The organism is Paenibacillus sp. J2TS4 (assembly GCF_018403245.1).
In the GTDB taxonomy this organism is placed as follows: Bacteria; Bacillota; Bacilli; order Paenibacillales; family NBRC-103111; genus Paenibacillus_L.
Genome location: NZ_BOSH01000008.1, coordinates 173,015 through 230,685 on the forward strand (window position 1 = coordinate 173,015; position 57,671 = coordinate 230,685).

A 57,671-nucleotide genomic window follows, 5' to 3' on the forward strand; every position below is an offset into this window, starting at 1 on the left:
TTGTGCTTTCATTTGTTGGATCTTGGCAATCCAGGCTTCTGCTTTGGCCGGTACGGCTTTAGTGTTGACATAGCCCAGCACGTCCTTGACGTTGCCGACAATCGGAATATCCGTATGAACGTTCTTGCCGATCTCGGCGGGATCGACATCAATATGGACGATTTTGGCTTGAGGAGCAAAGCCGTCCAGCTTCATCGTTACCCGATCATCGAATCTGGCGCCGATAGCAATCAGCAAATCGCTCTCCTGAATCGCATGGTTGGCCGTATAGGTTCCATGCATCCCCGGCATTCCCATCCACAGCTCGTGACCGCTCGGGAAGCCTCCGAGACCGAGCAGCGTCGTAGTGATCGGTATCCTCGTCTTGTTAACGAACTCGATCAACTCAGCGGACGCGTCTGCATAGACGACTCCACCGCCAGCAAGAATAACTGGACGTTCAGCCTGCTCAATGGCCTTTAACATGGCGTCGGCCTGAGTCTTGTTCGGATCGGTCGTCGGGTTATAGCCACGAATCGTCACCGGATCCAGCTGCGGCTGGAACAGCGTCTTGTTAGCGGAGACGTCCTTCGGAATGTCGATTAGAACAGGCCCCTTGCGTCCGGTATTGGCAATATGGAACGCCTCGTGAATAATCCGGCCCAAATCTTCAACCTTGCGGACCAGGAAGCTGTGCTTCGTAATCGGCATCGTAATCCCGGTAATGTCCGCCTCTTGGAAAGCATCGGTTCCTATAAAGCTGGTCGCCACGTTGCCGGTAATCACGACCATCGGTACCGAGTCCATATAAGCTGTAGCGATTCCGGTAACCAAGTTAGTAGCTCCGGGTCCCGAAGTGGCGATACACACCCCCACCTTACCGGTAGAGCGCGCATACCCGTCTGCCGCATGAATCGCTCCTTGCTCATGCCGGGTCAGCAGATGATGGAAATCGGGATTGCCGTGCATAGCGTCATAAATAAACAGGACCGCCCCTCCCGGATAACCGAAAACACATTCAACCCCTTCCAGCAGCAAGCTGCGCAGCAAAATCTCGGAGCCGGAAATAACTTCAGGCTTAAGCAGCTTGCTTCTTAACTCTTCTTCTTTTAAAACTTTGGTTGGATTTTGAACACTCATCCATGAACCCTCCCTTCAATAATAAGTCCTGAGCGGCGATCTCCGTTACAGAACTAATCTAGCGTAAACGGCTGCCGCCGTCCTTTAACGGTGGATTTACGTTTCGCGGCGAATTATAAGCATGATTATAAGTGTAAGTCTTATAAAATCCTTATAATTTAAAAAAACCCCTTCTGTCCCATGTATGCCTATAGACATTAAACGGGACGAAAGAGGTTGATCTTCCGTGGTACCACCCTAATTTGTTATGCACTTCACAGTGCATCACCTTAACGGGTATCCTAACCGAACCTTGGGTTAGAATCCAACAGCACAGTAACGTGTGCCAATCCGATTTTCCCTAATAGGCGCATTCTTAACAAGGCTTTTCAGGAAAACAGCTCCGAGGTGAGCTCGTTAATAAGGGATTAAGGCCAAGGTTTCAGCATATCCTTCGCTCTCTGAACATAAGAGCCCCTATACTTCGTCCTCTTCATAGCTGATCCAAACATGTTCAACTGTAAAATCTAATTAAAGATTATTATATGCACTCCACGGACAATAGTCAATACTTTTTCGCTAAGTGCTTGATACGGCTTCCTATTAAGGCCGAGAATAGCTTTAGCTTATGCTCTCTTTACTATTTATAACCGCCGCCAGAGGTCGAATGCCCTGCCGGAAGGAGTGCAGACAAAAACCGGCCAAGGAAATCCTTAACCGGTTCTGAATTAGGCGTTGATTTTTTGCTTGGCTGCATTAGCCAGATCGGAGAATGCCTTGGCATCGGACACAGCCAGCTCCGCCAAAATTTTGCGGTTGACGTCTACACCCGCCAGCTTAAGTCCATGCATGAACTTGCTGTAGCTGAGGCCATTCATACGAGCGGCCGCGTTGATACGGGTCACCCACAGTCTGCGGAAATCGCGTTTTTTGTTGCGACGGTCGCGATAGGCGTACAGCAGGGATTTCATCACCTGCGCGTTAGCGGTTTTAAACAGTCTGTGCTTGGAACCGAAGTATCCTTTAGCCAGCTTCAAAATCTTTTTATGTCGACGACGGGTAACGAATCCGCCCTTAACTCTTGCCATAATGTTCTACCTCCTATAAGTTATCCGTTAGTTGCAATTATTTTACGTAAACAAGCAAATCCTTGATGCGTCTAACATCTCCTGCAGCCATTACGACCGACTTACGCAGATGGCGCTTGCGGGAAGGAGATTTGCTCTCCAGAATATGCCGCTTATAAGCACGGTTTCTTTTAATTTTTCCGGTTCCGGTTTTGGAAAAACGCTTTGCAGCGCCACGGTGAGTTTTCATTTTTGGCATGGAATGGTCCTCCTTGTGTCGATTTATTTCGGCGATAATATCATGATCATGCTGCGGCCTTCCAGCCTTGGCTTGCGCTCTACGCTGCAGAGGCTCTCAGCTTCTGCGGCCACGCGCTCCAATACCTTCTGCCCAATCTGCGCATGAGTGATCTCGCGCCCGCGGAAGCGGACAGAGCACTTTACTTTATCCCCGTCTTTCAGAAATTTCAATACATTGCGAAGCTTGGTTTGAAAATCATGTTCCTCAATGGAAGCACTGAATCGGACTTCCTTGATGTCGACCACCTTCTGGTTCTTGCGGGCTTCTTTCTCTTTCTTCTGCATTTCATAGCGGTATTTTCCGTAATCCATAATGCGGCATACCGGCGGCTTAGCAGTAGGAGCTACGCTGACAAGATCGAGATTCGCATCCGCGGCAATTTGGAGAGCTTCGCGGGTCGGCTTGATGCCTAATTGCTCCCCGTCGGCACCGATCAAACGGACTTCTCTTACACGAATCTCCTCATTGACTAAATGGTCTTTACTGATAGTGTTCCACCTCCGAAAATAATATGGCAAATAAAAAAATATAGCAGCGAGCACCCATAAAAGGGCAAAATAAAAAGATGCGGGCAAACAAATGCCCACATCTGCATTCACAGTCTAAGCGAATCTTTCGTTTTGACCGGTACCTGCCAACAACCGGTCGGCCAGGTGAGAAGCGGGCGCTTCTGCTTTGAATGTACACTCAGTACTGTAATACTATACCATTTGCATGGATAGTCTGTCAACTATCCCGCAGTCAAAACGAAATAGAATCCTTAGCCCGACTTTAGCTCGCTTGCTTGCCCTGCACGTCTTCCAACCGAATAACCCTGGTATGCTTTGTATGACTCCATGTTTTATTGTTTTGGGTGAAGAACGCATACAGGGTGACCGGCCACCAGGAAAGCAGGAATACCGGGAACGTAATTAAAGAACGATACGATTTCCACGATGCTTTCTCAATCAGCAGAGCGATAGGGAATTGCACTGCTCCCAATATCGTAATGGCCCCGAACAGTATCGGTGCAAAGAAGAAGACCGATGTAAAATGCGGCCCGCCCGGAATCGATAAATCAATCCAGAGCACGATCGTTAACAAGGAACCTACCAGCACATTATACACATTGAGCGCATAGATGGCGGTATCGATTTTAGCCCAGTTGGCTTCTTTCAAGCCTTGCCAAAATAACGGGAAGAAATATCGCCGCGCCACTTCAAAATGTCCCTGCATCCATCTCAGTCGCTGTCTCGCCGAAGCCTTGAAGGTCAGAGGCTTCTCATCGTAAACCTTCGCTTCGTAGTTGAAAGTCGGATTAATGCCGCGCTGCACGCATCGCATCGTGAATTCCAGGTCTTCCACCAGACTTGTGGCGCCCCAGCCCATTTCTTTAAGCAGATTGGACTCAAAACACATCCCCGTTCCACCAAGAAAATTGGCCAGGTTCAGATTTTGCCGCGGAAGCTGCCACAGACGGTTGCAGAACCAATAAGTGACGGCATATGCAGAGGTAATCCATGAATCGTGAGGGTTCTTCGTATCCAGATAACCTTGAATCACTCTGGCGCCGGAGCACAGATCATTATTCATGTGCAGCAAGAAATCCGGACTAACCAGATTATCCGCGTCGAACATCACGACTGCATCATAGGAGCGCGGATGCTTCCACAGCTTCTTAAGCATCCACTCGATGGCGTATCCTTTGCCGCGCAGGTTCGGATTGCGCCGTTCAAATGCATAAACCCCGTGTTGTTTAACAATATCCGCTGTCCGATCGGTACAGTTATCACAAATGACCATAATATCGTACAGCTCTTTAGGATAATTCAAGCTCTTCAAATTCTCAATCAGCGCCCCGACCACCTGCTCCTCATTGTGAGCAGCCACCAGAACCGCAAATGACTTTTGAGGCTCATATTGCTTTTTCTGCTTTCTTCGATACCAGCCAAAAAAAGCTAAAGACAGTTGGTAACCCCCGATTAACGCCAAGACAATCTGCATACCAAGAAATACATTGTCCAGCATTGTGGTAAATCCCCCTTTTGTTTTCCCATTTCTCTTTTTGTATTTTGGGAATCTGGTTTAACCTATAGCCGAATTTGATTTTCTCTCTTTAGTCTGTTGTGTCCAATTGGAATTATACTTCCAATGTACCGGCTGGAATTAATTTGTTAGTCTTTGACGGAGATTCGCCGCCAAAAGTTTCACTTCTCTCGAAAAGCTTTGCCCCTAAAAATTTTTTTTAATTTATTCTGTGAAAATGGAGATCTATTTATGTTCGACCGTCCAGAGAGTTTGTCAGCAGTCGGCTATAAGAATTTTAATATAAAACAATGGTCATTTTCAAACCAAGCCTTTTCAAGTCTGACCCACATACTTACGATACATAACTTTTACCATATCAGTCCTCCAATCTTTGGCTTCTCTGCATCACCCCTTTCAAAGATTTTTATCGTCATTAACCAGTATGTCCACTATTGCCTAAGTTTTTCAATAATCCATAATCCGCCCATTTGCGGAATAAGGGTTCTTAATCTTTTTGTTAACCCATTTAAACCTGTTTTGAATCAGCCGACCCCTGTTCCATTTTTTTATTCATACAATATCGGTTTAAAAGTAAAATAGCAAGCCATGTCAAAAGCCCCCAGACGGGGGCAGTCAAAAGGAATCGCTATACAATAATACAATGAATCCAAAGAACCATTAAAATGAATCTTACGACTCAAATATTATCCTTTCTTCTTATTTTTTTCTTAATTCTCCAAATTTTCGCTTTCCGAATCTCGTTCTAGATGCCCGGACTTTTTCGGTCTCCAAGCATCAATTGTCGAAATTGTATGCGCTTCAAACCCTACCTTCCTGTTTTAAACGAATTTCATGCGCCTCCAGTGATTGCTGACCAACAACTACTTCGCAACGATAAATGGGCATGCCTTGGGAGACAAATTTCAGCTCGTATTCGGTGGGCACCAGATCCTCCCTAAGTCCATCAGAGTGAAGATCCAGGCTGATCGCCCTCATTCTTAATTTCAGATCGGCAAAGGAATTGAGAGAAAATTCAAACAAGTTCCGGGAATCGGTTTTAAAATGAATCTCCCCCCGCGCATTTAACAATGACAAATATTTATTAACAAACCCGGGATGGGTGAGTCGTCGCCGCGCATGTTTGTTTTTGGGCCAAGGATCGCTAAAATTCAAATAAATCCTCTCCAGTTCTCCAGGAGCAAAAACGTCCTCAATCCCTTGTATGTTCATCAAGGCCAACGCTATATTATCCAGGCCTATACCATCCTCTTCCCGGCGGAATCGCACCTTGCCGCTTGCTTTTCTTAGCAGTTCATCATACATATCTATTCCGATATAATTAATATCCGGATGAAGAATACTTAATTCACTAATAAATTTTCCTTTTCCCATTCCCAATTCGACATGAATCGGATTGGAGTTGCCGAAATATTCCGACCATCTTCCCTTCCACAAGGAAGGCTGAAGAACAACCAGATCCTCTTGCTTCTCCAAACTTTCCCTAATCCCTTTTCTTCCTCTTAAACGCATCACGCGACCTCCACAACTTGTTTATCAAAAAACAGCATAGTTCATAAAAGCTAAAAAATCAAAAGAAAATGTTGCAAGGCATACAAAAAGAGCATCTGAGCCCGGTTCAACAAGGCATCAAGATCCTCTTTTCTGCAAATGCTATGAAGGATTGATAAAATCAGTTTCGTGAAAAGTATAATCAAGCTTTGGCTTCCTTGTTATAAAACCCTGCATACAAAAAAAATCAGACAGGCGGACCGCCAATCCTGGTTAGCATCCATTGCTCATATAATCGATCCCTCAGCTTTTGGCGGACGGTCGGCAGCAAATGCCGGTCTTGATGAAAACGGACCCCGCTTAACGCCATCGCTTCCTTGACGGTTAATTCGATGGTTATCGTTCGTTCTTGATCGGGAATCGTGACTTGTGCACTCATCGTCGCTCACCTCTGTTAATTAGTGGGGTGGTTAGTTTGTTCAACTTTGCGGTTCGGTGAAGCACGGTATCCAATTTGACCTGTTTCTTCTATTATAAATAATATAATGGATGGAAGCGTTTTTTTCAATCTATATAAGTGGTACTAAAGAAAGCGATCATTCCGTTCCGAAGGAAAGTGCCTCCGAAGCTTCAAACATCATACTCCTTCCCCAAAAAGTGAAGATGAGCTTCGAAGCAATTCCAGGTACTTTTCGGGGACCCCGATCCAACCCATCATTCCTTATTTTATTGGTTCGGCCTTCGGATAGTAGGAATACAAAGCCAAAACTCGCCCTGGAAGCATCTTTCTTTCTCCACTCCATGATCTATGATATCTTTAGTTCAATTTATATAGTCCTATTCCACTCCCCAAATTTATCCAAATTGGTAAAACAGACTCCTAATCTTACTTAAGAAAAGGAGTCTGTTTACTCGGGGGATATTATTTTTGTCGGTTGTCTTCCCGGTTTTCCTCCCGGTTTCTTCCGCCCAGACCGATCAAGCCCAACAAACCAAGCAAGCCAAGCCAGCCCCAATTCATGGTGTTATCCGCGCGTGTGGCCGCTCCAGTACGATAAGTGCTCATGTTATATGGCCCCGTACTATTGCCCCGGCCTGGAACCTGATTCGTGTAGGTGCTTCTTGTTGTGCCATTACCGTACATATCACCGCTCGTCCGATTCACTTCGGTCGTTCCTACATTAGCTCCGTTCAACCCGGACGGCGCTGGATGGGGAGGAACGTTTACTCCCGGAACATATTTGCCATAAGTCCCAGGATAATTCGCCTTACCGCTCATATCTTTAGCTCCGGTATACGTGCCGTTAGTATTCACTGTTGATGTGCCTGGAGCCGGGGCTCCCGTATCCGTAGTCCCCGCCGCACCGGCCACCGTTCCGAATGCCAGCGACAATAACAGGACAGCTATCCCTAAATGCTTTTTCACTAATAAAGTCCCCCTTCTTTATAATGATGATGATAAATGATGGCACGGTCTTATTGTCCTCCTGCCGATATCGTTCTATCCGGTGATTGTACTGGTAAAATTGACGTTTGAAGTCGTCTGAAGCTGCTAAATCTGTATCTGGGGTCTGTTATATGTGCAGTCGCATTTTTTTGGTTGATAAGCTACAATGAGAAAGGGAAATTCAACGTTTTTTTCAAACCGGATAAGGAGCTTACAGCTAATGAATTCAATGACTGCATCGCCCCTTGTATGGGGTGACAAACGATTTCATACATGGAATTACGAAATGAAGACCCAGTTTCATTCGAAGGTATTTAAAGTAATGCTTGATGCAGGCTTTACTTGTCCCAATCGGGATGGCCGGATTGCCATCGGCGGCTGTACCTTTTGCAGTAAACGGGGGTCGGGGGATTTCGCGGGGAATCGACGCGAGGATCTCGTCACTCAATTTAATACGATCCGAGATCGTCAGCATCTGAAGTGGCCGGAGGCCAAGTATATAGGGTACTTTCAGGCTTATACCAATACTTACGCTCCGGTCGACGTGCTTAGGGATTACTATGAGGTCATTCTGGAACAGCCGGGAGTGGTCGGATTATCCATCGCCACCCGCCCTGACTGCCTCCCCGACGATGTCGTCGATTACTTGGCGGAATTGAATGAGCGCACTTACCTATGGGTGGAATTAGGTTTGCAGACGGTGCACGAGGAAACCTCGGAGTTAATTAACCGGGCCCATGATACCCAGTGCTTCCTGGACGGCGTCGCCAAGCTGCGTAAGCACAATATTCGGACATGTGCACATATCATCTATGGGCTGCCGGGTGAAACCGAGTCCATGATGCTGGAGACCGGAAGACAGGTTGCCCGGATGAATGTGCAAGGCATCAAGATCCATCTCCTTCATTTAATGAAGAAAACACCGATGGTCAAGCAGTACGAAGCAGGTCTTCTCAAATTTTTGGAAAAAGACGAGTATGTCAAGCTGGTCGTCGACACGCTGGAAATTCTGCCTCCGGAAATGATTGTCCATCGCCTGACCGGCGACGCTCCCCGCGATTTACTGATCGGTCCGATGTGGAGCCTGAAGAAATGGGAAGTGTTAAATTTCATAGATGCCGAGCTGAAGGCCAGAAATACTTGGCAAGGGAAATTATGGACCGGCAATGGAACGGCTAACCATTAGGAGGACACTATGGGATTTATTTCTATCCTGAGCTACGCTCACCGGCTTGCGGCCGAGCAGCTTCAACCGGGAGATATCGCGGTGGACGCAACGGTCGGCAACGGCGTCGACACTTTATTTTTGGCGGAGCGGGTAGGACCATCAGGGCAAGTATATGGATTTGATATTCAGCCGCAGGCTCTTCGCAAAGCCGCGGAGAGGATGGACCGCCATATGGGCAGCCCGCACCCTGTTCAGTGGATCGAAGCCTCCCACGCGCTTATGAAGCAGTGCATTCCAACCGGATGCCACGGCAAGGTCGGGGCGATCATGTTCAACCTCGGGTACTTGCCCGGCTCCGATCATGCGACGATTACGGTCCCCGAATCGACGCTTCCGGCATTGGATGCTTCACTGGAGCTGCTTCGTCCCGGCGGCGTAATCACTATCGCCCTGTATACCGGCCATGCCGGAGGAGAGCAGGAAGCTGCGGAGGTCGAGCAATGGGCAGCTCAACTCCCGCAGCAAACCTGCCAGGTGCTCAAATATGAATTGATTAATCAACGTAATCATCCGCCCTATTTAATAGCCGTTGCCAAAAAATAAAAGCATACGCAATGCAATCCACATGTATGCTCCTAAAAAGAGGGGAGACTTAACATCCCCTCCGTTATTCTACATATTCATATCTTTATAACTATGAAAGCAGGGAACGCTATGAAACCTTATCCATTACAATTTGTGCCGGAAATGAAGGAAAGAGTCTGGGGCGGACGCTCCCTCGAGAAGTTCGGCTTGCCGGTCCAGGACGGCAGCATCGGGGAAGGATGGATGATCGCTGATCATCCGAACGGGACCACTAAAGTAGCCAATGGCGAGTTGGCGGGAATGGTGCTCGGTGAAATCCGCAGCCGCTTCGGGGAATCTATTCTCGGAACGAAAGGAGCCTCCTCCAAAAACGGCCGTTTTCCCCTGCTGCTCAAGCTTCTGGATTGCGAGGACGATCTATCCATTCAAGTGCATCCCGGAGACGATTATGAGCGGCTGCCTGCCGGAGAGCTGGGGAAGACAGAAATGTGGTACATTCTCGACGCAAAGCCAGGAGCCAAAATCATTTATGGGCTGAAGCCCGGGACCGATCGGGAGTCTCTGGCGGAAGCCATTCAACAAAACCGCATTCTCGACTGCTTGCAGGAGGTTCCCGTTACCGCAGGAGACTCCTTCTACATTCCGGCGGGAACGGTTCATGCCTTGGGGGCGGGCGTGTTGGTAGCCGAGGTGCAGCAAAATTCCGATACGGTATATCGGCTGTATGATTACGATCGTCCGGGGCTGGATGGGCAACCGCGGGAGCTGCATATCGAGGATTCGCTCAGTGTCATTACCTATCAGGGGGCCGGTGCCACCCGAATGACGACGGAAGTAACCGAAGCAAACCAATGGCTCACATTGGCCCACTCCCCTTACTTTATAGTGGAGAAGGGAATCACAGACGGGCCTTGGGAGCTGGAAACAACCGAAGAAACCTTCGTCATTCATGTCGTCTGTGACGGAAAGGGTGAAATCTGTTGGGAAGATGGCACTTTGCCGCTTCAAGCGGGCAGCTGCCTGCTAATTCCCGCCTCCCTCGGAAGCTATCAATTGAAAGGGAGTATGACCGTTCTGCGCAGCTATTTGCCCTAAAAGAAACCCACAAAGTGACGTATACCTTCGAAGCGTATTCCGTCCGCATCCTACAGGATCGGCATTTAGACCTTCTTCTAATCGCGGTCGATCTTCCTGACTTTGCTGCGATAGTGGTTTATACATTACTTTGCTGGGAGCTCCGGAGAACTTGTAACTCAACTTTTGCAGAGCGAAAATTAGTAGCGAATTAGCTTGAAACCTTGCAGTGACGGGGCATGAAGAGATCAGGCACCTTTTTCGCCTAGTTGTCATTTTCCGCCCAGGAGAAGGGAAGCCTCTAGGAGAGGTAGCGTCTAGGAGAAGGATAGCGTCTACGGTAAGGGATGTGTCTAGGAGAAGGGTTGCGTCTACGGTAAGGGTAGCATGCGTCTAACTGTATTTTATGTAGGTAAATTGAAGTAAATGGGCCAAATCGATTAGACTAGATGGAAAAACTACATTTAGAATGGCGGTTTTTTGCGGATATCCCTCTTTTCGCACAAAATAGATGGAGGTTTTCCATTTAGTCTTCGTTTTTAATCTCAACGGAGCAAACTAGCTGCATGAAATCCATCTAGGTCCCATTCTGTGCGAGTAGGCTGTTATCGTGATGGCACCAGCAGATTGTCCTATTTTTCGACCCATCTAGCCATCTTTGCTCAATTAGGTATCGCGAGGCGTTTAGTTGTCCTTTTTTGCACTTTAGCCATCTATGCTCCATTGGGCCACGGGGTGGTTAGTTGTCCTTTTTTGCGGCTCATCTAGCCATCTTTGCTCAGTTAAATACCGCGAGGCGTTTAGTTGTCCTATTTTGCAACTTTTTAGCCATTTATGTTCCGTTGGGCCGCGAGGGCGGGTTGACTGTTTGGCTATGTGATGAAGCCGGTATGACTCGATTGGTGTGGGGCTGTTTTACCTGCAGCAACGGCTCGAAGGGGCCAATAAAATCTTCATCGTCATTAAAGTACGAAAAAGATCAAATTTGATCCCGCATCGACTCCGGCAATGTACAGCTAAAATTGCCTAATTACATAAATCGCAGCTTTGAAGCTGTGTGACGATTTCAGGCTGCGAAAGTCGTTATAAAATTCCAATTTAAACAAGAAACCTCCGGGACCCGAAAAAGCTTGAGCTTCTCGGGTCCCGGAGATTTTTATTTTCCATTCCTTGCCGATCATAAAGGTTGTCTAACTTTGTTCAGTTGGGATAGGGTTGTCGTATAGTAAGCAGGTACTCCCGAAGCATCCGGAGGATAGTAGACTACAAGCAAGCTCGGCTCGGCTGCTTTCATTTCTCCCGTTTGCAAGAATAGATCTAAATTAAACGGCAGCACTTCGATAACGGCATGCTTATGCAGCTCCTTCTCACTGAGCCCGAGTGCGGCAAACTCCGCAGATATCAACTCGGGATGATCCGCCAAGCTCCGTAAATACTCGGTCTGCTCCGCTTTATCCAAGCTGAACGTCCACCATATTTTGCGCGGCTTATATTTATGATTCATAAAATAATCGAGCTTCATCAATCCTTCGACGACTCCCATGGAAGCCGTTCCCCGGCCAGTCAAAAACCCGTGAAGGCGGGTAAACAAATCCTCTAGCTGGTGACCGATTTTCTGCCAGCCTTGCTCTTCCCAATAATCCCCGAACTGCTGGAAGAAATCAAAGGCGGAAGGAAATTCCCGCTCAATCAAATAAAGAACGGTGCGGTCCAGGCGATGCGCGTTCCAATACTTTTCCAGCACATCCTCGACCCGTTTAATCCTTACAATATCGGAAAAAGGAAGAACGTTATTGCTGAGCATTTCGTAAGGAGCATGATCCATATATAAATATCCGTATTTATCAGCGTCGTTGCGCAATCCCGTCCCTCTTAACATCTTCAGAAAACCAAGCTGCAGCTCCTCTGGTCCGAGGGCAAACACATCATTAAACGTTTTGCGGAAGGAATGATAATCCTCCTCCGGAAGTCCGGCAATCAAATCGAGATGCTGATCGATTTTGCCGCTGTCCCGCACCATCGTAACCGTTCGAGTCAGCTTGGCGAAGTTCTGCCGCCGTTTGACCAGCTCGTTAGTCAGATCGTTAGTGGATTGGACTCCAATTTCAAAGCGAAAAATACCAGGAGGAGCATGCTCCGATAGAAACTCAAGCACCTCGGGACGCATAATATCCGCCGTAATTTCGAATTGGAATACGCATCCGCGATGATTCTTGATCAGAAAATCGAAAATTTCAAGAGCATACTCCCGCTTAATGTTAAACGTGCGGTCGACGAACTTGATCAGCTTCGCCCCGGAATCAATTAAGTAGAGTAAATCTTGCTTCGTTCGTTCCATATCAAAGTAGCGTACACCGACCTCGATGCTGGACAGACAGAACTGACAGCTGAAGGGGCAGCCCCGGCTCGTCTCGAAATAAACGACCCGATTCGCGAGACTCGGCACATCCTCCTCAAACCGGTGCGGAGACGGAATGTCGTCCAAATTTATCTTGGGCCTCCCCGGAGCCAGAATGATCTCATCCTTTTTGCGATAAGCAATGCCGTATACAAAATGGAATTTGCGATCCCCTTCGATCACCTGAAGCAAATGATGGAAGGTCTCTTCCCCTTCGCCCATGACGATAAAATCAACCTCGGGCAGCCGTTTCATCCAGTACTCGGTATCGTAGGAAACCTCGGGCCCTCCCAGGACGATGGTTATCTCCGGCATAATTTTTTTGATCATTTGGATGACCGTTATAGTCTCCTCAATGTTCCATATATAACAGGAAAACCCCAGAACATCCGGACGCTTCTGATAAAGATCCGAAACGATATTCATAACGGGATCTTTAATCGTATACTCCGCTATATCGACATCGAAATCTTTCTGACAGAAAGCTTTTAAATACCGGATAGCCAGCGAGGTATGGATATATTTCGCGTTAAGCGTTGCAATAAGCACTTTCATCATTAAGACCCTCTTCTATTGCATTCATTGTATTTAATCATAATCATCCATTTCTTGGCGTGCATCGTCAGATTCGAATCGATGCTTCTTTCCTATTCTACATGGAAACCTCCCGAATGACAAAAGGGAGATCGTTACGAGCGGAAATTAGCGAGGCCATGAAGCCAAAATGGGATGTCGTTTAAATACGATGGGATGCTGCCTGACGAGTGTTGTAGCAAAGACATGCAGGAGTGCATGTTATTATGGCAGGAATCGGTATATATCAAAGAAGACGTGCAATAGTGCATGTCAATTATAGTTAAACTCGAATATTCAACTTAAGCTGCCACAATTACCTGCATTTTTGCTTTAGATTAGCTCATCTCCCTAATTTTGGCCCAAAGACCTGTATTATTGCAGGCTCTTATCTCTTCTATTATATATAGCAGTACTTACAGCACCTCCGCACTGCTAATTCGCTGCCAACCTCCTTACCGGTCACCCTTTCAAAGCTCACCTAACGTATCATACCATATCAACCCTGCTTTCCTGTTCTCACAGAGAGCTCCCCGTTCATTCACCTGAAAGCATGGATGCATTCTAGTGAAGAGTCGGGTATATTAAAGAAATAATACAAGCTGTAAATTCCTAATTTGGAGTGATCTTATAGATGAATTCGCGTAACCAACCTTCACATCCGCACCCCCGCACCGCTAAAGCAGCCAGTCCCCATCGCCGTTCGGGAAAAAAACACGAGGCCGTCACCGGCAGCGCTGAATCCGTTCGCGTAGGCGATCCGATTGTCGTAACTGTCAAAAGACTCGGTATTAATGGCGAAGGCGTCGGCTACTATAAAAGAAAAGCTGTTTTCCTTCCAGGAGCCCTGCCCGAGGAGGTTGTTAAAGCTACGGTAACCCAAGTCGAGCCGACCTTCCTCACGGCTTCCGTCCGGCGAATAGAGAAGCGTTCCCCGTATCGCCAAAAACCGGATTGCCCCGTCTACGATCAATGCGGAGGCTGTCAGCTCCAGCATATTAGTTATGAGGGACAATTGAAGGCCAAGGAAGAGATCGTCAAAGAGGCATTTGCCCGATATTTAGGCGAGGAAGTAAACATCCGTCCCATTCATGGAATGGAACATCCGTGGAGCTACCGCAATAAGGCCCAGCTCCAGGTCGGCTACCAGGACGACCGTCTCCTCACCGGCCTCTATTCGGCGGGAAGCCGCCGGCTGGTCGATATTTCCGGCTGCCCGATTCAGCACCCGGAAATCAATCGGACGATCCAGGTCGTCCGCGGCCTATTGGAGGAGTTGAAGGTTCCCGCCTACAACGAGCGGACCGGCAAGGGAGTCCTCCGCACGATCGTGGCGAGAGTCGGCTTCGCGAGTGACGAGGTTCAACTGACCCTCGTCACGGGCAGCGACAAGCTGCCGCGGCAAAGCCAACTCGTCGAGGCGATTCGCCGGAAGCTGCCCAAGGTGATCAGCATCGCCCACAACGTGAATCCGGATCGGACCCCGCTCGTCTTCGGGGAGGTCACCCGAATTCTGTGGGGCCGGGAACGGATGGAGGAAGCGTTGGGCGATGTCCGCTTCTCGCTGTCTCCACGCGCGTTCTTCCAGCTGAATCCGGCGCAGACGATTCATCTGTATAATTACGTGCGCGAGGCGGCAGCGCTCACCGGCGAAGAGCTCGTCGTCGACGCGTACTGCGGCACCGGCACGATCGGCCTGTGGCTGGCGCCGTTCGCGCGCGAGGTGCGCGGCATCGAGGCCGTGCCGGAAGCCGTCGAGGACGCCCGGCGCAACGCGCGTCTGAGCGGCCTCGGTAATGCCAGCTTCTACGCGGGCCAGGCCGAGCGGCTGCTGCCGGAGTGGGTCCGGCACGGCATCCGGCCGGATGTCGTCGTCGTCGACCCGCCGCGCACCGGCTGCGACCGCAAGCTGCTGCAGGCGCTCGCCCAGGCGAAGCCGCGCCGGCTCGTGTACGTATCTTGCAATCCTTCGACCCTGGCGAAAGATTGCAAGATACTCACCGCCGCCGGCTTCCGCATCGAGTGGGCGCAGCCGGTGGACATGTTCCCGCAGACGGCGCATGTGGAGTGCTGTGTGTCGCTCATTAGGAAATAGCATATTTGAAGGGAGATACGAACATGACAAAGAGAAGTGAAATCAGCAATAGAATGGAGTTGTCGCCAGAACAACGTGAAGGACTGCTCAAAACATTGAAAGCTCGTTTTGAGAAAAACATGAACCGCCATAAAGGTCTTGAATGGGATAACGTACAAGCAAAGCTCGAAGCAAATACTGAAAAACTGTGGTCCCTCCATGAAATGGAAAGAACTGGCGGCGAGCCGGATGTTGTTGGTCATGACAATAAGACGGGCGAATACATTTTTTATGATTGTTCAGCGGAAAGTCCTAAAGGCCGCAGAAGTGTTTGTTACGACCGTGAGGCGCTGGAGTCAAGGAAAGAACATAAACCAGAAAATAATGCTATTGAAATGGCAACTGCCATGGGCATTGAGCTTTTAACGGAAGAACAATACCGGGAACTGCAGAAACTTGGTAATTTCGATATGAAAACATCGAGCTGGGTGATAACACCTGCCAGTATTAGAAAACTCGGCGGGGCCATCTTTTGTGATCGTCGCTATGACACGGTCTTTGTGTACCACAATGGAGCTGAATCCTATTATGCTGCAAGGGGGTTTCGCGGCTCACTAAGAGTCTAAATTTTGGTGAGGAGTCGGCGCTATAGGTCCCGGATGAAACAGGTCGCGGGAAGTATTGGGATAGTAGAAGGGTTCTATCGATGGATACAGGCTAAACAGATGTTGAAAACAGCGTTGATGGCGTCGACTATAGAAGAAAAAAGCTGCTGACATCATGTCTGCAGCTTTTAACTATGAACTATTATAGGTGACCACAATTTCGGAAGCTCTGACTAAATCCCAACTGTGCCGCCAGGATTAATGAACATCAAGCAGATTCTTCACCCGTTTGGCAATTTCACTTACGTTGAAGCCGTACTTTTCGATAATCGTGTCTCCCGGAGCGGAAGCGCCGAATCGGTCAATCGCGATAATATCGCCTTCATGGCCTACATATCGTTCCCAGCCGAGAGAGGAAGCCATCTCGATGGCAATCCGTTTAGTAACAGATGGGGGCAGGACGGAATCCTTATATTTCACGTTTTGCTTTTCGAAGCGATCCCAAGACGGCATGCTTATAACCGCTACATCGATTTGTTCTTCAGCCAGCGCTTCTTGAACTTGTACGGCAAGATGAACCTCGGAGCCGGTAGCCAGCAATAAAGCTTGCGGACGGTCCGATCTACTTTTGGAGATCACGTAAGCCCCTTTGGAAACCCCCTCATAGGCCAGCAGATGGGTATCTTTCATGGTAGGCAGATTTTGCCGGCTGAGCACCAGTGCAGTCGGGGTGCTTTTTGATTCTACGGCCAATCTCCAGGCCGCTTTCGTTTCATTGGCATCCGCCGGACGGATGACGGACAAATTAGGCATGGCTCTCAAGGAGGCCAACTGTTCAATGGGTTCATGGGTCGGCCCATCTTCCCCTACTGCAATACTATCGTGAGTAAAGACATAGGTGACCGGCAAGCCCATGAGGGCAGCCAAACGAATAGCCGGGCGCAAATAATCGGAAAACACAAAAAATGTGCCGGCGTAGGGTTTTAATCCGCCATGCAGAGCCAATCCATTGAGTATGGCCCCCATAGCAAACTCCCGGACCCCGAACCAAATATTTTTCCCATGGTAGGATTGCGGCAAGAACGGCTCTGTATTTTTTATCATCGTTTTGTTCGAGCTGGCAAGGTCGGCGGAACCTCCGATTACGCTTGGCATTTCTTTCGCCAGCACATTAATGATTTCTTCGGATACGGCCCGGCTTGCCGCAGAGCTTCCAAATGGATATTCAGGCAAGATTTCATTCCAGTTCAGAGTGAAATGATCTTCGATTGCCGCCTGCAGCTGCTTGGCCAGATCGGGATAAGCAAGGGCATACCGCTCCATCAGCTCCTGCCATGCTTTTTCTTGATGCATTCCTTTTTCAACCACTTCCGCATGGAAATGAGCATACACTTCCTCCGGAACATGGAACGGCGTTTCGTGGGTCCATTGCAATGCCTGTTTCGTCAATCTCGCTTCCTCGGTACCTAACGGCGAGCCGTGCGAGGCGGATTTACCGGCTTTGTTCGGTGAACCGTAACCGATGGTCGTCTTGATTTCAATGAGTGCGGGCTTGGTAAGATCAGCTTTGGCAAGCTCCAGAGCACGAGAAATTTGTTCTAAATCATTTCCATCCTCAACCTTGATATACTGCCAGCCCTGGGCTTCAAATCTTTGTTTTACATCTTCGGAAAACGACATATGCAGCTCGCCGTCCAATGAGATGTCATTGGAATCGTACAGCACGATTAATTTGCCCAATTTCAAATGTCCGGCAAGCGAAGCGGCTTCATAGGAGATGCCTTCCATTAAATCCCCATCGCCGCAAATGGTATACGTAAAGTGGTCAACCATGCGAAAATCAGGCTGATTGTATAAGGCGGCAAGATGCTGTTCCGCCATAGCCATGCCTACGGCAACAGCGATGCCTTGACCAAGAGGGCCGGTAGTAGCATCAACCCCCGGTGTATGATTGTACTCCGGATGCCCCGGCGTTTTACTCTGCCATTGGCGGAATTGTTTTAAATCTTCCATAGATACAGCATAACCGGAAAGATGCAATATACTATAAAGCAGGCTTGAGCCATGACCGGCAGACAGTACGAAGCGGTCCCTGTTGAACCAAGCGGGATTTTTCGGATTATGATTCATAAATTGGGTCCAAAGCGTATACGCCATAGGAGCACAGCCGAGCGGCATGCCGGGATGTCCCGAATTGGCTTGTTCTATCATATCAATGGCTAAGCTGCGCAGCGACAGAACGGATAACTGTTCAATGTTGGTCATCATCTATGCACGTCCTTTGTAGAGTTGAATTTATAAACTATGAAATTCCTCGATAGATTGTGCCAGTTGGATATACTGCTCGTATCTCATGGCGTAGTCTTGCTGCTTATTAGGGTCCGGATAATAATCGGCCTCGTAAGGTTCGCAATAAATCCGCTGCGCTTCTTGGATGCTTGTGAACAAGCCGGCTGCGACCGCAGCGTAAATGGCGGCTCCTTTGGCACAGACTTGATCTTCTTTGCTGATCATAATAGGCCGGCCTAATACATCGCTCATCATTTGCATAATGTAAGGGGATTTTTTGGCGATTCCGCCAATCACAATGATGCGGTCGATTCGCAGCCCGTTTTCTATGAAGCTGTCAAAAATACGCTTTGCGCCAAAAACGGCAGACATAATCAGCGCCTGGTAAATAGCAGGTGCGGTGCTTCCTAAATGGAGCCCTGCAATCGTTCCTTTAACATTTTCATTTAATACGGGGTATCGTCTGCCGTTAAACCAGTCTAATGCAGTGAGTTGATTAGCAGCATGCAGCGGAATTTCCTTGGCCGCCGCTTCGAGCCGAGAGAGCAGCTGCCCCGAACATTGTTCCTGCAGCAGCTTCTTCTGCTCTTCCGATAACACTTCACTTTGTTGAAGCATTTGCTCAACCGGCCACATTAAAACGGATTTGAACCAGGCAAAAATATCGCCAAATGCAGCTTGTCCGGCTTCAATCCCTACATATCCGGGGATAATGGAATGTTCGGCCATTCCGCATATATGCTTCATCTCTTTATTTTCCAAGCGCTCGGGCTGCTCGATCATCATATCGACGGTTGAAGTTCCTGCAACCTTTACCAAAGTGTGAGGCTGGATACCGGCCCCTACCGCTCCAGCATGAGCATCGAAAGAGCTGCCGGATATAATGACGTCTTCATTTACTCCTAATTGTGCGGCCCATGTTTTGGAAATCTTGCCTGCGGCTGAATCGGCATGCTGCGGTCCGGCACCGTATCTTTGCTTCACTAATACTAAATACGGGTCCAATTGCTGAAGACATTCTTCCGCCGGCAAACCGTTAAAAGCGCTATGCCAAAGAGCTTTATGACCTGCAGCGCAAGAAGAGCGGTACATCGTCTGCGGATCGGTTTGCCCGGTCAGCAAGCCCACAAACCAATCGCAATGTTCCATCCACGTATAAGCAGCTTGTTTCACTTTCTCATCTTTTCTTATCGTGTGCAGGATTTTGGCCCAAAACCATTCTGAAGAATAAGTACCCTGATATTTCGTATAGTCAACGGAAGAAGCCGTGGAAAAAACTGCGTTAATCTCTTCCGCTTCGGCAATAGCGGTATGATCTTTCCACAAATGAAACATGGCATTCGGATTATCTGCAAATTCGGCCTTTAATGCCAAAGGAACTCCCGCTTCATCGATTGGACATGGCGTCGACCCGGTCGTATCCATTCCGATCCCGCACAAATGCTGTCCGGCATGCTCGCCGGCACCGCTGAGCGCCGATTTAAAAGCCGCCGTGAAGGCCTCGATATAATCCAAGGGATGCTGCCGATATTGACTGATTTCATCGTTGCAATACAGTCTTTGCGACCAACGCGGGTAAGCGCAGGATGCTTCGGACAGGGTTCTGCCGGTCGCTCCTTCCACCATAATGACTCTTACCGAATCGCTGCCGAAATCGACGCCGGCAACAATCATGCTTGATCTGCTTTCCAAGTCAAAACCTCCTTTATATCCATGCGGGCAGCGGATGCGGTTAGCGGATGCGAATGACGCATTTCGTTACTTTGTCTTTATGCTGAATCGATTTCTCCATTCCTTCTTGAATGCGGTCGAATTCAAAAATATCGGAAACAATCTCTTTAAGCGGAATGATTCCTTTGGATACCGCTTCAATAGCCTTCGGATAAATGTTGCGGTAACGAAATACCGTTTTTATTGTTATTTCATTATCGATAATATTGTTAACATGGAACTGCGCTTTACCGCTGCTTGTATAGCCTACAAGAACGATCGTTCCGCCCCGCTTGACCATTTTGGCCGTTTGCAAAATCGTTACCTCGGAGCCGGCGGTTTCAAATACGTAATCCGCTCCCTCACCGTCCGTTAATGACATGACAGCGTCAATGGCATTGCCTTCGCTGGCATTTACGATATGTGTACAGCCTAATTGTTTGGCTTTTTCCAAGCGATTCTGCACAAGGTCAACCACAGTGATATTGTTTACACCCATGCTTTTTAAAGAAAGCATGGTCAGCAGTCCGATAGCGCCTGCGCCTAATATAACGGCAGATGCCCCCACTTGAGCACCGGATTGCAAGGCTGCATGCATACCGACGGCCAGAGGTTCCATCAACGCCCCTTCCAGTGTGCTTACATTGTCCGGAAGCTTGAAGCATAAATTGGCAGGATGAGAAATGTACTCGGCAAAGCATCCTTCCAGCACGGGCAAAGAGGCATAGAAATAAACTTTTGGACAGAGATTGTATCTTCCTGTTTTACAGTAGTCGCATGTATAGCAAGGAATGCCTGGTTCTACGGCTACGCGATCCCCTGGCTTTAGCGATGTAACGTTTTTTCCGATTGCTTCTACAACTCCGCCTGGCTCATGCCCCAAAACAATTGGCTCTGTGACATGTTTTTCTCCAATATAACCGTTTTCAAATAAATGCATATCTGAACCGCAGATTCCCACATAGTCCAGTCTGATTAACACATCATCATCTTTTACTTGGGGAACCGGCTTTTGTTCGAACTCCAGTTTACCTACTGTATTCATGATGGCTACCTTCATCGTTTGGCTCATATCTTTTTCTCCTCGTTGAATTTAGAATGAATGATAAAATATATCCATATCATAAATTATAAAGTTTATCATGTAAACTCTTATAAAGAAAAAAATTAAATTAATAAAGCTAACTTATTCTTATTCGACCTAATTTTCTGCGAAGAAAACATTTTCCAATCATTAAAAATGCATTTATTTTAGTTGACACCGCTTCCAGTGTGTAATATAGTCAAATTGTCGATAGGATTAAAGTTTACCATGTAAATTTTTTGTCTTATAAAAGTTTATATAATAAACAGAATGGAGGAAAAATGAAAAGAGCTCAAAATATTGATGAAGTGAAGAAGGCCAATCGTGGATTAGTGCTAAATTTGCTATTGAGGCATCGAGTCATTTCCAGATCGATGCTGGCTGCAAAGAGCGGTTTAAATAAAGCGACAATAACCAATATTGTTAATGAATTCGAAGAAATGGGTGTAATTAAAGAACAAGGGCCTATTTTATCTGATAATGGGCGCAAAATTGCCGGAATTTCACTGGCTCTGGATGATGTTGTATCCGTTGCCGTAAGGATTAATCGCGATTCCATAGAATTTGCTTTGTGTGATATTCAAGCCGCAGTGCTGCAAAAAAGCTTGGTCAAGATCGATAAGGACTCGCCAATATCTTCCATATTAACTTTTATTTACGATGGAATAGACCAAATGATTGCCATGGATGCAAGCAAGAAGGTATTGGGCATCGGTATAGCGATTGTAGGCCCATTAATGACCTATAACGGGAAAACGATTGCAAAGGTATATGATATGCCAGAGCTTTCAAAGGTAGATTTCCAGGAGCAAATCCAAGCAAAATATCCCCACTTGAACGTTTACATCGATCATGACGCAAACGTCTCTGCATTAAGGGAATGGAGAGATTATGTAGAAGAAACAGGAAATACTAAAGGCATAATGATGTATTTGAATTTGGGAGACGGGATTGGCGGAGGAATCATTATCGATGGCCATTTGATCCGGGGCAAAAATGGGATCGCAGGTGAAATCGGACACATGGGCATCAACTTCAATGCCAAGCGCAGTGAATTCAATAAGGTTGGCATATTGGAGCGGTATGCGGCCCCTGTAAATTTAGTCCGGTTAGTGGAAGAAAGATTGCACGAGTTTCCAAATTCACAGTTGCATGAGCATTCTTCCATAAGCGAAATTTATCATTTTTATGAGAAGGATGATGAGCTGGCGGTTTGGGCAGTGAGTCAGATGGCTTGGTTTCTTTCCTATGGAATCAAAAATCTTATTTATATCCTGAACCCGGACACGATTACTTTTGGAGATATGATTGTCAGTTCCCCCAAATTTCTGGCGCAATTGAAAAACAATTTAAGCAGCGACCTGCCAGAGGAAATTGTAGACTCTATAGATATTCGCTTTTCCAAATATGAAAAGGGAGGGATGTTGGAAGGGGCAGGATTGATGGTAGTCAGAAAGTATATGGATTCGCTCAATATTATTGAATTCATTGAAACCCATTATGGTTAATTGAAGGAGGTGAGAAGAACAGCAAGCCATAGAAAGGTCGCATACAATTTTGTTCTTCTTTTTGTTCATCTATGTTCATCTAATGGAGGGTCACCATATGAAAAAACAGCTTAAGTATGGATTGAATTTAGTATCTGCATTTGCTTTGGCCGGAACCTTGTTAGTCGGATGTTCGAGCGGCAGCGGGCAAAATGCAAAAGAGGATGCAGTGCTTAATATTGCTACAGTAAACAACAATGATATGGTCATTATGGAAGAGATGACTTCCGAATTTACCGAAAAGACAGGGATAAAAGTAAATTATACCGTTCTCTCCGAGAATGAAATCCGTTCGAAAATTACGCAGGATGTCGGTTTAGGCGGCGGGCAGTATGATCTGTTTACTATCGGCGCTCAAGATTCAGCCGTTTATTTGGATAACGGTTGGACCGAGCCGTTGGACGGGCTGCTTAATAGCATGAGCGATGAAGAAAAAGCATGGTATGATGTCGAAGATATTTTTCCTGTAGTTAGAGATTCGCTATCCTCCGAAACGAAAGGTCTGGGGGCGCTGCCGTTCTATGCGGAAACGACATTATTATTCTATAATAAAGAAATTTTTGAAGCGAAAAATTTAACGATGCCGGAAAATCCAACGTGGGATCAGGTGTATGAGCTGGCCGTGGCAGCACAAGATAAAGAAAAAGGCATTGCCGGTATTGCCCTAAGAGGCTTGCCTGGCAGCGGACAAAATATGTTTATTTTCAGTTCTATCGCCAACGCATTTGGGGCACAATATTATGATATGGACTGGAAAGCCACGTTTAACACGCCAGAAATGAAAAATGCGATTGAATTCTATAAGAAAATTTTGGCTGATGCCGGACAAGCGGGACCTACTTCGACAGGATATACAGAAGCATTGAATTTAATGTCGACCGGGAAAGCAGCGATGTGGTACGACGCCAGTGTATCGGCCGGTACGCTCGCCAACTCCAAAGATTCTATAGTTTCCGGTAAAATCGGATATGCCATGGCGCCGCTTCAAGTGAAACAAGACGCTACCAATACCATTGGCGGCTGGGGCATTGCGATTAATGCTTCTTCCAAAAATAAAGAAGCCGCATTCAAGTTTCTGACATGGGCTACAAGCAAGGAATATATTAATCTTGTGGGCGAGAAAAAAGGCTGGGAAAGTACGCCCTCAGGCACTCGTGTATCTACTTATGACAATGAAAATTATAAGCAAGCCAGTGATTTCGCGGACATTACCAAAAAAGCTATTTTGCAAGTAGATTTTCGTAATCCTTCTGTTAATAAAACGCCCTATACAGGAAATTCCATTCCAAACATGGCTGAATATTCATCCTGGGGTGAACAAATCGCTCAATTACTTGCATCCTATTTAGTCAATCAAAAGAATATTGATGCCGTATTGGAAGAAGGACAAAAAATATTGACGGATGTAGCTGTTGAGGGAAAATACGTGAAGTAACGATAGAACTACTTTCTCCAAAATTACTGGTACGCCGCATGTACGTACCAGTAATTTTATTAATTGCAGAGGAGAAGAACAATGATTACAAAGGGCGATAAAAGTAAATTATTAATTCTTCCAGCTCTTATTGTAGTTGGAGTGGTTACACAGATTCCATTTATTCTTACCATCATCTTTTCATTTATTAGTTGGAACGTCAAAAGACCCGATTTAGGCATAAAGTTTGCCGGAATCGACAATTATAAAAGAATATTAACGGACAGTCAGTTTTATCAAGTTGTATTTAATTCTTTATTGATTGTTGTCGTTGCTTTAACGATATGTACGGTGCTTGGCATTTTATTCGGTTTGATGCTTAACCGAAACTTTAGGGGAGTTAATCTGCTAAGAACGCTGTTTGTTATCCCTTATTTTGTGATGGAAGCGGTAGTCGGTATTATATGGAAAACATTGATGCTGAATCCATCGCTTGGTCTGAATTATTATATCTCCAGCGCACTGGGGATAGAACCGATTGATTTCTTTGGAAAATATGCATTGCTGACCATTATGATCCTAATCATATGGCAGTGGACCCCTTTCTTCTTTCTCATCATTATGGCCGGATTGCAAAACATGCCGTCTGAAATTATAGAAAGCGCCAAAATCGATGGGGCTACAGGTTGGAAATTGTTAACCCATATTCAATTGCCTCTCATTAAAGATCATATCAATGTAGCCATGACATTGGGGTTGATCAATATTTTGAAAGTGTTCGGATTAATTTATGTAACGACATCCGGAGGTCCGGGCAGTTCGTCAAGCAATTTGCCGTATTATTCCTATAAGGCGCTGTTCTATGATTGGAATGTGGGAACAGCTGCCGCTATCGCCGTAGTTACCGTAGCACTTACGCTTATTGTTGTCCAAAGATTTTATGGATTTATGATGAAAAAGAATACAAAGAATATATGAGCATCCTAGTCTAGGTGGTGAAAAGAATGAGCAGGCGTTTAAAAAATAATCTGGTGACAACAATAGCGTATGCTGTAGTCTTATTGTGGCTCTTTCCTATGCTGTATATGTTTTTGTCCAGTTTCAAATTTGAAAGCCAAGTTGCAGTTCCATCATTAGCTTTTACACCGACAATGGACAATTATCGGGCTGTTGTTACCCCCGATTTTTTTAAACATTTATCAAACTCTGTGCAAGTTACTTTCGGTACGGTCATAATATCCGCAATTTTAGGTGTGCTGGGTTCCTACGCTTTAGTCTATTCCTCTATAAAAAAAGCGAATAACATTTACTTTTGGTTTATTACAACCATCTTTTTGCCGGCGGTTGCCGTTATTACCCCTGTCTATATTGTGTTGGCGAAAGTAAATATGTTGGATACGAAGCTGGCTTTAATTTTGCTGAATACGGGCGCGGGTATTCCTTTGATGATTTGGATGTGTACCACCTACTTCAAAGAAATTCCCGGTGAAATTATAGAAGCGGCTACAATAGACGGCTGTTCGAAACCGGGTACGTTCTTCAAAATTATGCTGCCTTTAATTAAAAACGGCATCATCTCATCGGCATTACTGGTATTTATAGTTACGTGGAATGAGTTTTTCTTTGCCGTAACCGCAACCGCTACAAAATCGGCGACCCTGCCGGTCTATATGAGTAAGTTTATGACACAGCAAGGGTATTTTTGGGGCAAGATGTCAGCTGCCGGTACGATGGTCGTTCTCATTCCCGTTCTGCTCGGCTTCTTTACTTATAAGTCCTTTGTTAAAGGGCTGACAGCCGGTTCCGTTAAAGGATGAAAAATGAAAGCCCTGAGCTCCCTGTCCAAATGAAGTCCAGTCGTTATAATGACTGGGCTTTGTTTATATTTATGGGAATGAAAAATTAGAATTGACATTCACCCCACGACCATACTACAATACGTAGTATTAGGAAGTGAATATAAAATGAAAATCAAAAGAATGAATGTGGATGGTCAAGGTTTGAACCGCTTTTTTGGATCACTCGAATCCAAAATAATGGATATTTTATGGTCATCCCCACCCTTAAGCATTAGGGAAGTACAATCCATATTAACTGAAGAAACCCCCATTACAATCAATGCAGTGATGACGGTGATGAATCGGTTAGTGGACAAAGGTCATCTGTCTAAGAAGACAGCAGGGACTGGAAGGGCACGTGCAGCCAAATTCAGACCCGTTCAATCGAAAGAACAATTTCTGGCGGAACAAATGAAAGTCGTATCGCAAGGACTCATTGAGGAATACGGCAGTTTGGTTGTAACCCATATGATCGAGGCGCTGGATGATGTCGATCCGGAGGTGATTGCCAGATTGGAACGGAAATTAAGCGAAATGAAAAGTGGGAAAAAACAATGAACTCTGTCGTAAAAATGCGGCTAATCTATGCTCTCATCATTTTTTTTGTTTTGAGCGTAACCGTGCAGATGGGTCTGTTCTTGACCAATCAAATCAGGGACTTCAAATGGCATGAAATACCGATCTCTAACGTTTTGTTCGATCTTCTCATTGTATACACATTCGTCCGAATCATGTGGCGGATAGCAAAACAGTGGTATTCGTCGCGCAAATGGCTAAAAATTTTCCGCTCTCACACTCATAACAAATTAACCAGACAGTTCAATTATAAGTACCGCAGATGGAAAACCGAATTGATTGTGGTGGAAGACAATGCCTTTATTGCTCTGACGATGGGCATGCTGCGCCCGAAAATTGTTATATCTACAGGCGTTTTAAAATTATTTACCGACATGGAAGTCAAGGCGATCTTGCTGCATGAATGGTATCATTGCCGCAAAAGGGACAATATCAAAATGTTCATTTCTGCTCTTTTCGTAGATGCCTTCGGATATTTGCCGATTATCCAACCGTCGGTCCGTTTCTTTAAAACAATGAAAGAGCTGCTCGCGGATCGTTTCGTTATCAAGCAGATGGGGACGGAATTATACTTGGGCAATGTTTTGTTGAAGTTAGTTCAATTGGGGAAGATAAAACGGCGCGAGGCGGCGATTCATTTCACGGAGACGGCGATCGATTATAGAATCATGCAAATACTTGAACCTGAGAAGGCCGTGAGAGTGCCGATAGCGTTGTTCAGACCGTTATTGTTATCTTGTTCCTTCCTGCTTCTGATTATGATAGGCGGGTGTTCATAACCCCGCTTTTCTTTTGGATCACGATACTACAATGCGTAGTATCGTGATGGAGGACAGTATTTCGACTTGATACATTATTTTAATTAAGGAGAGAGATTATGTCTGAATTTTTATCAAAAGAAAAAAGAATAACTGCCAAAGTGATTTTCCATATTCTAGTAGCCATCACAGGAATCATCAGTATATTTTTACATATCCTTTATTCTCCCGCACCCTTCGTATCCATGACCAAATTTACGATCCATGCTAATCTATTCATTGTATTGACATTCTCCGTTAGCACTGCGACTATACTGCTCAAGAGAACGGAAGGCAAACTTCTGGATTTCTGCAAAAATGCATCTCTAATCTATATCGCTGTGGGTTTTCTCACTTATCACTTTCTCCTCTCCAGCGGCGGAACCTACAGTGGACCTCGAATCATTACAAACTTTACCCTGCACTACTTAATTCCGGTGCTTGTGCTTTTTAACTGGATGTTTTTTGAAGAGAAGAAATCTTATCGCTATAAATACGTTATTTATTGGTTAGGCTTCCCGGTTCTTTATTGCGCCGTTTCTTTAATCAGAGGATTATTTGACGGATTTTACCCGTATTTTTTTCTAAATCCTCATGGTAACATTCCTGCTGGAGTCGGTAACTACGCAAATGTAACTTTATTCATTATTGGATTTGCTTTTGTCTTTTCCATATTTGGGTTTCTGTTGATAATTACAAATAAAGCTATTCTGACCTTTAAAAATAAAGGGAAACTATTGAAGGACCAATCATATCAGTAAATGTGCAGACCTGGATTCCCTGCCGCGATTCATCTTCAGCATCTTCTTAAAGGAAAGAAATGTGTGGATTTCCGCTCGGGTATTTACTAAAATACGGGATGATCGTAGCTTTCGAGCGTAACGGAGGCAACGGAACCCGACAATCGTAACATCAGCAAGCAACAATATAGAACGCGATAGAACGCGCAGAACCAAGAGGTCTTGCGCGTTCTCTCCATATTTCACTATTCCTGCTTTGCCTTCTCATCTTTAATCTTAATTTCTAGCTCCTCTTGCAGTTTCCGTAAAAAAGTAATAACATTATCATCCGAATTCGCAAAATCATCTATTTCACAAAAACTGTACCCCTATGCAATACAGGCATCGACAATGGGAAATCAGACCAATCCTACCAATATGCGGATCATTGGCTATCAAATTGAGGGAATTTTATTTCGGCAATGCAGCGTTTCTTCTCAAAGCCCCCCATAATGGTTGTCCAACTCATCCCACATCCCGGTTAACCATATCATTTCTTCGGCAAAGCGTTTCGGAGGGACGCTGAAATCATCCATATCTCCTTTCAACCACCAGTGTGCTTCTCGACACCATAACAGTTTGAAAGCAAGGGGCAGTCCACCTAACGGTAATTTATGTTCCTCCCGATACCCGGCCAAAAATGCCTCTACAGCTTTCAGACGGAGATCCCCCTCGCAAAGAGCCCCGGATAACAAAATACGTGAAACATCGATTTCCGGGTAGCCAAACTTAACATTATCGAAATCAACAACCATGATCTTATCATTATTCCCGATCATAATGTTGTCTACCCAGTAGTCCCAGTGGGCCCATCTTTGTTCAAGGGAATCGAACATCGTCACATCCAGAGCAGACAAGATATTTCCTTGCTTTTCAATAGCTTTCATGACAAGATCATTCGGATTTGGATGTTCAAGCGCGGCCTCCAGGTTTATCTTCCACTTTTCCCTCATCGCTGTTATCGAAGGCTTCCACCCGGAGCCGTTGTTGGTGAAGCGAGATAAAAGGTTATGCATTTTGCCCGTTGATTTACCGATTTGATGCATGTGGGCTGTCTCCACTTGACCTGCTTTGAACGTTCTTCCATCCATATGATGCATAATTACATAATAATGGCCGGATTCCGTCCGATGTATGTATCTATGATTCAGGTCCAAAATACCTGGACATATTTGAGCATTCTCGTAAAGATAATTCTGAAAGGATAGTGAGCGTTCCAAATCGAGGCGGCGCCCCTCTTCATTAAGCGGATACCTTTGCGGATGGTAGCATTTTACGAACAATGGCCCCCCGGTTGTTTCGATACTCCATTTCATGTTGCGAAGTCCAAGAAAATTGGGAACATATCCATAAATTTTTACCCCGAAAGTGTCTGCAATGTGGGCAAATACTTCTTCTCTGATCACGGGATCATCGACAACACGAGCATCAGTAGACATGACCATAATCAATCCTACCTTTCGTTAAAGACAACAGATAATAATAATTTACCATATAATGGAGGTAGATAGTGAAGGCAACTCGTGGCTGCGCAGTTTAAACGTCATTATAAAAAACTTAATGACCTGCGTTACCTGATTGTCATCTTTCATTTCCCAAAATAATATACCGCACCTAAAATCAATTACAAGCTGAAAATAAAGTGCTGACCATTGTAAGATAAACAAATCAGCTCCCGATATGCTTTATCGTTGGTCAATAATATTGTAGAAAATACGGATTTACAGGGGCTTACCGTCCGACAAACATCTATAGATAAGATATAAATAGAAAGAAGGTAAACGTAGGTAATTTATAGAAAACAGTATGAGATGATGAATTAGGAGGAGGATATTTTGGAAATATCAACGGATATTCCTGAAAATCATAGATTATCTTCGCAGGCTTTAATAGAGTTTTTCAATCGAATCGAACAACTTAAATTGGAAGTTAACAGCTTTATTCTGCTACAAGATGGTAAAGCTACCGCCCAATTTTGGCGACCACCCTATCGTAAGGATACTCCGCAACTATTATATTCTCTGAGCAAAAGCTTTACTTCTATAGCTGTAGGAATCGCATGGGATAACGGATTGCTAGATTTAGATGATAAAGTCCTATCTTTTTTTCCTGAAAAACTACCGAGCCATGTTTCACCCAATTTAACTAAAATGACTGTTCATCATTTGTTGTCTATGAACGCAGGGCACCATGATAATATCTATGCTACAGTAGCGAAGGAACAGGACTGGGTAAAGACGTATTTATCTTTAGATGTTGAACATGAACCGGGAAGTCACTATCGTTACAGCACCCATTCTACATATATGTTGTCTGCAATAATCAAACAGGTAACAGGTCAAAATATGGTTGACTTTTTAATGCCCAGATTATTCGAACCATTAGGGATATCAAGACCATCATGGGAAACCTGCCCACTGGGCATGACAGCAGGTGGAATGGGATTAAGCCTATCAACCGAAGGGATAGCTAAATTTGGCCTTATGCTCTTGAATAAAGGGGTCTACAAAAATAAAAGAATTGTTTCTGAGCAATTCATTGAGTTGGCTACAACGGAACAAAGTGATAATCGTGCAGGAGCAGAGAGAATAGACTCAGCACAAGGTTATGGATATCAATTTCATTTATGTCGGCGCGGATGTTACAGGGGTGATGGTGCTTTCGGTCAATTATGTTTTGTAGCTCCAAAAGAAAATATAGTCATTGCCGCAACTTCAAGCTTCAAGAATATGAAGCCACTACAGACACTTTTAGATTTAATTTATGAACATATTATCGACCAATTAGACAATAATGCTTCCTACAATCCTGAATACAATATAGAACTACAAAAACTATTATCTAAACTTCCTAATGCTGTTCCTGCAATCAAGCCTGTACCCGTCAACACGCCAATGGTTAATAATACCTGCTATATTATAAATGAAAATCCTCATGGTCTCAAAAAAATTATCTTCCACTTGAAGGATGAGCAGTTGAAACTTCAAGTTTTTTACGGAGATGATAGAGACAACATTTTGCCATTTGATTTTACGAAAGCGATGCATACTAAGGATGTATTCAACAAAGATTTATCCATGCATCTTCAAGAGGTTGTCACTTACGCTTCTTGGCAAGATAATAGTACCTTACAGCTTACTCTTTTCTACATCGAAACTCCATACGTGGTCACTTATACAATAATATTCCATGACCAAACCATTGATTTTCATTTCAACATCAACGTATCTCTTAACATATCAGAATATAAAGTCACCGGGAATTTAATGAATGTTTAATAAAACTGATATGGCTAATCGTCAATGCTGACAATACTCCTCAAGAGTCGCAACAAGTGAAGACGGAAGATCTATTTCATCCTCAACATGGCTGCTCCCGGGGATATAAATCCCTTTGGAGGACAATCGTTCGATTTGAGACGCCATTCGAGCCGAAAAACCCGGAGCGAGCAGTTCGGGGGTTAGGGCAACTATGAACAGGCCTACACCAGGCGAATGACTCCCTTCCTCGAAGGATGGAGCATCAAGTGACCAGTTCGCGCCTGTCGTACCTGCAGCGAGAATTTCAACCATCAGTGCGATATTGGCACCGCGCATACCCCCGAAAGCAAGTAAAGCCCCCTGGATTGCTTCACGCAGATCCATTGTTTCCTGTCCCTTCCCATCAATGGCCCAGCCTTTGTGGATTCCCTCCCCCCGCTCTGCCGCCTGCCGTATGTTGACAAAAGCCGTGGCACTGGACGCCTGATCGATCACCAAGGGGGCCCTGTTATCGACAGGTACAGCGAATGCTAGAGGATTGGTGCCATAAACAGCCTCGCTGCTTTGGCCCGCAGCCATTAAGGCCGATCCATTGGTCGCAGCCATCGCTACCAATCCCTCACGGGCGAGACGCCTTACATAATAGCCCAATTCTCCAGCCGTATAACTGTTCTTTAACGCTAATACGGTTACACCATAAGCCCTTGCCCGTGTTTGCAATTCCTCGAATGCACGATCAAAACCAAGTTGGGCAATCCCCCCCTTGGCATCGACCTGAATGAGCGCAGGGGCTGGAAAGCAGATCTCAGGCTCTTCTGTGCCCGCAATGCGACCACACAAAAAGCCTTCCAAATAATCGGGAAGATGAGCAAATCCAACCGAACTCCGACCGGAGCATTCCGCAGCGACCGTTGCTTCAGCAAGAGAGCTTGCCACCGCTTTGCTCGCACCAGCGGCAACACACGCGCGAATAGCCAATTCTCTTGCGCTGTTAAGATCATATCGCATTGGCTATTCTCCTGACACTCGGCTGAATTTTCTCTATTATATTCGGGGATACAGTTACCGGCTTATTTATTGCTATCCTATTTCCTCTCACATTTCGTCACACTCCCCGACTGAATTCTCTTCTTTACATGCATACAAGTTTTCATAATTATACAATGAAAATAGGTTAGCCCAGACTTTCAAATCAGCTTCGGTGAAACTTTTCCTATATTAGATTTTGGATTTGCTGCAAATGCTGAATTATTTTATAATGCAGAAAAAGGGAGGTCGGTAAAAATGGCAAAGCACTTTGCCAGAATCGGCAGCGACTCATGCAGAGCCTAACATTAGGGCGATACTTTGCATGGGGCGAACGGTATCATTAATATTGTCGCCCGAGAGAGCTTTATATCGTTTCTAATAAGAGGCTTTGCTCCTTGTATTACTTTTAATAAAAAATAAGGGGCTGAAAAGCAATGGTCAAACCATTTATTAGAAACCATCAATATAACTTAATCAAGAAGCAGGCCGAGCTGCTGCAGCATGCCTGCAATACCATTTCCGATCCGAAAATGGTGGAGGCGGTAAGATATAGCGCACATGCCAAAATTGTAGAAGCGTTCCCGCATGCAACAGAGCTTCAAAAACAAGCGTTGGCGGATATTTCGACGTTAAATACGGCGGGAGAATTTCAGCACTATCTGCAGTCGCTGGAACCATATATGATGGAATTTGCACAAGTGACGGAAAAGCAGCTAAAGAAAAATTTCCCTAAAATCAAAAAACTGAAGGTTCCTGATTTAACCGCTCTCGATTATCGGTATGTCACTTATCTTGGCTGGACCGACATCGCTACGAATAAAATGTTTCTCGTTTACCATCTGAACGGGCAACTCGTCGGCATCGAAGGAAGATATACCCCGACGAATAAGAAAAGTGTATGTTTTGTGTGCAACCGGCATGAAGAGGTTGCGTTATTTTCAGCAATATCCAAATCTAAGCCGGCTAACGCTTCGCCTGATTACTACAAGGCGATCGGCAACTATTTGTGTGTGGACAGCGACATTTGCAACAAGAACATCACGGCTGTCACCGCTTTGGAAAAGTTCGTCAATAAAGTGATGGGATACGATGAATCGTGAATGAATTCTCGTATCCGTTATGATCGCCATATTCTTGAGCGCTATGGCGCTGCGATACGAAATGATGCGTAAGCATGGAGCAACTGGAGCCCGTCATTGATGGCGGGCTCTTTTGCATTTAATGGAAAAAGTTGAGAAAGAACCGTTGTCTGCAGCATCCTTCTCTACCTTTAGTGAAGCTTGAGCCACAGTACGTAACTGCATATGGCGATTCAGTTGGTAAACTTTGATATTTAGCTCTAAAATAATAATTATACTCAGAAAATTCCATTATCATGGAAAGGAGCAAATATACCAATGAATTTTAATATGAAGGAAGCTATTGAGGTTCTGGAACGTACACCCCAAGCACTGGATTCTTTTTTATATGGCTTGTCTGATGGATGGCTGCAATGCAATGAAGGCGAAGGAACCTGGAATGTCTCTGAAGTGATCGAGCACCTTATTGAAGGAGAGAAAAATAACTGGATACCCCGGTTGGAATTTATTGTTCAGAAAGGTGAAAGTGAACCTTTTCCCCCATTTGATCGCTATTCACACTTAAATGAAAAGTCCGAAAGTTCGATGGAACAAAAATTGCTTGAATTCAAAACGATTAGAGCACGAAATATTTCAAAACTTAAAGAACTTATCGATCCTGAATTACATCTCGAATGGACGGGTTCACACCCCGCATTCGGTGTAGTGAAGGTAAGAGAATTGCTTTCTACGTGGGTTGTTCACGATCTGACACACACTGCTCAAATCGTACGGGTCATGTCCGAGAGATACAGGCCGGACGTTGGGCCTTGGATAGAATATTTAGGCATATTGAAAAAGAAATGACGCATGTAAATATTCAAGGCTGCAATCCGATTCTCCATGCCAGAAGCAAAAATTATTTTTGGGAGGGCAAAGGCGCGTTATCCGTTAAAACATTTAAGAATGGACGAGCTTTTTACCAGGCCGGTCACGGGCACTTCGCTGTTGATGAGGGGAACTATCTTTTGCTTAATCGCGATCAGGAGTACTCGATTACAATTGAATCAGAGGTTCCTGTGGAATCATTCTGTATCTTTTTCCCTGAAATGATGGTTGAAGAGGTCTATCATGATACGATGGCATCCAATGAGCAGTTATTAGATAACCCCGACTTTTCCAAGTCAAAGTCGGTTGATTTTGTTGAGAAAACTTACAGTGACCAATGGATTGCGGCCGCTTTACTTCAAATAAAAGCTGGGTATACCAATAAACCTTTTGATAGAACATGGCTGGAAGAAAAATTATACGAATTAGCATACGGTCTCCTGAAGGCTCACCGGCAGGTTAATAATGAAATCATGAAGCTTCCGTCCCTGAAAGCCTCAACGCGTAAGGAATTGTATAAAAGAATACAGATAGGCCATGAGTTTATTTCCGCCTATTTTGACCAATCCCTAACCTTAGCGGATATAGCAAGAGCAGCCTGTTTATCACCAAATCATTTTCTTAGAAACTATAAGCAATTGTTTGGCATGTCTCCTCATCAATTTCTAACTGAAAAAAGGCTGCAAGAAGCAAATAGGCTTCTTCTCCAAACCGACAAGTCTATAACTGCTATTTGCTTGGAAGTTGGATTCCAGAGTCCCAGTTCGTTTAGTGGGCTATTCTCCAAACGTTTTTCCATGACCCCTTCGCAGTATCGTCAAAAAAGGTGATTTTCAAGAAGTCGATTTTCAAATTCTCGTTATCATTATAGATATAACCGATAGTTCATAACTTAAAATGGTTGAAGGAGAGGAGAGAGGAAATGGAGCTCAACCAAATCATGGATGTTGGATTTCAAGCGGTTCAGTCAGGGGATGCTTCACGGCTAAAGGATATTTTAGAATCTCGTCCACATCTAGCAAATTCGGAAAATGGAGATGGACTAACCCTATTAGGGTATGCGGCGCATTATGGTAACAAAGAGGCAGTGAAGATCTTGCTGGATTATGGTGCCGATGTGAATGCATTGTCTCATTCCAAGGTTTCTTACATTCCTTCGAATACAGCATTGCATGCTGCCATTGCGGGGGAACGTAGCCTGGATGTCATCAAGCTGCTTTTAGCACACCATGCTCAGACCAACCTATTCGACAGCAATGGTCATACTTGTCTGCACACTGCTGCATTCCATGATGATAACCTGGAAATTATTCGCTTGTTGCTGGAGCATGGGGCCGATATTAACGCTAGAATCGAAGGCGGAGATACGGCATTGTCTCTTGCGATCCAGCAAGGTAACCATAACGTAGCGGAGCTTCTTCGTCACAGTGGAGCGCTGCTATAATTTAAGAGCAGCTTGCTATAGGTACGTTAAGTATCGATTTGGCTATACCATTGCTCATCCTCTAGCTTTTTCGTTACAGGAATGAGTTCATTAAAGTGGAGCCTTCCTCTTGGGAAAACTCCACTTTTTCTTAGATCGCTTCTGCTTTAATAATAAAGCGATGTTGATATACATCAAAATAGCCTTGCTTCTGAATGATCCCATGGATTTCATACAACTTATCGAGATATAGTTCAGGTTCAAATCCAGGTACCTGCCAAGGGATGGCCTTTAAATAATAGACTAAAGCACCGATATCATAAAATCGTTGAACGGGATATTCCTCCCGCCCTTCTGTAACTCTAAACCCATTCTCCTTCAGTTCCTCCATGGCTACATTCAAGTTCCAATGGGCGAACTCTTCATTTAAAGGCACCCCTAATTTTTCGTTGATTTGCCTGCAGTCCGTTCCACCGCTTTGTTGGGTAATAAAGAGCCCTTGATCGGAAATAATCCTTTTGACTTCTTGTGGAGAATAAGACTCATGGCGGTTAATGATTAAATCAAAGCATGAATCTTCAAAAGGAAGCCTAGTATCCTCCTCAACCTGCACCACTTTAACTCCTAACGGTTCAAGTCTCTGTTTAGCTATTGGAATATTAGGCTTGTATCCCTCCGTTGCATATACAGATTTAGGGAAGAACGCTTTGAATTCGGATAAAAATTCTCCTCCGCCCGTACCCATATCAAGCAATGAGGCTGCATTTTGAACAAGGGGCATTACCTGACTACCATAAGACCAAGATAGTAATTGGTGCTGCATACGTCCGGTTTCGGTAATGGTTGAAAAATCCCAGCCCGTAAAATTTCGATTGCCGTCTCTAATGTAAGTTAAAAAATGTTTGTCGGTTAACACATTGTCCCCTCCAAATAAAAGTATAGTTATTGCTGAAAACTATAACTGCTTAAAAGGAGGTCCTCTTATCCATTGGCAAAATAGTTACTTTTCATGTTCAAAATAATTCATCTCAATACCTCTCAACCAAATTTTATTTATCTCCTTCATAAACTGTCGAGATGGATAAACTAAAGGGGACGAGCCTGATATAAGCTGCGCCCCTCATCTAGATTATTTTACAGCTTCGTATATGAAGCTTTGCTTTGCGTCGCACGGCACCTTGCCATGTACAAAATCAGCTGACACGGTTACATCCGAAAATCCGACGCTTTCGAGAACCAGCTTGAACTCTTCAACCCCGTACCAACGTAACGCAAAACGCTGCAATTCGGTTTGAATGAGCTTTCCATCCCGCCATTTTTCATACTTCAAATAGGACACTTTATATTGGTTAAATAAGTCAGCTTCTACCTGCTTCTCTTCCATCGTAATTAGATCACCATTCGGAAAATGGAAGGTGGATATGCCCTCGAACCTCCCCGTCTCAAAATTGGCATCGGGCAGGAAAAGGTCAAGCATCAGCCGTCCGCCAGGTTGAAGATGCTCATAAAGCTTCCTTAAAGCTTGGATTGACTCCTGACGGTTTTCAATTAATAAGAAGGAACCGGCCGGAATAAAGATGGCCTCGTATTGGTAAGGCAGGGAGAGCTCCTGTAGATTGGACTGGTATAAATTAGCCTGAAGTCCGCGCTCTTCACAACGTTGGCGGCAAGAAAACAACATTTCAGGGGAATAGTCCACTCCATCTATAGCAAGACCCGACTCGAGAAGTGGAATCAGTACTCGCCCGGAGCCGGCCATGGCTTCCAGAATGCGCCCCTTACAATGCTTTAGCTTATCTTGATAATATTCTAAGTCACCGCCGATGGATTGTCCGACTTTTTTGGTAAGATCATAAACCTCTGTACAAAGTTCACCGTAATAACTAAACGACATACTCCTATCCCTCCGTTAATGGTTGATTACGGAAGGGGCTTGATCAGATGCTTATCCCTTCCGTGCTTTAATTAAACTGAATTTTTTATATTGGAGGACTGACATGAAGACCACTCACCTTCTATGTATAATTAATCCAATTATATACTTCCAGAAAACTCCGATCAATGGAATAATAAAATATAGCTGAGTATGGCTTTCTTTAAACATTCGGAAGCTAATCATGGCGACTGACTACAAACCAGGCTTCTAAAAAATACGAGGAGGAGAACAAGATGAAACGATTGTCCAGACACGAGGCCATGAGACCCTTGTCTCGTCATCATCATCATGCACTGGTCATGGTATTAAACATTAGAAAAACGTTGACGAATGAAGGAACTGCAGAGGATAAAGCTGTAAAAGCTTTGAGAGCGAAATTACTTCAATTTTGGGAAACGGGGGGACAGGAACATTTTCGCGAGGAAGAAGAGATTTTATTGCCGGCATACTCACGTTACGCACCCATTCATCAGGAAGAAATTATCGAGATGCTAATGGAACATGTGCAAATTAGAGCTTTGATAGCAGCGATCTCCGATGAAGAAGGAGATCTGGTAGTTCATATGCGTAAGCTGTCCGAGGTGTTAGAACAACATGTCCGCAGAGAAGAGCGTGTGATTTTTCCAATGATGGAAGCGGCACTGCCAGAGGAAGAATTAAAAAAACTGGCCCCCTATTTTCACGAATTTCATAAAGGTAATCCTAATGAATAATAAATCGGACTCTGACCTTTCTATGGTCAACATAAGACTTGTTAGAAGGATCATTCTTTAGTTAGTAATTTGCGAACGTCGGCTTCGACCACCAACAATCTATCATTAAGCACATTAATTTGATGCTCGTGCCGATCAGTACGGGTGGTGATCTTCTTATCGACCAAATGCAGCATCGAGATGACGTCCTCTCTCTGAGAACATTCCATACGGTCTAGCTGCTCTCCTACTATACTCATCTGAGTTTCCAGTGACGTCATTCTATTCTCCATCGATGTCATACTGCTCTCCATCGATGTCATATTACTCTCCATCAACGTCATTCTACTCTCCATCGATGTCATACGCCTATCCATTGAGGCTATCTCGGTTTCCATAGACGTCATACGATTCTCCATAGACGTCATGCGGCTATCCATCGAGGCTATCTGAGTTTCCATTGACGTCATGCGATTCTCCATAGACGTCATGCGGCTATCCATCGAGGCTATCTGAGTTTCCATTGACGTCATGCGATTCTCTATAGACGTCATGCGATTTTCTAGACCGTCCAACCTGATAGTGATAGGCGTTAATTCTTCCTTCAGTACTTCCTTGAGCATTTCTCTTAACTGATCCATTTTCCTCACCTCAAAGTATAGAGAATGAAGTTGTTCTATGGGGCAATTCTAAGTATAGTATATCTAAAAAACAAATGGAATGCAAACATATGTTCCCATATAAAAGTGCTGGATTTGGTTCTTTAGTACCACAAACCAATTAATAGAAGGTATAACGAACTATATTCAATGCTATCTGGAGGTTTCATAAGCTAACCTCCTGCAGAAGGTTAGCTTATGAACTTGTAGCTCGGTCAGGCTATTTAACTAAATTATCATCGTTATGGAAGGACAGAGGATTTTTTTCTCCCTATATATAGTAAATGGGAGGATACCCCCAACACCGACGGATCTCGTGCCAGCTTTAGGAGTAAATCTATCCATTTTTCTTTGTCCCCTCGTTCGCTCCAATATTGTTTTTGTTCATCGTTTAGCAAGGCACCTAAATTAGAGGAGCCAATCAAGTCAACCGTTTCAAATCCATGGCTCTCCATGAACGGTTTGATCTCTTCCACGTTGTAATAATAAGCTCCCGTGAACCGGCCTTTATCCCTATGATTAAAAATTCCATCTTCTATAAAACGATGGATGGAATCCATGTTATCATTAGGCTGCCAAAATTGTGGAAAAAGCAAAGAGGTAAGGATCATCCTCATTCGGCTTTGGAAGGCTACAAAAACGACGCCATTATTCTTGGTCACACGATGTAACTCCCTAACAGCAGCTATTCGTTCGTCTTCTTTTTGCAAATGATACAGGGGGCCTAACATTAGAGAAGCATCAAAGACTTCATTGGAAAGACCAGCTAAATGGGTTGCGTTCAGGACGTGAAATCCACCAAATTTATGGCTTAATCCCAATTCATCTGCCTTTTCTTTGGCAAGGTCGACTAAATGAGGTGTCAGATCGGCAAGAGTTACGTTGTATCCGTGTTTCGCTAATTCAAGTGAGTATTTCCCGGGACCTGCACCGTTATCTAAGACATTACCAGACCCAGGCAAGTATTGTTTCATATAATGCCAATTAATAATGAACTCCAATGGCTCCCTGTCCAATCTTCCCCACTCATCAAAACCAGAATAGTACTCAACAACGTTGCTCATACTCTTCCCCTCCTGGATAACAAAAATAACCCATCACCACAAAGAGGCGATAGGTTTTACCTTCACGGTACCACTCTTCTTGATTCGCAACCAAAATAAACGAATCCTTCGGAACCCGATTACGGAGGTTACCCGTTAAGATCTACAACCCTTCGATCTTACCGCTCAAGGGCGAGTTGGGGAAACTATTGACTGTCTTACACTAATTCGACAGCTCTCTGGACAACAGTTATTCCTTAATACTCCCTATCCTTGCGTTTTAGTTTATAAAATTTTAGTGAATGGTGAAAGTATATACTGGAAGATAATTCCTGTCAATTGGTATTTAGATTTAGAGCCACTCTCTTTAACCTAAGAACTTCTTTTACATTGTTCGGCAAAATACAGCAAATTTGTTGACGATGCAATATATTCCATGTATGGTATTTCTAGTACTTCCTTCCTATACTTAATCGTACGTCAGGTATAGGTTGGTAAATAGGAGGAGAAAAGTGGAAAGACTGAGAAAGAGCTTAGCATTTGTATTAAGTCTATCATTGCTGCTATGTTATTCTGGTGTATCCTATGCTATTTCGTCAAATCCAGAGAACCTTATTGTCGACTCGACAACTACAGCACCCGAAGAGATCGTTTCTGAACAAAGTGTTACTGCAAATGTTTATCAAACGATTTATCAAACGATTCATTTTCCTGATCGAAATCTGGAGCTTGCCGTTAGAGACAAGCTAAATAAGCAGGATGGAGACATTCTGGTCGACGAGGCGTTAAGCATCGAAGAATTAGAAATCTATAACGGATATATTTCTAATTTAGAAGGAATCCAATACTTGGAGAACCTTAGCGTTTTAAAGCTGAATTACAATCATATTGAAGATATTACTCTATTGTCTTCTTTAAAATCTTTAACACGATTAGAGCTAAAAGATAACAACATTCATGACCTTACCCCGCTAGCCTCACTTTCTTCTCTAATCTCACTTTATTTACAAGATAACTACATCAAGGATATTACCCCACTATCCAAATTAACCCAGCTGCAAGAACTATATTTGTCTGGAAATCAGGTAACCGATTATTCACCTACCCAACCATATTATAATCGATTAATTGGTAAAGATTTCGTTTTGCCCCAACATAAAGAAGATCATGCCATCTCCTTTCCCGATCCGTACTTCGAGCAAGCCGTACGACAGGCTATAAACAAACCAGAAGGAGATATCCTAGTAAGTTATGTTCATGGACTCACTGATTTTGGCGTACATGGAGAAGAACTCAAGAGCATAGAGGGAATTCAATATTTTGCAGACTTGAAGAATTTAAGTATGTCGTGGACAAAAGTAAAAGATATAAGTCCTATTCGAGAGCTTACAAAATTGGAGTCGCTTAGTTTTACGGATGGTGAGCTAGAGGATATTAGTTCTTTAGAAAACCTTAAAAATCTTAGATCCCTTTCTTTCCAAAATAATATGATTGAAGATATTTCGTCATTATCCGGACTGCCTTATCTAAATTCTCTAAACTTAAGCTATAACCATATTGAGGATATAAGCCCTTTAAGCAATCTGACAAATTTAAGAAGTCTCTATCTGCGTGGCAACTCGGTCAAGGACTATACGCCTACAGCTGCCTATTATGAACAATTATATGGCAAGGATTTTTCATTAAAAGTATTAAGTGAAGACGAGAATATTGCTATCTCCTTCCCAGATCCATACTTTGAGCAAACCGTGCGAGAGGTCATAAATAAACCAGAGGGAGATATTCTAGTAAGTGATGTGCATGGGCTGACTGATTTATATATTTTTGAGAGAGAGATAACGAACATTACGGGAATTCAATATTTTTCAGATTTAAGGAATTTAACTACTCATTCGACAAAAATAGAAGATATCAGTCCTATTCAAGGGCTTACAAAACTAGAATACCTTAGCTTTACGGATGGCCAGCTAGTAGATATAAGCGTTTTAAGAAACCTTAAGAATCTTAGATCCCTTTCTTTCCAAAATAATAAGATTGAAGATATTACGCCATTATCCGGACTGCCTTATCTAAATTTTCTAAACTTAAGCTATAACCATATTGAGGATATAAGCCCTTTAAGCAACCTGACAAATTTAAGAAGTCTCTATCTGCGTGGCAACTCGGTCAAGGACTATACACCTACAGCTGCCTATTATGAACAATTATATGGCAAGGATTTTTCATTAAAAGTATTAAGTGAAGACGAGAATATTGCTATCTCCTTCCCAGATCCATACTTTGAGCAAACCGTGCGAGAGGTCATAAATAAACCAGAGGGAGATATTCTAGTAAGTGATGTGCATGGGCTGACTGATTTATATATTTTTGAGAGAGAGATAACGAACATTACGGGAATTCAATATTTTTCAGATTTAAGGAATTTAACTACTCATTCGACAAAAATAGAAGATATCAGTCCTATTCAAGGGCTTACAAAACTAGAATACCTTAGCTTTACGGATGGCCAGCTAGTAGATATAAGCGTTTTAAGAAACCTTAAGAATCTTAGATCCCTTTCTTTCCAAAATAATAAGATTGAAGATATTACGCCATTATCCGCACTGCCTTATCTAAATTCTCTAAACTTAAGCCATAACCATATTGAGGATATAAGCCCTTTAAGCAACCTGACAAATTTAAGAAGTCTCTATCTGCGCGGCAACCCGGTCAAGGACTATACACCTACAGCTGCCTATTATGAACAATTATATGGCAAGGATTTTTCGCTAATATTACCTGAAATAATTCCTATCACAGAGGTGGTTTTACAACCTGAAGAATTGGTTTTAACTACAGGAGATCCTCCTGTGGCATTGCAAGCAACTATCTATCCCGCTAATGCGACCTTCCAAACTTTAATATGGTCAAGCAGTGACGAGAATGTTGTCCAAGTAAGCAGAGAAGGGTTAGTGCAAGCAACAGGGGCCGGAACGGCGATTATTACTGTTCATTCCTCCGATAAGACAGAGTGGGCCACAGCTCAGGTTATCGTGCTCGAAAGAAAGATCGCGGTCGAACATCCAAAGCAATCAATCCAAGTTGGACAGGATGACTTTACCTTGGCGGTATCTCAGCAGGCAGAAGACGTTAAACTTCAGTTTCCGGTTCAACAAATTAATGCAGAGCTGAAAGTAGCCACCTCGCCTTTAATTAAGGTAGAGATGCAAACTTCTCTGGGTCAAGTCAATTTACTAATTCCTAAAGGAACGTTAATTAAAGGCTCCGCCGATTGGGATGGAAGCTTGCCTTTACCTACAATCCGACCAAACCATAGTCTCACGGTTAGTGAAGCTCCTTCTATTCATGCGATTATTGAAGTCGGATTTGATGATTTAGATCTCTATTTCGACCAGCCGGTCAGACTTGTTATTCCTGGACAAGGAGGAAGAAAAGCGGGTTACCTGAAGCGAGGGGAATTCAAGCCTATCGAGAGAGTTTTATCAGCAGATCATCTGGATGCGGCTATTCAGGAAATCCCCGAGGACGAAGAAGCAAAGATTGATGTGGGCAAAGATTTAATAATCTGGACGAAGCATTTCACAACCTTTATTGCATATGAGGATAAAAGAAAAGATCCACCTTCCGGTTCCAATTCGGGTTCGGGATCAGGCCCAGGCTGGGCAGGCGGTTTCGCCTCTGTCATGTCACCAGGTGCTTCCGTGTCCAAAAAGATAACAAAAGCTGATGGCGGAGTGTTGGAACTTGGGGAGCTAACCATCAAAGTTTTACCCAAGTCCATTTCTGAAGATTTCACCCTAACTTTAGAAAAAGTTACAGAGACGGAGCTGCCCAAAAATTCCGCAAATTTGGAATTCCTGGACGAAGCCTATAAATTAAGCCCCAGCAAAGAAATTACTTGGCAGAAACCGTTCTACGTAACACTAAGTATTCCTGATGAACTCTCTCTCGATTCGGTTCAAAAAAGTGCATTATACTACTGGGCCGAGTCGACTGAGGAATGGCTAGTCATCGACAACCTGACCATCAACGAAGCCGAACGGAGCCTGACGGGCGAATGGGAGAAGCTGGGCTTAATTGCGCTATTTATAAACCATGAACAGGAGTCAGGAGAGCCAACCGACGCAGGCAAAGATCAACAAACGGCCGTCCTTATGGATATCAAAGATCATTGGGCAGAAAAAGACATTATCCAGCTTGTCCATCAAGGAATCATTAAGGGCTATCCCGATCAAACCTTCCGCCCCGATCATAAGATAACGAGAGCTGAATTTGTTTCCATCCTTGTGCCTGCACTTGGTTTAGAGCTTACAGACGGGAAAATATTTACGGACACCGCTAACCATTGGGCACAAAAAGAAATCGCTGCCGCCTATTCCCAAGGGATTGTCGGCGGCTATAGTGAGGCCGAGTTTGGACCGGATGATGCGATTACTCGGGAACAAATAGCGTCTATGATCGTCCGAGCGTTTAACTTACAGCCTAAAGAGCTGACTAACCCCTATAAGGATCACTCTGATATCTCTATATGGGCTATAAAAGCAATTGAAGCCTCCATAGCCCACGGGATTATGGATGGCTACCCGGATAATACGATCCAGCCACAGGGTCAAGCTACAAGAGCAGAAGCGGCCACCATGGTGATCCGAGCACTAAATCTGCAAGATTAAGTACTTATTTTTATTTGCCTATTGAAAAAGCGACGAGTGAATATCACGATGAAGCAAGCACGTCGCCTTGTAAAAACTGGAAGGGGGAGTCCCCTTCCAGTTTTTTTATATTATTCAAACATGCACACGATCATAAAAGCTCTACGAGGGTACGATAAGCTTGAATGGCACCCATCTCAGCCTGTTTAGCGCTGCGCATTAGATCGGCGGCGGCGTAACGGCGTTCGGCGTCCGGAATCGGACCGAAGGGCTGCATCCATGGAAACATTTCGTTCAGCTTGACGAACGCCGCCTTAAGCTTCTCCGCATAACCTATGGCCGTATCGAAAGCAGAACTTAATGCTGGGTCATTAAACCTCTCCTTGGCCTCGATCAGAAATTCCCAGCCGAAGCACCGCAGCTCCTGCCAAGCATTAGCATGAAGCCCTAAATACCAGCCGTCGTACAACCCTTTGTCCAATGCATGGATAAGAACGTCATATGCCTCTGACCCGGTGTAAACTTCCGGTTGAGCCCATTTGCCTGCCGGATCGGCAAACTCTACGGCTAGTTGAAGGGCTTCCCGCACCACAAGGCGGTCACTGGGGGCCGGCCTGGGCTTTGCCCAATATAGCCTTACCTCCCCTTCCTCCTGTGGAGTAAGCATAGCGCCCTTCTGCTGATTCCGTTGACACGCATCGCAACGGCACAACGTCCGAACGGGCCCTTCGTCCTGGAAGTTCACTCGCCGGGCAGTACACGGCTCACAAGGGCACTGCCCGAGTCCATACATCTCCCAGGGGATCGCCCGCTCCATCGGTCCATGCCATGAGCTTGTGTAATAGCCATCCCGGTCATAGCCGTGAATGAGCGAATACTCACCTCTCAGGAAGTCAACGGAACGGCCAAAACAGGCCCAACCGGCATCGATGGCCTTCCTTGCTGCATCCCACGCTTGGCGAAGCAAGGCGCGGTACGAATCACCTTGGGAGGCACCGTCTACGCCATCGATGTCCAGGCCAATGTTGCCGAAGAGCTCAATGAAGCGTCTCTCCGGCATCGGTATGCAAAAGTCATGAACGTTAATCCGTTCATGCATAGCAAAGAGAAAAGGTCTTCCCGTTACCCCCCTCAGCCATGCGTCGGAGCAAGAAATTCCGTAATAATCCGTTATTCCGCGATACGTATTGAATGGGGACATACAGCTGATTCCATGGTAACGAAGCCCTTTAAGCAAAGTCCGCGGACCGAGCCCATCTGCCAGTTGCCGCATTACTTCCAGGGCGGAGCGCTCCACTTCGGCTGCTCGACGGATCGCTTCGGCGGCCTTCCTGCGCCATCCCTCCTCGGCCAAAGGCTGCTGGTGGCCGGAGGGCCGCTCGGCAACCGCCGCCGCGATGGTCCCTTCTGCCTCTCGGAGAGCAGCCGCTATACTTTGGTATACGCGGCTTCCTTCCCTCAGTCCTTCCATGCTGGAAGGGCCGGCGTGATCCATGGCTCGCTCCAAATAACGCGCGGCGTGTTCACGAGCCTTCCGCCATTTGGTGGCTATCTGGGCATGCTGAGCAGGATTGGCATCCGGCTCCATGATGACCTCAAGCCACTCGGCATAGGCATGAGCGCTTGCTCCACCCGCTTCTGCCGCCCACCGAAAAGCCGATTCCATTCGTTTACGACTGTTCTCTCCATTTCGCCCCTCCTCGCCATCGACAAGGTGAATCGAATAGATTTCGGGCTCTTCTCCTCCCTCACTCAGCTCGTCCATACGCAACGTCATTCCGCCTCTTTCGACGCTTTCTATCCTAAGAGACGGCCCCATACATCCGGTTATGGCCATAAACTCACGCTGTCCCTGCAAGCGGCCCATTAGCGGAACCCCTTCCGCAAGCAGATCCGATATCCTTTCCTTGTCCGCTTCCCTTACTTCAACCCCCAGCAGTTTAATTGGATCGGATAAACGCAAAAGGTCTATATCCTCCTCGCTTCTCGCAACCTCCACAGGGGCGAAAGCCAGCCCTGTCGTAGCCAGCCAATCCGACTCGTCTATATAGCGATTATAGAATTGCATGGCCCCCATCAAGCAACCGATCCAAGAATAATCATGCGGAACGGGGCGATATCCCGGAAGAACGAGAGCCTTGTCCTTCATTTGCCCACCCGTTTCATCGGGTCGTGGCTCGGCTGGCCGAAACTCTGTTACCGCTAGTGTGCCTACCCGCAGGTTCGCCTGCCAACCGGTGCGAACGCCGATTGGACCTTGCAGCCCGCGATAGTTTCCCGGCAGAACAAATCGCTCCTCGCCGTTAACGAGTAAGCGCATGACGTCCTCCGCGATCACCCACTCCACTTGATGCCAGCGGCTCGTTGGCACGCTTCCAAGCCCGGGTACGTTAAAAGCTTCCCCCGTGACCGGGTGTCGGACGTGGAGAAGATCCTCGCGACGATCCCAATTGAGAATGACTTGCCCTTTTTCATAGACCAGCACCATATTGGTGCTATCCGTCATCAAGGTTGCCTCAATGGAAAGCGGAGTCCGATAGTGCCGTTCTGTTAGAGCGCTATACACACCAAACGAATCCGTAAATTGCATCCCCTCCGGGAGGCTGATGGGTTGACTATCCGGATGGGCGATGAGCCGATCAACAGGCTGGCCATCCTGATAAACGTTTATCCAAATTGAATCGTCGATCACCGGCTGAGCGGCCATTTGTTTTTTCATCATCGTTCTTTCTCCTCCTCTTCCAGCTGCAAACATCGGGACAGGCGTTTTAACGCGGCCAATCCCGCCTCTTCGCTTGCTTGTATGGTTAGTAACAAATCTATCGCTTTCTTGGCTTCGGACGGTTCCTGAGGTGTTCCCCCGGATGGAAACGGAAATCGCGCAGCCAGATGAGCAAAGCCTTCCGCCGCTTCGTAGTAATGCCCCTCCGCTTCAAACGCTAGGCGCTCCTTCTCCCCCTTCCAACCTGCCGACCATTTTCTTATAAAATGAACGGCATGCTTTCTGGCATCCGCGGCAACCAAGATCGTATAGCTATTCCCCAGTGGGTCAACCGTTCCATTGCGGAAAGCTGTGATCCAAGCCTCGTACGCCGCCATTCCATTGGCGTAGCCGGGAAAAGTTAATTCCCCGTAAGCATGCGCTTCCACCATCGCTATCGTCCCCATTAGCCCTCGTTCAGGCGATAGATGCCAAGACTTGCTCTTGGGCTCCATGGCCAGAACGAATAAGCCTCCATCCGTGCCATTCCCCAGACAATCATAAGCGAGCTTGCGTGTCCCGCCCCCGTCGTCCCCAGTTAATTGTTGGCGATCATCATCATAGCCGAATAATAAACCGAATTTCGGCGCAAACAGGTCCCACGCGATAACGGCCCGTCCGGCCGCAATTTCATTTCTGGCTAACGTGACGGCCTCTCCCAGCATGTACGCGGTGGGGGCAACCCCGCCATCCCCGATGTGCTGAACAGACAGACCGAGATTCGCGAGCCCTTCGGCAAAAATCGGCTCCCAGAAATACATGGCCGGTCCGGATACTCCAATTCGGGCCGTTTCCAAGCTTAATCGAAATGCCTGTCCCGTAAAGCCCATGACATCGGAAATCGATAGATTCCGGCAACCGGCATGCCTTAAATAATGGAAGACACACACGGCAAAAGAATTTTCCGCGACTTTCCATTCTTCAGCCTTCCAGCAAAGAGGCAGAAGCATGCTCGCTTGGCGAGCAGACCCATGGGATGCAGCATCCACGCGGTCGCGCAAATATTCCCGCACCCTAGCCTCCTTGACCTTATGCCGGGAGCGGGAGATGGCTTTATATACGCTGCCTTCGCTCATCCCCAAGGCTTCGGCAATCTCTTGGGGCGCAAGCTGCTGAAACACATACGCTTCAAACACCTCGCGCTCTCTAGCGGACAGACCGTGCAGCATTCGATGAATAGCGGCCAGAAATTCCCGCTGCAGCCAGACCCGCTCCGGATCATCCGCTGCAAAACCGGAACGCCTCTCCGCATTCCTAGAGAGTTGGTAAAGCATACGATCCAATTTTTGGCCGACTCCAGCAGTAATCGTTCCATTCCCCTTCTTATCGCCCTTACCCCTGCCATTTTCCAGGCCGCTGAATACCATTTCTCGTGAAAGCCGAGTCGTCTCGCGCACATTCATTAGCGCTTCATTGCGTACGATACGGGAAAGCCATGGAGCAAATCTCTCCACGTCCGCCAACCGATCGATATGTTTAAAAGCTTGGATCAGCGCTTCCTGTACGACATCTTCCGCTTTTTGTCCATCCCGGACAATCCGCTTGGCTATCCCGAGGGCTCTTTCCCGATGCAGCCGGACCAGTTCCCCGAATGCTTCCGCATCTCCTTCGCGCGCTCTTTCGGCCAGCCCGATTTCCCTTTTGCTTAAGTCCGTTGCTTTCGTCATCCTCCCCTCCTTACGGCACATAATAAGTTTGATGCTCCGAGGCGCACTTTTTGGACATGAAAATATAAAAAATATTATTTGACTGCATGATATTCGTAAACCATTTGTTATTTAATTAATTCGCATCGCCATTCTGCTACTCCTTCCCTTCCCAAAAAGAAAAACCATATTACGGATTAGTCGTAATATGGTTCAGCAGATTTGATTAGCTTCCAGTTGCTACCAAACCCTTCCGTTCAGTAGCAAAATTTTTACTACATTGTACAATTCCCTTATTTGGTGAATCTGGATCACCATCCATAACATAAACCTGTTTTTGTACTCGATAGTTATCATCCACACTAATTACAGAGTAACTAACAGGAGGTCATTCATCAAAATCTTGATATTTAAAGTGTAACAGTCACTTTAATATCGTCAAGATCGGAACTATCAACCCCAACAATTCTGAACCCCATCAAAGGGATCCCATTCGCACCTCTCTTTTCCATTATTGCAGTAAAATAGTCATTAATAATACTTTCTGCAGCTTCCTCAGGATTTCGCAATACCTCTTGAACGGGTTTACTTGTCATTTCGCTTAAAGATTTATTAGTTAATTCGGAGGCACTGGCTACTCCCACACAGGCCAACAATATTACTCCCAGTGCTACCACTAAAAAAGAAGAAAACCTTTCACTTTTTTGCATTATTATTCACTTTCAATTATACAAGTATGAGTTATCTCTTACTAACAAGACGGTAGGAATTCAGAAATCACTTTGATTTTGACATACAAGAATAACAATTTTCAAGTTTTATTCAAGACAAATAATTGATCGCAGTATTTGTTAAAGAAAATCAGCCTGTAGAGCTCACTCTACAGGCTGATGTAGTTAGTTAGAGTAATTATTATTCGTAGCGTTACCAGATACATTAGCAGAAGCAATACCACGATTTGATACAAAAATGTAACGGTTATACCGGTATCTACTTTAGATAAATATGCACTGCTGTGTCAGAAATGCTATAATCGAATCCGAGCTTATATCGACAAACATTTTCAGAACTTGTACACAAGAACAGGAAGTGACTCGTCAACAACTCATGACTCAAGTCACGAGCTTGTAACTGCCCGGAAGTGAGTGCGGCGGTTAGCCTCCTTCCTTGGGGTGGCGTTACCATAGGCAGGTTGACTGCTGCCCGACTGCATAGGTATACCTACACAGCCACTTCAGCGATGTACTGGATTCCAATGCGCTGAAGATTCATAGCGCCAATGCGATCATCATTCGAGCGATACCCGCACTTCTGACAACAGAAGCGGTGCCTCTTCTTATCCCGATTGGCTCTCTCTGTATGCTCACATTTGGGGCAGGCTTGTGAGGTGTAACGGGGATCAACCGCGATCACTTTGGCTCCATGGAGGATGGCCTTATACGTGATCATCTGGCGCAGCTGATAGAAGGACCAAGAAACGGTTTCATAACGATCCTGGACCCGAACCCGTTCTGTACGGTTTCGAATGCCCGTTAAGTCTTCCAATACAAACAACGTATGGGCCCCATATCGGTGGACGAGTGCCTTGGATATCCGATGATTGATATCTGTCATCCAGCGGTTTTCTCGTCCCCCGATTCGCTTTAACTTACGGCGAGCGGAGGCTGTCCCCAGTTGCTGCAGTTGCTTTCGCAAATGCTTGTACTTCGAGCGCTTATTCTTAATGGGTCTACCGTGAAAGAACGTACATTGACCTTGGGAGTCATAGCTGGTCGCGATAAAATGGACGCCCATGTCTAATCCAACCACTTGATTCAAAGATGGATCCGAGACTTCTTCCACTTCTTTGGTCATTGAAAGGTGTAAGAAGAACTTCCCTCGCTTGTGGACCAACTTGGCGGTCCCGAAGGACCAGGATCCATCCAAATACGTTTCCATGCCTTTCGTTTCATAAGCCACCTTGATGCGGCCATGCAGGGTATTGATGGAAAACATCCGTTGCGTAAGCGAGTAATCTCGACGCCAAACGAGGTCGAGCTCCGGTTTCTTGAACCGAACGAATGTCCAGGGGTGGCCGTTGCCGACTAATGACTTGTACCGAGCAATCACCGTTCGCATGACCGATTGGGCCATTTGAGATCGCAAGGAAAAGGTAGAACGCAACTCTCGATACATCAACTGATGCAGCTTCGTCTTGGAGAGAATTTTCTCTTCAAATACAAGCTTGGACAGGTAATCACTTGCCAGACGATAAGCTCGTAAAGTCTGTCGTAACAAATCGATTTGTTCAGGAGTGGGCAAGATCTTCACTTTGGCGGTTAAAGTGATCTTCAACTCAAGTCACCTTGCTTCGTGTTAATATGATCAGCTAGGCTGTATCCTACACATTTCACTATATCAAACATATGTTCCTGTTTGAAGCGGAAATTCAGAAATAAGAATCAAAAGAGGAGGAGTAAGGGGCGTGACTAATGAGTGAAGGGCGTAAATTCCTCTCACGACTCAAGTCGCGAGTATCCTTTACGCAGATCATGAACGCCAATTTTAATAAAAGGACCGTTCTCATCGTAGGCTTGCTTGTTGTAGCACTTGTCCTGCTTGCCGTAGTGAAAGGGACCGGACTATTCCAGAACGCTTCAAATGAGCAGCAAAAACAAGCGGACCAGCAGGATCCCCTGACCCATCACTTTGAGGATGTATTAAAATACAAAAACCAATATATGGGCAACGCTTCTAATCTCTCTAATCTTTTTAATAACCTGCCCTTAAACCATGTTGGAATGACGTTTGAGCTGTTACCGGATACATTAGCGGCCGAGATCAACTACAATGGGGTAGTGTCAGATATAGGCAGTACGCTGGTTCAACGTTCCTTGATCTACAATGCAACGGCCGCCTTTGCTCTAATCGATAATTTGGAAGAAATTCACGCTAACTTTATTGGAGAAGCCTACCAGATCAAGCGTGAGGATATAGAGACTTGGTACGGGGTTAATGTGTCGACTTTAGCCGATACAGAGGTTTGGGTAAAAACGGTACAAAGCCGTCTGGCTAACGATGAGTACGTGTTCGATAGCGCAGCGGCGATAATTAAGAAGAAATGAGAAAGGGGGAGCTACCATCTTTCCCTTTTATTAGGTTCATGCTGTGATATAATAAAATAAAAGAAATCGATTTCTATTTTATTTAATTATTGGTTTAGAGGAGGAGGCTATTTTGAAAATATCCGATCTGGAAAGCTTCACTGTAGGGCTGCACGACGTCAAGGATCAGTTGAAGCAGCATGTCTATCGGCGATCGATGAAGGCGTTTGCAGAAGGAGACCGGGCGCGAGACGCCATCCAAACTCCCCGACAACTGGAGGAACGACGCGCTTGGGTCCGCAACCAATTTATCGCTGCATTGGGAGGACTCCCCTCCCACGATCCCCCCCTGGAGCCTCAATTGACCGGTACCGTTTCATTTGACGGATTTCGAATTGAAAAAATCATTTTCCAATCCCGGCCGCAGGTTTATGTGACTAGCAACCTGTATATCCCCGATGGACTTTCCACTCCCAGCGCGGCGGTCTTGTTCGTCTGTGGTCACCATAGTGATGCGAAGCATAATCCGAACTATCAGATGGTTTGCCAGCATCTGGTCCGCGCCGGACTGATTGTGCTAGCGATCGATCCGGTCGGTCAAGGCGAAAGATTCAGCTATTACGATGCTGCAGCTCAAGCGGTCAGCATTCCCCCAGGGACATGTGAGCACGATTATGCGGGCAAACCATGCTGGCTGCTCGGTCAATCGATCGCGCGTTACTTTGTTCACGACATTATCCGGGCCGTCGATTATTTAGGTACCCGCCCGGAGGTTGACGGGGATCGAATAGGGATTACGGGGAATTCCGGAGGGGGCCTCCAGGCCGGAATGGCGATGATTTGCGAGCCTCGGCTCGCCGCAGCGGCACCGGCTACTTTTATTATGAACCGCCGTTCGTATCTATGGTCCGGCCAAGCCCAGGACGCAGAACAAATATGGCCCGGCTTGACTGCCCAGGGAATCGATCACGAAGATATTTTGCTTGCGATGGCTCCCAAGCCCGTCCAGGTATTGGCTGTTCAATACGACTTCTTCCCTATTGAAGGAACACGCGAAACCGTTGACCGTGTGCGGCGCTTCTGGGAAATGTACGGTCATTCTGATAAGCTTCAGCTGGTGGAGGACGCTTCCGTTCATAGCTACACGGAAAACTTAGCCAAATCGGCTGCCGTTTTCTTTGCCCGCCATTTGCTCGGAGCCGATTCTTCGTCTCAGGGGCAAGTCGATCCGTTGGAGCCTTCCCGGCTTTGGTGCACAACCAGCGGCCAAGTCCGGGGAGACTTCGCTCAATCCCGCACCACGTATGACGAGAACGTTGACGTCCTGTCTGAATATAAAAAGCAGCGACAACCTTTGTCCGAAGCTTCATGGAACAAAGCCGTATCCTGGCTTCGGGAACAAGTATATTACGAACGAAAGCCGTGTGATCTGAACCCGCGCTTTGTCAATGTAGGCCGGTGGAACGATTTGGATGTGCAGTCGATCATCTGGAGGAGCCAAGAAGATTTATATAACCATGGTTTGCTATTTAAATCCTTCACAGCCGCAGCAACGCTACCAACCCCGCTTACAATCGCCGTATGGAATGGCGGAACTCAGTGTCTGCGACCTCACTTGACTTGGATTCGGCAGCAATGCAGTGACGGCCGGGCCATACTCGTTCTCGACGTTACGGGAACGGGCGCTCTTCAGCCTCATCCCATAAACCAGCACGGCATCGAAGAACGCTTCGGCACGATTTATAAGCTGGCTACCGATCTTCTGTGGCTGAACGATAGCTTGGCTGCTATCCGTATTTACGATATATTGCGGGCTTTGGAATTGGCCTCTTCCCTGCCCTATATCGCAGCCGAGAATATCCAATGGTACGCCAATGGAGTACCCGGCCTTTATGTGCAGTTGGCCCAAGCCATCGACAATCGTATCCGGACTGCGGAGCTGATTGCTGCTCCTGAAAGGATGGAGAATTGGGTGAATTCCCGATATTATGATGTGGACGATGTGATGGGAGTGCTCCTTCCAGGGGCATTACAGCACTTTGACTTACCGGACATCCCGGGAACTGCCAACGGGTAATGAATGATTAGTATGGACTTAAACGGAGAAAGAGTCCAGACTCGTGCTTCCGTAAGCTATTCCGGCAATGACTTATCAAAATCTATTTCTGCCATGACATCCGACAAGGTGAACTGGCTTAAATAGTCAATTAGCTGTTGTTCCGCTTTGGCCATCAACGCTTCCAGCTTGAGATCCAGCTGCCTTCCCGCCTCGCCGCAATCCAGATCATCCTTATTATCCGATTCCCGCTCATCTTCAATAGCGAGGTATATATCGGCCAGCGTAATTTGTTCCGGAGGAATTATTAAAAAATAGCCCCCATCCCGCCCTTCTTTCGCTTCAACAATTTCTGAGCGGGACAACAGCGCTAGAATTCTGCGAAGAAAAGTGGCGTGGGAATTCACTTGACCGGCGATGGCAGAGCTGGAAAGCACTCCCCCGCTGTGAGAAAGCCACGCCAGCACATGGACGGCAATCCTGAAGCGGGGCTTCGTGATCTGGTCTATGCGACTAATCTTCATCGTTTCACTCCCATCCATTCTTTATTGAACTCAATTAAGCTTGAGTTCATTATTTGGGCACACTGCACGATCCGTCCGAGCAGCCGTCATCTGACGCTGAATCGGTTGCATCCTGTACCATTTTCAGAACCGGAGCGGCCTGCTCTTCTTCCCATACTTGGTTCAGCACTTGCGCGAACGATTCGCTCGATTGCGCTCCCGAAACGGCATATTTGTTATTAAAGACGAAAAAAGGAACTCCGCTTACTCCTAGTCGAGCCGCCTCTTCCTGATCTTGTCTCGCATTAACAGCGTATTCGTCTCCCGACAGCATAGCCGTCGCCTCATCGGCATTCAGACCAACTTCAGCGGCCAGCTTCGCCAGCGTAGGATGATCGCCAATGTGCAGCGACTCGGTAAAATAAGCGTGCAGCAGCCGTTCCGTCATTTCGCTCATCTTGCCATGCTGCTTCGCATAATGAGTTAAGCGATGCGCATCCCGCGTGTTGGTGGGAAGCATCGTATCAAAATGATAATCCAGCCCCACTCCCCTGGCCTGCTCCGCTACTTGCTCGTTCATGGCTTTGGCTTTCTCGCGGGACATTCCATATTTATCGGCCAGAACCTGATGCATATCCCCTTCCACATCCCGGGGGGTATTTGGGTCGAGCTGAAAGCTGCGATAAACGACCTGCACCTGGTCTCGATGCGGGAATTGATTCAGAGCCATTTCGAAACGGCGTTTGCCAATATAACAAAAGGGGCAGACATAATCCGACCAAATATCTACTCTCATGCTTCATTCTCCTATCTATTATAAATTGATAATTAATCGCTGCAAGCTAAGCTTGGACAACCGAATCGCTATTATCCAGGTCAATCAGGACGGAACGCCATTTAAGATCATTGCACTAATTAACTGCAACTGAATTAAGCACATTATATAATGATCGATTAACGATGACAAGTATTAATGGCAAAGTACCATTTTTATCCTAACCCATTCGCTGCGGAATAATAAACATTTACAACCTTCTCTCCTCCGCGTATAATGTATCCAACCGATTTAGGGGGATGATTGACAATGAATAGCGTGATCCGATCTGTTGTTAATTATTATAACCATCATCATAAGTAGGCGTTTGTCTTGCGGATAACGACCGTAGGGACAAACGCTTGTTGGCGTTGTACCTACGGACCCAAGAGTCATGTAGGTATTTTTTATCCTGCATGGCTCTTTTTTGTTGTCCGCAAGAAGACAGTTCATCCAACCCCTAATGGATCAACCTTTATTATCAGCATTATGTAAACTATTGGAGGGATAGTTCATGGCAAGCAATATTTATCGATTTCCGGAAGACCGGGAGGTTCTGGCCCAACGTTTTCAGTCCCACAAGGAGCTTTTCAACCGGGAGGTGCTGACTGGCGTTTACTCCATTTTTGATGACGTTGGCAGGAATCAGGATGCGGGAATCCGAAAGGCGACCCAAGCTTTTGATAAAGTGGTTCTGGATAATCTTGTTCTGGCGGAAGCTTATATAGAGAACTGCATCTCTTCCTTGACTCCTGATCTAAGAACGGCGATTGATCAAGCCATTCAGCATGTCCGGGAAGTGAATCTGGCACTAATGCCCGAATCGTGGAAAAAAGAAATAAGGCCCGGAACCGTCGTCGGGGAAAAAATCAGTCCGCTGGAATCCGTAGGCATCTGGATACCAGCCAGAAAAGGCCCTCTCCTGTCTACCTCCATTATGCTGGTCACTGCAGCCAAAGTGGCCGGCGTCCCCCGTATCGTCGTAGGAATGCCGCCATTACAGGACGGTTTGGGAGATCCGGGAACCGTAGCGGCAGCCAAGCTGGCGGGGGCCGACCAATTCGTAGTGGGCAATGGAGTGTCCATCATTGCCGGATTAGCCCAGGGGACGGAATCGATCCCGGAAGTGGACGGGATCTATGGACCGGGGCCCGGGGGGATCGCCGCAGCCATGAGCGTTGCTCTAGCGTTTGGCAAGCGAACCGTGGTCGGACTTGGCCCGACGGAAAGCGTCATTCTGGCGGATGAATCGGCCGACCCTGCAACGCTGGCCAATGATTTGATCAATGAAGCAGAGCACGGTCCCGATTCCTCCTCGCTGCTCGTCACCCCCTCGGACCGGCTGGCCCGACAAGTGGAAGCACAACTGTGGCTAGAAATTGAGAAGGTGGACGAGAGGAGGCAGCCGTTCTTGAAGCGAGTGTTCGGTCCCGAAGGCAAGGGCGCCATTGTCGTCCTCCCGGATATGGATAGCGCTTGTCAATTTATTAATGACTTCGCTCCGGAGCATCTGATGATTGTCTGTGAAGAGAAGCTTACGAAGTATGCTATGGATAAGATTACAAATGCGGGGGAAATTCTGATCGGCAGCTTTACGCCCTTTTCCGCCGCCAATTATGGAATCGGAATTACTGCCGTGCTGCCTACGAATGGGTATGCCAAAGCCTTCTCCGGAATAACGGCTAAGGATATGGTGAAGTATTCGACGATCGGGCAGTTGAATCAAGCTGCGCTGCGGGACATCTATCCCATTATTGAACAAATGGGCTTGTACGAGCAGCTCCCTTGCCATGTCAAAGCGGCGAACGTTCGGCTTGCCAAGGAGTAGAGACGAGGAATAACAGTAGGGGAGAAAACGGTTCGGATGTAGCTAACTGCCAGAGTATGGTGGATAGGCAAGTTTTTGTGACAGCCCGACTTAGCGGGGTCATGGTGGTTTTCCTCCCTTGGACGGTTGGGCGAACCTAATTTCCTGCGAAAATACATGAATTTTGGTGCTATTGCAGGATTTAACCCAACAACTCAAGTGTTCTCCCAAAAAAGATGCCCTTTTGCAGGCTTGTGCATAGCGGCACTCTTCTTATAGTATTCCCTTAAATCGTTTCATCGGACAGACTCCTAGTCCCCGCCTCAACAGCAAACGGACTTCGGATGGCCGTCCGAAGCCCGTTGTGCCATGGGTGGCCTGTTCAGCCCGCTACGTCCCGCTTCGTAAACAGAAGCCAGGCAAT

47 protein-coding genes and 2 other annotated features (2 of these 49 running past the window's edge) are annotated in these 57,671 nt (G+C 45.8%); of the genes, 22 read left to right on the top strand and 25 right to left on the bottom strand.

From position 1 onward, the window contains the following. From ilvB to KJS69_RS18005, 8 genes are all read right to left on the bottom strand, one after another. A protein-coding gene (gene ilvB, locus KJS69_RS17970; RefSeq protein ID WP_213585173.1) for a biosynthetic-type acetolactate synthase large subunit crosses the window boundary here: on the bottom strand, positions 1 to 1,119 show its 5' portion. Its footprint begins 630 nt before the window's first position; 1,119 of the gene's 1,749 nt are visible here — the first part of the coding sequence; it begins with the start codon at positions 1,117 to 1,119; the stop codon falls past the left edge of the window. 707 nt (positions 1,120 to 1,826) lie between these two features. Further along, complete coding sequence (gene rplT, locus KJS69_RS17975) at positions 1,827 to 2,186, bottom strand: 50S ribosomal protein L20 (protein WP_213585174.1); 360 nt, start codon at positions 2,184 to 2,186, stop codon at positions 1,827 to 1,829. Positions 2,187 to 2,223: 37 nt separating this feature from the next. Then, positions 2,224 to 2,424: a 50S ribosomal protein L35 gene (rpmI, locus tag KJS69_RS17980; protein ID WP_213585175.1), complete on the bottom strand. Its 201-nt coding sequence runs from the start codon at positions 2,422 to 2,424 to the stop codon at positions 2,224 to 2,226. 23 nt (positions 2,425 to 2,447) lie between these two features. Then, complete coding sequence (gene infC, locus KJS69_RS17985; protein ID WP_213585280.1) at positions 2,448 to 2,954, bottom strand: translation initiation factor IF-3; 507 nt, start codon at positions 2,952 to 2,954, stop codon at positions 2,448 to 2,450. Positions 2,955 to 3,019: 65 nt separating this feature from the next. Further along, positions 3,020 to 3,148: a sequence feature (ribosomal protein L20 leader region), on the bottom strand. Between the two features lie 89 nt (positions 3,149 to 3,237). Next, positions 3,238 to 4,473: a glycosyltransferase family 2 protein gene (locus KJS69_RS17990; protein WP_213585176.1), complete on the bottom strand. Its 1,236-nt coding sequence runs from the start codon at positions 4,471 to 4,473 to the stop codon at positions 3,238 to 3,240. Positions 4,474 to 5,292: 819 nt separating this feature from the next. Then, on the bottom strand, positions 5,293 to 6,003 hold the full coding sequence (gene trmB / locus KJS69_RS17995; RefSeq protein WP_213585177.1) for a tRNA (guanosine(46)-N7)-methyltransferase TrmB: 711 nt from the start codon (positions 6,001 to 6,003) through the stop codon (positions 5,293 to 5,295). 226 nt (positions 6,004 to 6,229) lie between these two features. Beyond that, entirely contained in the window at positions 6,230 to 6,421 is a 192-nt protein-coding gene (locus KJS69_RS18000; RefSeq protein WP_213585178.1) for a hypothetical protein, read from the bottom strand. 483 nt (positions 6,422 to 6,904) lie between these two features. Further along, positions 6,905 to 7,408 carry a WGxxGxxG family protein gene (locus KJS69_RS18005; RefSeq protein ID WP_213585179.1) on the bottom strand — a complete coding sequence of 168 codons (504 nt, stop codon included), beginning with the start codon at positions 7,406 to 7,408 and terminating at the stop codon, positions 6,905 to 6,907. A gap of 241 nt (positions 7,409 to 7,649) precedes the next feature. Between KJS69_RS18005 and mnmL the strand changes: the two genes are divergently transcribed. The 3 genes from mnmL to KJS69_RS18020 all read left to right on the top strand — a co-directional run bounded on the left by mnmL (position 7,650) and on the right by KJS69_RS18020 (position 10,277). Continuing rightward, positions 7,650 to 8,615 (top strand): tRNA modification radical SAM protein MnmL/YtqA, encoded by a 966-nt coding sequence (gene mnmL, locus KJS69_RS18010; RefSeq protein ID WP_213585180.1) that lies wholly within the window; start codon positions 7,650 to 7,652, stop codon positions 8,613 to 8,615. A 9-nt stretch (positions 8,616 to 8,624) separates the two neighbouring features. Beyond that, positions 8,625 to 9,200, top strand: coding sequence for a tRNA 5-(aminomethyl)-2-thiouridylate-methyltransferase MnmM (gene mnmM / locus KJS69_RS18015; RefSeq protein WP_213585181.1), 576 nt, complete (start codon positions 8,625 to 8,627; stop codon positions 9,198 to 9,200). A 111-nt stretch (positions 9,201 to 9,311) separates the two neighbouring features. Then, on the top strand, positions 9,312 to 10,277 hold the full coding sequence (locus KJS69_RS18020) for a type I phosphomannose isomerase catalytic subunit (RefSeq protein ID WP_213585182.1): 966 nt from the start codon (positions 9,312 to 9,314) through the stop codon (positions 10,275 to 10,277). Between the two features lie 1,156 nt (positions 10,278 to 11,433). On the opposite strand, the gene KJS69_RS18025 is transcribed toward KJS69_RS18020, so the two are convergent. Next, on the bottom strand, positions 11,434 to 13,209 hold the full coding sequence (locus KJS69_RS18025; RefSeq protein ID WP_213585281.1) for a B12-binding domain-containing radical SAM protein: 1,776 nt from the start codon (positions 13,207 to 13,209) through the stop codon (positions 11,434 to 11,436). 652 nt (positions 13,210 to 13,861) lie between these two features. Between KJS69_RS18025 and rlmD the strand changes: the two genes are divergently transcribed. Together rlmD and KJS69_RS18035 are read left to right on the top strand one after the other, a co-directional pair. Further along, positions 13,862 to 15,322: a 23S rRNA (uracil(1939)-C(5))-methyltransferase RlmD gene (rlmD, locus tag KJS69_RS18030; RefSeq protein WP_213585183.1), complete on the top strand. Its 1,461-nt coding sequence runs from the start codon at positions 13,862 to 13,864 to the stop codon at positions 15,320 to 15,322. Between the two features lie 23 nt (positions 15,323 to 15,345). Continuing rightward, positions 15,346 to 15,927, top strand: a complete 582-nt coding sequence (locus tag KJS69_RS18035) for a DUF4256 domain-containing protein (RefSeq protein ID WP_213585184.1) — start codon at positions 15,346 to 15,348, stop codon at positions 15,925 to 15,927. Between the two features lie 237 nt (positions 15,928 to 16,164). On the opposite strand, the gene tkt is transcribed toward KJS69_RS18035, so the two are convergent. Genes tkt through KJS69_RS18050 form a run of 3 tightly spaced genes read right to left on the bottom strand, consistent with a single transcriptional unit; the run spans position 16,165 to position 20,977 of the window. Further along, entirely contained in the window at positions 16,165 to 18,174 is a 2,010-nt protein-coding gene (gene tkt / locus KJS69_RS18040; protein WP_213585185.1) for a transketolase, read from the bottom strand. A 27-nt stretch (positions 18,175 to 18,201) separates the two neighbouring features. Continuing rightward, positions 18,202 to 19,887, bottom strand: coding sequence for a ribulokinase (locus KJS69_RS18045; protein ID WP_213585186.1), 1,686 nt, complete (start codon positions 19,885 to 19,887; stop codon positions 18,202 to 18,204). Positions 19,888 to 19,927: 40 nt separating this feature from the next. Continuing rightward, positions 19,928 to 20,977, bottom strand: coding sequence for an NAD(P)-dependent alcohol dehydrogenase (locus KJS69_RS18050; protein ID WP_249730582.1), 1,050 nt, complete (start codon positions 20,975 to 20,977; stop codon positions 19,928 to 19,930). Between the two features lie 293 nt (positions 20,978 to 21,270). Here KJS69_RS18050 and KJS69_RS18055 point away from each other — a divergent pair, with 293 nt between their 5' ends. The 7 genes from KJS69_RS18055 (at position 21,271) to KJS69_RS18085 (ending at position 27,922) form a co-directional block, all read left to right on the top strand. Then, a complete protein-coding gene (locus tag KJS69_RS18055) occupies positions 21,271 to 22,497 on the top strand; it encodes an ROK family protein (RefSeq protein WP_213585187.1) in 1,227 nt (408 codons plus the stop codon). 97 nt (positions 22,498 to 22,594) lie between these two features. Beyond that, positions 22,595 to 23,971, top strand: coding sequence for an ABC transporter substrate-binding protein (locus KJS69_RS18060; RefSeq protein WP_213585188.1), 1,377 nt, complete (start codon positions 22,595 to 22,597; stop codon positions 23,969 to 23,971). An 81-nt stretch (positions 23,972 to 24,052) separates the two neighbouring features. Then, positions 24,053 to 24,928 (top strand): carbohydrate ABC transporter permease, encoded by an 876-nt coding sequence (locus tag KJS69_RS18065; protein WP_213585189.1) that lies wholly within the window; start codon positions 24,053 to 24,055, stop codon positions 24,926 to 24,928. A 26-nt stretch (positions 24,929 to 24,954) separates the two neighbouring features. Continuing rightward, the gene (locus KJS69_RS18070; RefSeq protein ID WP_213585190.1) at positions 24,955 to 25,767 is read left to right on the top strand and encodes a carbohydrate ABC transporter permease; all 813 of its coding nucleotides are present in this window, start codon (positions 24,955 to 24,957) and stop codon (positions 25,765 to 25,767) included. A 147-nt stretch (positions 25,768 to 25,914) separates the two neighbouring features. Beyond that, positions 25,915 to 26,346: a BlaI/MecI/CopY family transcriptional regulator gene (locus tag KJS69_RS18075; protein ID WP_213585191.1), complete on the top strand. Its 432-nt coding sequence runs from the start codon at positions 25,915 to 25,917 to the stop codon at positions 26,344 to 26,346. Then, entirely contained in the window at positions 26,343 to 27,143 is an 801-nt protein-coding gene (locus KJS69_RS18080; RefSeq protein WP_213585192.1) for a M56 family metallopeptidase, read from the top strand. The genes KJS69_RS18075 and KJS69_RS18080 overlap by 4 nt, the downstream gene beginning before the upstream one ends. A 98-nt stretch (positions 27,144 to 27,241) precedes the next feature. Continuing rightward, positions 27,242 to 27,922, top strand: a complete 681-nt coding sequence (locus KJS69_RS18085; protein ID WP_213585193.1) for a Pr6Pr family membrane protein — start codon at positions 27,242 to 27,244, stop codon at positions 27,920 to 27,922. Positions 27,923 to 28,377: 455 nt separating this feature from the next. Here KJS69_RS18085 and KJS69_RS18090 read toward each other — a convergent pair whose 3' ends face one another. Beyond that, entirely contained in the window at positions 28,378 to 29,379 is a 1,002-nt protein-coding gene (locus tag KJS69_RS18090) for a phosphotransferase enzyme family protein (protein ID WP_213585194.1), read from the bottom strand. Between the two features lie 396 nt (positions 29,380 to 29,775). Between KJS69_RS18090 and KJS69_RS18095 the strand changes: the two genes are divergently transcribed. Then, complete coding sequence (locus tag KJS69_RS18095) at positions 29,776 to 31,218, top strand: serine hydrolase domain-containing protein (protein WP_213585195.1); 1,443 nt, start codon at positions 29,776 to 29,778, stop codon at positions 31,216 to 31,218. A 21-nt stretch (positions 31,219 to 31,239) separates the two neighbouring features. Here the strand turns inward: KJS69_RS18095 and KJS69_RS18100 are convergent, their stop codons facing one another. After that, a complete protein-coding gene (locus tag KJS69_RS18100) occupies positions 31,240 to 32,208 on the bottom strand; it encodes an Ldh family oxidoreductase (RefSeq protein ID WP_213585196.1) in 969 nt (322 codons plus the stop codon). Positions 32,209 to 32,663: 455 nt separating this feature from the next. Between KJS69_RS18100 and KJS69_RS18105 the strand changes: the two genes are divergently transcribed. The 4 genes from KJS69_RS18105 to KJS69_RS18120 all read left to right on the top strand — a co-directional run bounded on the left by KJS69_RS18105 (position 32,664) and on the right by KJS69_RS18120 (position 35,619). Then, a complete protein-coding gene (locus KJS69_RS18105) occupies positions 32,664 to 33,329 on the top strand; it encodes a FusB/FusC family EF-G-binding protein (RefSeq protein ID WP_213585197.1) in 666 nt (221 codons plus the stop codon). A 297-nt stretch (positions 33,330 to 33,626) separates the two neighbouring features. Then, complete coding sequence (locus KJS69_RS18110) at positions 33,627 to 34,154, top strand: DinB family protein (RefSeq protein WP_213585198.1); 528 nt, start codon at positions 33,627 to 33,629, stop codon at positions 34,152 to 34,154. Then, a complete protein-coding gene (locus tag KJS69_RS18115) occupies positions 34,118 to 35,005 on the top strand; it encodes a helix-turn-helix domain-containing protein (RefSeq protein WP_249730583.1) in 888 nt (295 codons plus the stop codon). Before KJS69_RS18110 ends, KJS69_RS18115 begins: the two co-directional genes overlap by 37 nt. Positions 35,006 to 35,097: 92 nt before the next feature. Further along, positions 35,098 to 35,619 (top strand): ankyrin repeat domain-containing protein, encoded by a 522-nt coding sequence (locus KJS69_RS18120; RefSeq protein ID WP_213585199.1) that lies wholly within the window; start codon positions 35,098 to 35,100, stop codon positions 35,617 to 35,619. 130 nt (positions 35,620 to 35,749) lie between these two features. On the opposite strand, the gene KJS69_RS18125 is transcribed toward KJS69_RS18120, so the two are convergent. After that, a complete protein-coding gene (locus KJS69_RS18125) occupies positions 35,750 to 36,514 on the bottom strand; it encodes a methyltransferase domain-containing protein (RefSeq protein ID WP_213585200.1) in 765 nt (254 codons plus the stop codon). Positions 36,515 to 36,727: 213 nt separating this feature from the next. Beyond that, positions 36,728 to 37,492, bottom strand: a complete 765-nt coding sequence (locus KJS69_RS18130) for a class I SAM-dependent methyltransferase (protein WP_213585201.1) — start codon at positions 37,490 to 37,492, stop codon at positions 36,728 to 36,730. A 275-nt stretch (positions 37,493 to 37,767) separates the two neighbouring features. On the opposite strand from KJS69_RS18130, the gene KJS69_RS18135 reads away from it, so the two are divergent. Next, the gene (locus KJS69_RS18135) at positions 37,768 to 38,247 is read left to right on the top strand and encodes a hemerythrin domain-containing protein (RefSeq protein ID WP_213585202.1); all 480 of its coding nucleotides are present in this window, start codon (positions 37,768 to 37,770) and stop codon (positions 38,245 to 38,247) included. Between the two features lie 50 nt (positions 38,248 to 38,297). On the opposite strand, the gene KJS69_RS18140 is transcribed toward KJS69_RS18135, so the two are convergent. After that, entirely contained in the window at positions 38,298 to 38,582 is a 285-nt protein-coding gene (locus KJS69_RS18140) for a hypothetical protein (RefSeq protein ID WP_213585203.1), read from the bottom strand. A gap of 545 nt (positions 38,583 to 39,127) precedes the next feature. Continuing rightward, complete coding sequence (locus KJS69_RS18145; protein WP_213585204.1) at positions 39,128 to 39,949, bottom strand: class I SAM-dependent methyltransferase; 822 nt, start codon at positions 39,947 to 39,949, stop codon at positions 39,128 to 39,130. A 39-nt stretch (positions 39,950 to 39,988) separates the two neighbouring features. Continuing rightward, positions 39,989 to 40,211: a binding site (T-box leader), on the bottom strand. 229 nt (positions 40,212 to 40,440) lie between these two features. Here KJS69_RS18145 and KJS69_RS18150 point away from each other — a divergent pair. Continuing rightward, a complete protein-coding gene (locus tag KJS69_RS18150; RefSeq protein WP_213585205.1) occupies positions 40,441 to 44,598 on the top strand; it encodes a leucine-rich repeat domain-containing protein in 4,158 nt (1,385 codons plus the stop codon). 130 nt (positions 44,599 to 44,728) lie between these two features. Here KJS69_RS18150 and KJS69_RS18155 read toward each other — a convergent pair whose 3' ends face one another. The 4 genes from KJS69_RS18155 to KJS69_RS18170 all read right to left on the bottom strand — a co-directional run bounded on the left by KJS69_RS18155 (position 44,729) and on the right by KJS69_RS18170 (position 51,318). Next, positions 44,729 to 47,299, bottom strand: coding sequence for a hypothetical protein (locus KJS69_RS18155; protein WP_213585206.1), 2,571 nt, complete (start codon positions 47,297 to 47,299; stop codon positions 44,729 to 44,731). Further along, positions 47,296 to 49,005: an RNA polymerase sigma factor gene (locus KJS69_RS18160; RefSeq protein WP_213585207.1), complete on the bottom strand. Its 1,710-nt coding sequence runs from the start codon at positions 49,003 to 49,005 to the stop codon at positions 47,296 to 47,298. The genes KJS69_RS18155 and KJS69_RS18160 overlap by 4 nt, the downstream gene beginning before the upstream one ends. A 389-nt stretch (positions 49,006 to 49,394) precedes the next feature. Next, on the bottom strand, positions 49,395 to 49,694 hold the full coding sequence (locus KJS69_RS18165) for a hypothetical protein (RefSeq protein ID WP_213585208.1): 300 nt from the start codon (positions 49,692 to 49,694) through the stop codon (positions 49,395 to 49,397). Between the two features lie 511 nt (positions 49,695 to 50,205). Then, positions 50,206 to 51,318: an RNA-guided endonuclease InsQ/TnpB family protein gene (locus KJS69_RS18170; RefSeq protein WP_213585209.1), complete on the bottom strand. Its 1,113-nt coding sequence runs from the start codon at positions 51,316 to 51,318 to the stop codon at positions 50,206 to 50,208. Positions 51,319 to 51,455: 137 nt separating this feature from the next. Between KJS69_RS18170 and KJS69_RS18175 the strand changes: the two genes are divergently transcribed. Both KJS69_RS18175 and KJS69_RS18180 read left to right on the top strand, forming a co-directional pair. Further along, positions 51,456 to 52,088, top strand: coding sequence for a DUF4825 domain-containing protein (locus tag KJS69_RS18175; protein WP_213585210.1), 633 nt, complete (start codon positions 51,456 to 51,458; stop codon positions 52,086 to 52,088). 112 nt (positions 52,089 to 52,200) lie between these two features. Next, entirely contained in the window at positions 52,201 to 54,144 is a 1,944-nt protein-coding gene (locus KJS69_RS18180) for an alpha/beta hydrolase family protein (RefSeq protein WP_213585211.1), read from the top strand. Between the two features lie 56 nt (positions 54,145 to 54,200). Here KJS69_RS18180 and KJS69_RS18185 read toward each other — a convergent pair whose 3' ends face one another. Continuing rightward, on the bottom strand, positions 54,201 to 54,647 hold the full coding sequence (locus KJS69_RS18185) for an Rrf2 family transcriptional regulator (protein ID WP_213585212.1): 447 nt from the start codon (positions 54,645 to 54,647) through the stop codon (positions 54,201 to 54,203). A gap of 49 nt (positions 54,648 to 54,696) precedes the next feature. Next, a complete protein-coding gene (locus KJS69_RS18190) occupies positions 54,697 to 55,422 on the bottom strand; it encodes a DsbA family oxidoreductase (protein ID WP_213585213.1) in 726 nt (241 codons plus the stop codon). 532 nt (positions 55,423 to 55,954) lie between these two features. Here KJS69_RS18190 and hisD point away from each other — a divergent pair. Further along, positions 55,955 to 57,268, top strand: a complete 1,314-nt coding sequence (gene hisD, locus KJS69_RS18195) for a histidinol dehydrogenase (protein WP_213585214.1) — start codon at positions 55,955 to 55,957, stop codon at positions 57,266 to 57,268. Positions 57,269 to 57,629: 361 nt separating this feature from the next. Here the strand turns inward: hisD and KJS69_RS18200 are convergent, their stop codons facing one another. Beyond that, a protein-coding gene (locus KJS69_RS18200) for an ABC transporter permease (protein ID WP_213585215.1) crosses the window boundary here: on the bottom strand, positions 57,630 to 57,671 show its 3' end. The gene runs 918 nt beyond the window's last position; only the last 42 of its 960 coding nucleotides appear in the window; the start codon falls outside the window, past its right edge — the gene reads right to left on this strand; the stop codon is at positions 57,630 to 57,632.

Excerpts from the sequence above, each read along its gene's own strand:
- rplT (WP_213585174.1), bottom strand. The coding sequence starts at position 2,186 with ATGGCAAGAGTTAAGGGCGGATTCGTTACCCGTCGTCGACATAAAAAG.
- rpmI (WP_213585175.1), bottom strand. The coding sequence starts at position 2,424 with ATGCCAAAAATGAAAACTCACCGTGGCGCTGCAAAGCGTTTTTCCAAA.
- KJS69_RS17990 (WP_213585176.1), bottom strand. The coding sequence starts at position 4,473 with ATGCTGGACAATGTATTTCTTGGTATGCAGATTGTCTTGGCGTTAATC.
- trmB (WP_213585177.1), bottom strand. The coding sequence starts at position 6,003 with ATGCGTTTAAGAGGAAGAAAAGGGATTAGGGAAAGTTTGGAGAAGCAA.
- KJS69_RS18000 (WP_213585178.1), bottom strand. The coding sequence starts at position 6,421 with ATGAGTGCACAAGTCACGATTCCCGATCAAGAACGAACGATAACCATC.
- mnmL (WP_213585180.1), top strand. The coding sequence starts at position 7,650 with ATGAATTCAATGACTGCATCGCCCCTTGTATGGGGTGACAAACGATTT.
- mnmM (WP_213585181.1), top strand. The coding sequence starts at position 8,625 with ATGGGATTTATTTCTATCCTGAGCTACGCTCACCGGCTTGCGGCCGAG.
- KJS69_RS18020 (WP_213585182.1), top strand. The coding sequence starts at position 9,312 with ATGAAACCTTATCCATTACAATTTGTGCCGGAAATGAAGGAAAGAGTC.
- KJS69_RS18025 (WP_213585281.1), bottom strand. The coding sequence starts at position 13,209 with ATGAAAGTGCTTATTGCAACGCTTAACGCGAAATATATCCATACCTCG.
- rlmD (WP_213585183.1), top strand. The coding sequence starts at position 13,862 with ATGAATTCGCGTAACCAACCTTCACATCCGCACCCCCGCACCGCTAAA.
- KJS69_RS18035 (WP_213585184.1), top strand. The coding sequence starts at position 15,346 with ATGACAAAGAGAAGTGAAATCAGCAATAGAATGGAGTTGTCGCCAGAA.
- tkt (WP_213585185.1), bottom strand. The coding sequence starts at position 18,174 with ATGATGACCAACATTGAACAGTTATCCGTTCTGTCGCTGCGCAGCTTA.
- KJS69_RS18050 (WP_249730582.1), bottom strand. The coding sequence starts at position 20,977 with ATGAGCCAAACGATGAAGGTAGCCATCATGAATACAGTAGGTAAACTG.
- KJS69_RS18055 (WP_213585187.1), top strand. The coding sequence starts at position 21,271 with ATGAAAAGAGCTCAAAATATTGATGAAGTGAAGAAGGCCAATCGTGGA.
- KJS69_RS18060 (WP_213585188.1), top strand. The coding sequence starts at position 22,595 with ATGAAAAAACAGCTTAAGTATGGATTGAATTTAGTATCTGCATTTGCT.
- KJS69_RS18065 (WP_213585189.1), top strand. The coding sequence starts at position 24,053 with ATGATTACAAAGGGCGATAAAAGTAAATTATTAATTCTTCCAGCTCTT.
- KJS69_RS18070 (WP_213585190.1), top strand. The coding sequence starts at position 24,955 with ATGAGCAGGCGTTTAAAAAATAATCTGGTGACAACAATAGCGTATGCT.
- KJS69_RS18075 (WP_213585191.1), top strand. The coding sequence starts at position 25,915 with ATGAAAATCAAAAGAATGAATGTGGATGGTCAAGGTTTGAACCGCTTT.
- KJS69_RS18080 (WP_213585192.1), top strand. The coding sequence starts at position 26,343 with ATGAACTCTGTCGTAAAAATGCGGCTAATCTATGCTCTCATCATTTTT.
- KJS69_RS18085 (WP_213585193.1), top strand. The coding sequence starts at position 27,242 with ATGTCTGAATTTTTATCAAAAGAAAAAAGAATAACTGCCAAAGTGATT.
- KJS69_RS18090 (WP_213585194.1), bottom strand. The coding sequence starts at position 29,379 with ATGTCTACTGATGCTCGTGTTGTCGATGATCCCGTGATCAGAGAAGAA.
- KJS69_RS18100 (WP_213585196.1), bottom strand. The coding sequence starts at position 32,208 with ATGCGATATGATCTTAACAGCGCAAGAGAATTGGCTATTCGCGCGTGT.
- KJS69_RS18105 (WP_213585197.1), top strand. The coding sequence starts at position 32,664 with ATGGTCAAACCATTTATTAGAAACCATCAATATAACTTAATCAAGAAG.
- KJS69_RS18110 (WP_213585198.1), top strand. The coding sequence starts at position 33,627 with ATGAATTTTAATATGAAGGAAGCTATTGAGGTTCTGGAACGTACACCC.
- KJS69_RS18120 (WP_213585199.1), top strand. The coding sequence starts at position 35,098 with ATGGAGCTCAACCAAATCATGGATGTTGGATTTCAAGCGGTTCAGTCA.
- KJS69_RS18130 (WP_213585201.1), bottom strand. The coding sequence starts at position 37,492 with ATGTCGTTTAGTTATTACGGTGAACTTTGTACAGAGGTTTATGATCTT.
- KJS69_RS18135 (WP_213585202.1), top strand. The coding sequence starts at position 37,768 with ATGAAACGATTGTCCAGACACGAGGCCATGAGACCCTTGTCTCGTCAT.
- KJS69_RS18140 (WP_213585203.1), bottom strand. The coding sequence starts at position 38,582 with ATGGAGAGTAGAATGACGTTGATGGAGAGTAATATGACATCGATGGAG.
- KJS69_RS18145 (WP_213585204.1), bottom strand. The coding sequence starts at position 39,949 with ATGAGCAACGTTGTTGAGTACTATTCTGGTTTTGATGAGTGGGGAAGA.
- KJS69_RS18155 (WP_213585206.1), bottom strand. The coding sequence starts at position 47,299 with ATGATGAAAAAACAAATGGCCGCTCAGCCGGTGATCGACGATTCAATT.
- KJS69_RS18160 (WP_213585207.1), bottom strand. The coding sequence starts at position 49,005 with ATGACGAAAGCAACGGACTTAAGCAAAAGGGAAATCGGGCTGGCCGAA.
- KJS69_RS18165 (WP_213585208.1), bottom strand. The coding sequence starts at position 49,694 with ATGCAAAAAAGTGAAAGGTTTTCTTCTTTTTTAGTGGTAGCACTGGGA.
- KJS69_RS18175 (WP_213585210.1), top strand. The coding sequence starts at position 51,456 with ATGAGTGAAGGGCGTAAATTCCTCTCACGACTCAAGTCGCGAGTATCC.
- KJS69_RS18185 (WP_213585212.1), bottom strand. The coding sequence starts at position 54,647 with ATGAAGATTAGTCGCATAGACCAGATCACGAAGCCCCGCTTCAGGATT.
- KJS69_RS18190 (WP_213585213.1), bottom strand. The coding sequence starts at position 55,422 with ATGAGAGTAGATATTTGGTCGGATTATGTCTGCCCCTTTTGTTATATT.
- hisD (WP_213585214.1), top strand. The coding sequence starts at position 55,955 with ATGGCAAGCAATATTTATCGATTTCCGGAAGACCGGGAGGTTCTGGCC.